The organism is Pseudoalteromonas sp. DSM 26666 (assembly GCF_900116475.1).
Lineage (GTDB): Bacteria > Pseudomonadota > Gammaproteobacteria > Enterobacterales > Alteromonadaceae > Pseudoalteromonas > Pseudoalteromonas tetraodonis.
The window spans coordinates 1,845-43,683 of the sequence record NZ_FPAR01000005.1 but is presented as its reverse complement, the minus strand read 5'-3'; the positions used below and the strand labels follow the sequence as shown (position 1 = coordinate 43,683).

The window sequence follows — 41,839 nt, the reverse complement described above, 5'->3', positions numbered from 1 at the left end:
GAATATGGTGCGGAAGGAGAGACTTGAACTCTCACATCCTAAGATACTGGAACCTAAATCCAGCGCGTCTACCAATTCCGCCACTCCCGCATTATCACTTTGAATTAATCAAAGAAATGGTAGTTATTTTAAACTCTTCATTGAGCAACAAAAAATAAATGGTGGCTAAGACGGGATTTGAACCTGTGACCCCATCATTATGAGTGATGTGCTCTAACCAGCTGAGCTACTTAGCCATCTTTTTTGTTAGCACTTCATCGCTGAGTGCGGGGCGTATTATGCTGATATGCCCCAAATTCGTCAACACCTTTTTTGCAAAAAAACACTTAAGTTGGTTTGTTTGCAGGAAAAATAGGCTAACCGGCTACTTTTTAATTAAAACGTTGCTTTTTTAACACTCTTTGTGGGCTTTGTATTGTAATTTTGGCTTTGCCTTACAATTCTAAGCCTATAGTAAGGGTAGACTAATTATTACTTTTATTCGGCTGAAAAATAAAAAGGCTCGTAAAAACGAGCCTTTAAAAAACAATGAGCCACTTAACGTGGTGCAATGTTTAATTATACGTTGAACAAGAAGTTCATTACATCGCCATCTTTAACAATGTACTCTTTCCCTTCTTGGCGCATTTTACCTGCTTCTTTTGCACCGCTTTCACCTTTAAATGCAATAAAGTCATCAAAAGCAATTGTTTGTGCGCGGATAAAGCCACGTTCAAAGTCGGTATGAATTTTACCCGCTGCTTGTGGCGCTGTTGCACCCACTGGGATAGTCCATGCACGTACTTCTTTTACACCCGCAGTAAAGTAAGTTTGCAAATGTAGTAGCTCATAGCCACCACGAATAACAAGGTTAAGTCCTGGCTCTTCAAGACCAAGGTCAGCCATAAACTCTAATTTGTCTTCTTCGTCAAGCTCAGATAGCTCAGATTCGATAGCTGCACACACAGGCACAACAACCGCATCTTCAGCAGCCGCTATTTCACGGACACGATCTAGCAATGGGTTATTTTCAAATCCGTCTTCAGCCACGTTAGCAATATACATAGTTGGCTTAATAGTTAAGAAGTTAATAGGCGCAATAGCTGCTTTTTCTTCTTTTGTTAGCGCTAAAGAACGTAAAGTTAAGCCTTCATCAAGATGCACTTTTACTTTTTCAAGTACCGCATTTTGCTCTTTAGCGTCTTTATCGCCACCTTTTGCTTTTTTTGCATTACGGAACATTGCTTTATCGGCACTGTCCATATCAGCAAGTACTAGCTCGGTGTTGATCACGTCAATATCGTCAGCAGGGTCGATAGTACCAGCAACGTGAATAACGTTTTCATCTTCAAAACAACGAACTACATGACCAATCGCATCTGTTTCACGGATATTTGCTAAAAACTGATTGCCTAGGCCTTCACCTTTCGATGCACCTTTAACTAAACCTGCAATATCCACAAATTCCATACTGGTTGTAAGAATACGTTGTGGGTTAACAATTTTAGCAAGTTCGTCTAGGCGAGGATCTGGCACCGGTACCACACCTGTATTAGGTTCAATGGTACAAAAAGGAAAGTTAGCGGCTTCAATACCCGCTTTAGTCAATGCATTGAAAAGTGTTGATTTACCAACATTAGGCAAGCCAACGATGCCACATTTAAAACCCATAGTAAGATACCTTGTTTAGATTCGTTTAATACGTGCGACCGTATACCCAAAAATTAGGGTTTAAACGAATGTAGTCTGTTTTGTGCTTTTAACACACCGTCTTTAGCAAGTATTTCCATACAACGAACTGCTTCATCAACTGCGGCATCCATTTTTTCTTGATCGTCCTTGGCTGCTTTACCAAGCACCCAACCGGTGACCATTTCGCGATGTCCTGGATGACCTACACCTATGCGTAGGCGCATAAAGTCTTTTTGATTTGCCATTTTTGCAATAATGTCTTTTAAGCCATTATGACCGCCATGTCCGCCGCCTTTTTTTAATTTAGCAACGCCCGGGTCTAAATCCAATTCATCATGGGCAACAAGTATGTCTTCCACGGGGATTTTAAAAAAATTGGCTAAACTACTCACCGCTTTGCCACTTAAGTTCATGTAAGTGGTGGGGATCAGTAATTTGAATTCTTTGCCTTGAATAATCACTTTGCCAGTAAGGCCGTGATATTTAGGGTCGTGTTTTAGCGTGCAGTTGTAGCGTGCAGCGAGTTCTTGAATGAACCAAGCACCTGCGTTGTGGCGTGTATTTGCGTATTCGGGGCCTGGATTAGCCAGGCCCACAAGCATTTGAATAGAATTCAAGGTGCGAGACCTTAAATATTATTCTGCAGCGTCTGAAGCGTCGTCTTCAGTTGGAGCTGCTTTGTTAGCTTTGATAGTAACGATAGACTGATCGTGGCCTTCGCCTTTACCAAGCTCAACAGATTGAACACCTTTAGGGAACGCAAGATCTGTAAGGTGGATTGAATCACCAGCAACAAGATCAGATACGTCTACTTCGATGAATTCTGGAAGTGACTTAGGAAGACAAGAAATCTCAACTTCAGTTAACTGGTGAACAACAGTTGCACCTAACTTAGTTACTTTCTCTTCACCGATGAAGTGTAAAGGAACCTTAGTTACTAGTTTATGAGTTGCGTCTACACGTTGGAAATCAAGGTGAGTAAGCTTAGGCTTGAAAGGGTGACGTTGGATATCTTTTAAGATTGCTTCAACTTTCTCGCCACCTACATTTAATGTAAGGATGTGAGTGTAAAAGCCTTCGTCTTCTTGTGCTTTGATCATATCTTTATGAGCAAAAGTAAGCGATACCGCTTCTTTATCAGCTCCATAAAGGATTGCCGGCACTTTGTCTTCGCGACGTAGGCGGCGGCTCGCACCAGTACCAGTTTCTACGCGAAGTTCAGCGTCATAAGTATAAGTTGTGTTAGACATGATGTCTCCAATAATTAAAAGTGTTAGGGCCTTTGCGACCAAGGTCCCTAGCCAAAAGGCGCGCTATCATACCACTGCGGGTTTATAAAATAAACATCGCTTACAAAAAAAGCGCCAAAAGGCGCTTTTATACTCATTAATGTTTAACTTTAGTGTTCAAACATTGCCGAGATAGATTCTTCGTTGCTAATGCGACGAATAGTCTCTGCTAACATATCTGCAAGCGTTAATACTTTAACAATATCAAGCGCTTTTAGTTCGTCAGACAGTGGAATTGAGTCAGTTACAATCACTTCGTCAATCACAGAGTTACGTAAGTTTTCTGCCGCTGTACCAGAAAGAATAGGGTGAGTAGCGTAAGCAAATACACGTTTAGCACCATGCTCTTTAAGGGCTTCAGCGGCTTTACACAATGTACCACCGGTATCAATCATGTCATCAACAATAATACAATCGCGGCCTTCAACGTCACCAATAATGTGCATTACTTGAGAAACGTTAGCTTGAGGGCGACGTTTATCGATAATTGCTAAGTCGGTATCGTTTAATAGTTTTGCAATTGCACGGGCACGCACCACGCCACCAATATCAGGTGATACAACAACCACGTCATCAAAGTCGCGGTTTTTCATATCTTCTAATAGTACAGGGCTACCAAATACGTTATCCACTGGTACATCAAAGAAGCCTTGGATTTGCTCAGCGTGTAAATCAACCGTAAGAACGCGGTCAACACCTACACTTGATAAGAAATCCGCAACCACTTTAGCTGTAATTGGTACACGGGCAGAACGTACGCGACGATCTTGACGAGCATAACCAAAATAAGGGATAACAGCAGTGATACGACCGGCAGATGCACGGCGTAACGCATCAACCATAACGATAAGTTCCATCAGGTTATCGTTAGTAGGGGCACAGGTTGATTGCAAGATAAAAACATCCGAGCCACGAACATTTTCATTAATTTGAACACTGATCTCACCGTCACTAAAACGGCCAACAACAGCATCGCCTAATTCAATATATAAACGTTTTGCAACTTTTTGAGCTAGGTCAGGTGTTGCGTTACCAGCGAAGAGCTTCATGTCAGGCACGGTAGGGTTCCTCAGGCACTGAATTTTTGGACTAACTTACATTGAGTGAACAAAGTAGGTTAACTTATGATTACTTGTACGTTACTTCATTTATCAATGATGGCGGCTAACTCCGTATGAGCAGGAGAGGTACTAACGCTGGATGCGATAAAACCCTGCCAAGTATGGGGGAGGTTAGCAAGTACATCTTGTGCTTGAACTTGGCTAGCAAATTCAACAAAACAACATGAACCTGTTCCGGTCATCTTTGATGGAGCGTATTTTAGCAACCACTGCAGGGTTTTTTCAACCTCGAGGCACAGCTTTTTCACTAAAGGCTCACAATCGTTGGTTAAAATTTGCTGTTGCCAGTCGCCAGAAAGTTTTGGCGTATCACGTTTTAAATCAGGGTGAGTAAATATTTGTGCTGTGCTGACATGTTGATTTGGGAAGACAACACAATACCACTTCGGCGGCAGTTCTAGGTACTCTAATTGCTCGCCAATGCCATGTGCTATGGCACTTTTACCTTTAATGAATACAGGCACATCAGCACCGAGTTTCAAGCCTAAATCAGCCAGTTCATCTAAAGATAGGTCTGTATTCCAAAGCGTATTAAGAGCTAAAAGCGTTGATGCGGCATCGGATGAACCGCCTCCAACACCTCCACCCATGGGTAAGCGTTTAGTTAAATTTATTTTTGCTCCCTTATCTACTTTACAGTGGGTTTGTAATAATAACGCCGCTTTGTAAATCAAATTGTCGGTTAGCGCAATGCCATTGGTGTCGCCGCTAATGCTAATATGAGTATCCGTGCTTAGTTTAAAATGGAGCTCGTCACCATAGTCTAAAAACGTAAACAGAGTTTCTAATTCATGGTAGCCATCATCACGGCGGCCATTAATGTGTAAAAATAAATTAAGCTTAGCTGGGGCAATCAGCGAAAATTCAGTGTGAGTATGCATAGTTAGTTAAACTGCCAGTCATAGAGTTTGATTTTAATTTTAATCTTTTCATGGGTTAAGGTTAAAGCATTCGGTAACCAAAAACCGTATTTTTGGACGTAACTTGTGTAACTTATTTGCCACTTTTTGCCATTATCATCAAACCATAACACGCTTTTAGCACGCCCTAACTGATCAATTTCTAGGGTGTGATCGTCAATGGTAGCTTTTAACCATGGGCCTGCGTTATTAACCGGTAAAGTAAACCCTGTTAAACGTTGTAAAAGTGCACTGGCGTTACTATCAAAATATGGTTGGTCATCAAAGATTAATTCGGCGCCGACTGCGGTTTGTTTAAGCGATAAAATCCGTGTGCCAATAAACGTGGTTAACACTAAATGATTACTATTTTGTGTTTGTTGCCAATTTAAGTTGGCAGATTGGCGCTCATCTGGGCTAATAAACGCAAGTTTACCGTCTACTTGCCAAGTTTTTTGCTCGCCAAGGCGTAACTTCCAGTCTTCGTAAAGCTCTGTTTTGTAATTGTTTTTACTTGCGCAGCCGGTTAAAAATACAAATAGCAGTGTTAAAATCAAATATTGTCGAGTCAAATGTTGTTCCTTACTTTCCATATTCCTGAGATTTTTGATAAAATTGCCGCCTATGTAGTAGGGCTCAGCAATATTTGGCAGATATGACCATAATAGCACTTGGTATTAATCACAAAACCGCATCCGTAGAATTACGAGAAAAAGTGGCCTTTTCGCCTGAGCAAATTTCAGAGGCGCTACAACAATTAAGTGGCCATGCCGACTTTAATGAAGCGGTTATTGTCTCTACCTGTAATCGCACTGAGGTGTATTGTAGCCTTGCACAGCAAAATTCCCAAACATTGTTGCAATGGTTGGCCAGTTTCCATGGTTTAGATGAACATGAACTGAGTAAAAATATCTACTGTCATGAAGACAGCGCTGCAATAAATCATTTGATGCGTGTAGCCTGTGGGCTTGACTCGCTGGTGTTAGGCGAACCACAAATTTTAGGGCAAATAAAACAAGCCTATAATAGTGCCAAAACCCATGATGCGGTGGGCGTTACGTTTGATCGTTTGTTTCAAAAAACGTTTTCGGTGGCAAAAGAAGTCCGTACTGAAACCAACATTGGTGCCAGTGCAGTATCGGTTGCCTTTGCGGCAGTTAATTTAGCAAAGCATATTTATGGAAAGCTGGATAAAACCAAGGTGTTACTCATTGGTGCCGGTGAAACCATAGAGCTGGTAGCAAAACATTTATACCAAAATGAGCCGCAAAAAATTACTGTTGCCAACAGAACAATAGAAAGAGCGCGCAGTTTAGCCGATGAAGTATCAGCCGATGTTATTGCGTTGGCACAATTGCCTGAACGTTTGCATCAAGCTGATATTGTGATTAGCTCCACCGCCAGCACTTTACCTATTATTGGTAAAGGTGTAGTTGAGCAAGCACTCAAACAACGCCGCTATAAGCCGATGCTGTTTATTGATATTGCTGTACCACGCGATATTGAAAGCCAAGTCGGAGAGCTCGACGACGCCTACTTGTACTCGGTCGATGACTTACAAGCCATTGTTAGTGAAAACATGGCTGCTCGTGAGCAAGCGGCAGAGCAAGCACAAATTATTATTAGTGAGCGCACCAAAGAGTTTTTTATGTGGTTGCGCTCGCTTGATTCAGTGGATTTAATTCGCCACTACCGTAATGATGTACAAACAACAAAAGCAGAACTTGTAGATAGGGCGCTTAGTCAGCTAAATACAGGTAAAGACGCAGAAAAAGTAATTTTAGAGCTGGCCAATAAATTAACCAATCGCTTAATGCACGCGCCTACCCGTGCCATCCAAGATGCAGCGAAAAAAGGTGAAGTGGCTCAGTTAAACCAATTGAAAAAAATGTTAGGTATAGATCAGGAATAACAGTTAAATGAAAGAGTCCGTTTATCGTAAATTAGAAACCTTAGTTGAGCGCTATGAAGAAGTTCAAGCGCTACTAAGTGACCCATCGGTCATTAGTGATCAAAACCGCTTTCGTACTCTTTCAAAAGAATACTCTGAGCTTGAAGAAGTGGTGAAAACGTTTTTAGCATACCAGCAAGCACAAGAAGACTTGAGTAGCGCTGAAGAAATGCTAAAAGATTCAGATCCTGAAATGCGCGAAATGGCACAAGAAGAATATAAAGAAGCAAAAGCACAAATTTCGACTTTAGAAGACGACATTCAAGTGCTTATGTTGCCTAAAGATCCGAAAGACAATAACAACGTGTTTTTAGAAGTTCGCGCCGGAACAGGGGGCGACGAGGCCGCTATTTTTGCTGGCGACTTGTTTAGAATGTACAGCCGCTACGCAGAAACAAAAAAATGGAAAGTAGAAGTTGTGACGACCAACGAAGGTGAACATGGCGGCTACAAAGAAGTAATTGCTAACATCAGCGGTGAAGGTGTGTATGGGCAATTAAAATTTGAATCAGGCGTGCACCGTGTACAGCGCGTCCCAGAAACTGAGTCACAAGGGCGCGTACATACCTCAGCCTGTACTGTTGCTGTAATGGCTGAAGTGCCAGAAGCCGAAGCCATAGAAATTAATACCGCCGATATTAAAGTTGATACCTTTAGAGCATCGGGAGCCGGTGGTCAGCACGTTAATAAAACCGACTCTGCCATTCGTATTACTCATTTACCAACCGGTGTTGTGGTTGAGTGTCAAGATGAGCGTTCTCAACATAAAAACCGTGCAAAAGCGATGTCGGTATTGGCGGCGCGTTTGCAACAGGCTGAAGATGAAAAACGTCATGCTGCTGAGGCGTCTGAACGTCGTAATTTAGTGGGCAGTGGCGATCGTTCTGAGCGTATTCGCACATACAACTACCCGCAGGGGCGTATTACCGATCACCGTATTAACTTAACGCTTTATCGTTTAAACGAAGTGGTAGCTGGTGATTTAGGCGCTGTGGTTGAGCCGCTAATGCAAGAGCATCAGGCCGACTTATTAGCAGCGATGGGCGACGATTAATCGTGAACCTCACTGTTGAAAACGCTATTACTACCGGTGCTAATTTATTAGCATCAAGTAGTGATAGCGCAAAGTTAGATGCTCAAGTACTACTGCTTAATATTTTACAAAAGCCACGTAGTTATTTATTTACTTGGCCAGAAAAACAATTAACGGATGAGCAATCACAAGCGTTTGAGCGTGCATGTGAGCGTCGTTTAAACGGCGAGCCTGTTTCGCACATTACAGGGTATCGTGAGTTTTGGAGTTTACAGCTTGAAGTAAATCCAACAACACTAATTCCTCGCCCTGATACAGAAACCTTAGTTGAGCTTGCGCTTTCATGTAATGTACCAAATGACGCCAAAGTGCTCGATTTAGGCACAGGCACTGGAGCAATTGCACTTGCGCTTGGTAGTGAAATGCCTACATGGGATATTATTGCCGTTGATCGTATTGATGATGCGGTGGCACTGGCCAAACGTAATCAAAAACGATTAGCGATAAATAATGTGTGTGTTGAACAAAGCAATTGGTTTAGCGCGTTAAATAATAAAAAATTTGATCTAATTGTAACCAATCCCCCCTATATAGAATATAACGATAAACACTTGCACCAAGGTGATGTGCGCTTTGAGCCTTTGTCTGCATTGGTTGCAGATGATGCTGGATTAGCTGATATTAAACAAATAATTACACAATCACGTGACTATTTACATTCTAATGGCTATCTTTTAATTGAACACGGATTTGAGCAAAGTGCAGCTGTTCGCCATATATTCAACCAAATGGCGTTTATAAATGTAAGCACAGTGAAAGATCTTGGTAATAACGACCGCGTAACTTTCGGACAATGGCCTTAACTTATTAAAAATAGCCCCGTTGTTTGTTTGCATATGTTTTAAGGAACTCTTTGTGATGGAAGATTTTTTATTTTCAAATGAACAACCACCTGAAGTAGTAAGTGAAGAGCAAGGAACATGGAAAGTTCTAATTGTTGATGATGAACCCGAGGTTCATGCTGTTACGCGTTTAGCGTTGAGTGATTTTAAGTTTCAAGATAGACGCTTGGAGTTTATAAGTGCTTATTCCGGCGCAGAAGCGAAAAAGTTGATTGATGATCATCCTGATGCGGCCATCATCCTACTCGATGTTGTTATGGAAACAGACGATGCGGGTTTGCAAGTAGCAAAATACATTCGTGATACCGTTAAAAATAATTATATTCGCATTATTCTACGAACCGGGCAGCCAGGCCAAGCACCCGAGCGCCAGGTAATCGTAAATTACGATATTAATGACTATAAATCTAAAACAGAACTTACCGCACAAAAATTATTCACCGTTATGATGGCAAGTCTTCGCTCGTATCGCGATATTATTTCGATTGAGCAATCGCGTGAAGGGCTAGAAAAAATAATCACCGCTTCGCGCAATATTTTTGCAACCCATTCAATGGATAACTTTATTGAAGGCGTGATGCAGCAGCTTACTTCTTTACTAAACGTTGCTGATGAAGCCATGTATGCCACCACCTTAGTTGCACAAAATCCGTCAGAGGAGATGAATAAAAAACTGATTGTTTGCTCTGGTACCGGCGATTTTGCTAAGCGCGAGGGAGAAGAGCTAGAAACCGTACTAGCAGAAGACCAACTGTTAGCGTGCCAAGAGGCCCTTGCTAACAAAGCAATTGTGTACAGAGATGATTATTTGTTTGCTTATTGCAGCAGTAAATTTAACCATAATTCAATGTTGTTTGTATCAGGTGTGCCGTCAAAGTTGACGGATACACAACGAAACCTAATTGAAATCTTTTCTCAAAATGTGCAGTTGGCATTTGAAAATGTGCAGTTACATACTGAAGTTGAAGCCACACAACAAGAGCTTGTTTATCGTTTAAGTGAAGCCGTTGAACAGCGCTCGTGCGAAACGGGTAATCATGTAAAACGGGTTGCTTATATTTGCTATGAATTAGCATTAGCCTACGGGTTATCTGAAGAGCAAGCGAATTTAATTCGCTTTGCATCGCCTTTACATGATGTGGGTAAAATAGGTATTCCGGATGCAATTTTAAATAAGCCTGGCAAGTTAAATAGCGAAGAGTGGGAAGTTATGAAAACTCATGCTGGAAAAGGCTATGCTATTTTGAAAGATTCACCGCGTAAAATAGTCAGCGCAGGGGCATTAATCGCACAGCAGCACCACGAAAAGTGGGATGGTTCTGGTTACCCTAGTGGATTAAAGGGGGAGCGTATTGATATTTTTGCCAGAATAGTGGCATTGGCTGATGTGTATGATGCACTGCGCCATAAACGTTGTTATAAAGGTGCGTGGACACTTGAAGAAGCGGTTGCGGAGATCAACGCAAATAAAGGAACGCATTTTGATCCTAAACTTGTTGATGTATTTAATGATAAACTTGAAGACCTCGAAGCGGTACTTTTACGCTTTCCTGACAAAACACATAACTAAACAGAAGTAACAATACCTATGGATTATTTAGCATTAAAACACTCACACATGGCCATTGCGCTAGTGAGTATTATTTTATTTTACGTACGTTCTTTTTCTCGTATGGGCAGTGGCAGCCTTGCCAAAAATAAATTGGTTTTTATTGGTAGCCACAGTATAGACACTTTATTAATTGTCTCAGCCATCGGTTTAATGGCAATGGCTAAAATAAACCCATTAGAGCAGCTTTGGTTATTAGAAAAAATTATTCTAGTTATCGTTTATATTGTTGTGGGTATTATTAGCGCTAAACAAACGACAACCGTTCCAAAAGTCGTATTTTTAGTACTTAACACCGCTGTTATTTTAGCTATTGGTTACTTAGCAACAGCGAAAGCCCCGCTGTTGTTATAATTAACAATACCTATTTAAGCTTTGCACACCAAAGGTGTAAAGCTTACCTCTTCAATTCATTTCTGATTATTGGTATCTAGCTTTAAAATTAGGTAAACTACGTCCTCGTTTTCTAGAATGTTGTAGTATGAATGACCACCCTCGGGTTTGATGAACACGATGAATCTTATATAGAAGATGCTTACGATGATTTTTTGCCGCCGGCTATATATCGTTGTATCAAAGCGGAAGCTAAATGGGACCCTCAAATTGACTTAACACCAAGTCTTGAAATACTTACTGCGTTTGAGCAGCAAATAGAGTCTATTTGTCAGCAGATGCCGGACGAACACGATCGCCTAGATAAACTACTTGATAGCTTTTATAGTGAGTGGCTATTTAGTGCATCAAGCTTGAAAGTTCCTGAGTATAAGTTAAATAGCATCAGCTACACCTTGTCTATGCGCAGTGGCACACCGACAACCTTAGCTATTTTGTTATGCCACTTTTTACAGCATGCTAAACTCGATGCCAGTGTAAGCATAACTCAAGGCGAAGTGGGCATTCACGTCGCAATGAGTGATGAAGAGGGTTATCTTGTCGACCCTAGCAGTGGCCAACAAAGTTGGTACATCATTCCTGAAAATATTGATGAAGAAAATCCTCAAGAACAAGAGCCTTTAGAGCTTATTTTTGAAGACGAAGTGTATAAATTATTTTTAGCGCAGCAAAAATGGTCTTTCATTAGTGAAAATAAATTTGGTCATGCATTAACTTGCGTCGATTTATTAATGGAAATGTTAGGTGATGATCCCTATGAGCGACGCGACAGAGGTTATTTACTAAATCAGCTTGGCTGCCCTAAAATGGCACGAGATGATTTACAGTTTTTTGTTGATGAATGTCCTGATGATCCTGCTATTGAAATCATTCTACATCAAATTGAAGAACTTGAAGACAATCATAAAACTCACCACTAAGAATAAAAAATAGGAAATGTTATGGCTGATCCCCAAACTGCATTAATTACCAATGATGCCGTTGTACTTGGTTTATTGGCGATTATTTTAGGGTTTATTTTCAAAACCTCAAATAGTCAACGCCCAGGTCTTGTGGCATTTTATAAATATGTACCGGCATTATTGCTGTGTTATTTTTTGCCGTCATTGTTAAATACCTTTGGTATTGTTGATGGTTCTCAATCTAACGTATATTACGTCGCTTCGCGATATTTACTGCCAGCGTGTTTAATTTTGCTTACCATCAGTATTGATTTAAAAGCGATTATTAATTTAGGTCCTAAAGCATTAATTATGTTTTTAACCGGCACCGCAGGTATTGTGATTGGCGGCCCATTAGCTATTTTAATAATGAGTGCTGTTTATCCAGAAGCGGTAGGTGGACATGGCCCTGACGCTGTTTGGCGTGGTATGACAACCATTGCAGGTAGCTGGATTGGTGGCGGTGCAAACCAAGCATCTATGAAAGAAATGTTTGAAGTGGGTGGCGATATTTTCTCAGCCATGGTCACCGTGGATGTGATAGTGGCTAATTTATGGATGGCAGTATTATTATTAATGGCAGCTAATCATAAAGCAATTGACGCAAAAGCCGGTGCAGATACCACCGCGATTGAAGACTTAAAGCAACGTGTTGAAAAATACCATGCAGAGCATGCGCGTATGCCAACGCTAAATGATTACATGATGATTATTGCTATTGCCTTTGGTATTACCGGTTTAGCGCACTTTTGTGCAGATATTTTAGGGCCCTTCTTTGCCAATAATTATGCGTGGGCAAAAGAATACAGTTTAAACAGTAAGTTCTTTTGGCTTATTGTTATATCAACGACGATAGGTATTTGCTTATCGTTTACCAAAGTACGCCATATTGAGGCGTTTGGTTCATCGAAAGTGGCGTCAGCTTTTTTGTATATTTTAGTGGCATCGATTGGCCTGCATATGAATGTAATGGCGATTTTTGATTCACCGATGTATTTTGTTATTGGTGCAATTTGGATGTTAACTCACGCAAGCTTAATGCTCATTGTGGCTAAATTAATTAAAGCGCCGTTATTTTATATGGCTGTTGGCTCACAGGCCAATGTAGGTGGCGCAGCGTCTGCCCCTGTTGTGGCTGCTGCGTTTCATCCGTCACTGGCACCGGTCGGCGTATTATTAGCTGTTCTTGGCTATGGTGTAGGTACATATATGGCGTATATTTGTGGATTAATGATGCAAGCAGTTGCACCATAAGGAATTAAAATGAACAACCAAGTTATTAATATCAATGAAATAGAACTGGCAAATAATAAACCTTTTGTTTTATTTGGTGGCATGAATGTGCTTGAATCACGCGACTTAGCGATGCGTATTGCCGAGCATTATGTTGAAGTGACCACTAAATTAAATATTCCTTATGTATTTAAGGCGTCATTTGATAAAGCCAATCGCTCGTCCATCAATTCTTACCGTGGTCCAGGCATGGAAGAAGGTTTAAAGATATTTGAAGAGATTAAAAATACCTTTAATATTCCGCTTATCACCGATGTACATGAACCTCATCAAGCAGCACCGGTTGCAGAGGTTGTTGATGTTATTCAGCTACCGGCGTTTTTGGCTCGTCAAACAGACTTGGTGGTTGCAATGGCTAAAACAGGCGCGATTATTAATGTGAAAAAGCCACAGTTTTTAGCTCCGCATGAAATGCGTCATATCATTACTAAATTTAATGAAGCCGGAAATAATAATGTGGCCTTATGTGAACGTGGTTCAAGCTTTGGCTATAATAACCTAGTGGTTGATATGCTAGGTATGGATGATATGAAAACCATGGCTCCCGTTATATTTGATGCAACTCATGCACTGCAGCGTCCTGGCGGTCGAGCAGACTCAGCCGATGGTCGTCGTGCTCAAGCTGCTGAACTTGCCCGTAGCGGTATGGCATTGGGTATTGCAGGCTTATTTATTGAAGCGCACCCCAATCCAAATGAAGCAAAATGTGATGGCCCCTGTGCATTAGCATTGAGCAAGTTAGAAGGGTACTTATCGCAAATGAAAGCGGTGGATGATTTAATCAAGAGCTTTGCCCCTCTTGATACCAGTGCTAGCGATTTATAAAGTTGATTAGCACTTTAAAAAGCGACTTAGGTCGCTTTTTTTATGGCTTGAATATACTCTTTCCTAGCATAGGTATATAATTCACCGCATAAGAAAAACTAATTCTAAGCTTGGTTGCCATGTCAAGACGAGTTCCTCCATTAAACGCGCTGAAAGCTTTTGAAGCTGCAGCACGTCATTTAAGCTTTACTAAAGCCGCAGAAGAGTTGTATGTCACGCAAGCTGCGGTGAGTCATCAAATAAAAACGCTTGAAGAGCATTTAGGCTTAAAGCTGTTTTTACGTAAAAATCGCTCGTTATTATTAACCGAAGAAGGCCAAGGTTACTTTTTAGATATTAAAGAGATTTTTACTCAGCTAATAGATGCAACTGAAAAGCTATTAGCTCGTGGTGCCAAAGGCTCGTTAACCGTAAGTTTAACCCCCAGTTTTGCGATTCAATGGCTCATTCCTCGATTGAGCTTATTTAACGAATTACACCCAGAAATTGATGTGCGAATTAAAGCCCAAGATCAGGATGAAAACTCGTTAACAGACGATGTTGATATCTCAATTTATTATGGTCGCGGTCATTGGAGTGGGGTGCAAGCCTATAAACTGCACACTGAGTATTTAGTGCCGTTATGTAGCCCGTTACTGTTAAATGGCCCCAGAGCGCTTAACCAACCCAGTGATTTAGCAAACCATACCTTGCTACATGACACCACCCGTAAAAACTGGAAAACCTGGATGAAAACCGCCGGCGTACGTAATGTACAAGTTAACCAAGGACCTATATTTAGTCATTCTTCTATGGTGTTACAAGCTGCGGTACATGGCCAAGGTGTTGCAATTGGTAACAGCGTACTAGCAAAACCAGATATTGATGCAGGACGTTTAGTGATCCCGTTCAATCACAGTTTAGAGAGTAAAAATGCCTATTACTTAGTGATCCGTGAGTCACAAAATGAGTTAGGCAAAATTGTATCGTTTAAAGACTGGATGTTAAGTTTAGTTGAGCAGGAGCAAGAATATTAATGAGCATCGAATGGGTTAGAAGTAGTCAGCAACCGGCAATCGCACAGTTTATATTTGCTCATGGCGCAGGGGCTGGCAGTGATTCTGAGTTTATGCAAATCATGGCTAAACAACTCAGTGAGTACGGTATTGACGTTGGCTTGTTTGATTTTGAATATATGCAAATTGCTAAACAAACTAACAAACGTCGCCCACCAGAGCGAGCGCCTAAACTACTTACTTATTTTGAACATATAGTGACTCAAGCTGATGCAAATTTACCGCTATTTATAGGGGGTAAATCAATGGGCGGGCGCATGGCATCGATGCTTGCCTGTTCGACCTCTCATCCTGTTTTAGGTGTGCTTGCGTTTGGTTATCCGTTTCATCCTCCGGGCAAGCCAGAAAAACTGCGTACAGATCATTTTGCAGACATACCGTGTCCTTTTTTAGTATTACAGGGGGAAAGGGATACCTTTGGCACCCGCGAAGAGCTTGCCACAATGGCCATGCCAAAGCAGCCAAAGTATGTATGGTTAACGGATGGTGACCACTCACTAAAACCGCGTAAAAAAAGTGGCGTGACTGAGCAACAAAACCTGAATGCTGCGGCAATACAGGCAGCAAGCTTTATAAAGAATACGCTTGAAAATTTAAAAGAGGATAAACATGATTAAACTATTTTTATTAGCAGGCAGCTTTTTTTGCATGCTTTCAGTGATACTGGGCGCATTTGCTGCTCATGGTCTGAAAAGTCGTTTATCAGAGTACTCCATTGGTATTTTTAAAACCGCCGCTGAGTATCAAATGGTGCATGGGCTGGCGTTAATTGCAGTGGCTATTTTAATTAAGTGGGGTATGCACCTCAGTATGGCGGGTGGTTTTTTTATTGCCGGTACATTGTTATTTAGTGGCAGCTTATACTTATTGGCTTTAACAGGGTTGAAGTGGCTGGGCCCAATTACCCCATTGGGTGGGCTGTGCTTTATTATTGGTTGGATAGTTATTTTAGTGCAAGTTGCACGATTTAAGTTTTAAAGAGTTTAAGGGTTAATATGTCTAGTGTTGTGATTTACTGTCGTAGTGGTTTTGAAAACGATGCCGCTGCTGAAATAACGTTTCACGCTGCCGAACAAGGATTTGCTGGGTATGTAAAAGCAAAACCAAATACCGGTTATGTTATTTATGAATGTTTTGAAGCGCAGCACAGCGACGAAATAATCAAAAAAGTTGATTTTAAAAATATGGTGTTTGCACGCCAATGGTTTGCCGGTAACCTAATTGAAAATATGCCCGTAGAAGATAGAGTAGGCGCTATTGTAGATGCCGCAAAAGATTTTACTTTGTGTTCTGAGCTTCGTGTCGAAACACCCGATACCAACGAGGGCAAAGAGTTACTGACTTTTTGTAAAAAAATATCGACCCCGCTTAAAAAAGCCCTCGAGAAACAAAACACTGTATTGCGTGAGCCAAAAGCAAATCGCCCAGTAATGCATGTGCTGTTTTTAGCTAATAATACTGCGTATGTGGGTTACTCATATAGTTATAACAACTCTCCTTTTTTTATGGGGATCTTACGTTTACGTATGCCAAGCGATGGCCCAAGTCGTTCAACGCTTAAGTTAGATGAAGCGTTTAATGTGTTTATTCCTGAGCAACAGCGTGAGTCACGCGTACAAGCTGGGATGCGCAGCGTTGATTTAGGTGCATGCCCAGGTGGCTGGACTTATCAGTTAGTTCGCCGTGGTATGTTTGTTAGCGCGATAGATAACGGCCCAATGAACGAAAGTTTAATGGAAACGGGTCAGGTAAAGCATTTTAGAGAAGATGGTTTTAAATACCGTCCAGAAAAAAGAAACATCACTTGGTTGGTTTGCGATATGGTAGAAAAGCCGACTAAAGTGACTAACTTGATGATTGACTGGGCAGTAAATGCTTATGCAAAAGAGCTTATTTTTAATCTGAAATTACCGATGAAAAAACGCTTTGATAGTGTGTATGAATGTTTAAAAATGATCAGAGAAGAAATGGCGAAGTACGGCATAAGCTATGAACTTCAAGCTAAGCATTTATACCATGATCGTGAAGAAATAACGGTGCACTTAAATGTCACTAAAGTGCCACAGAGCTTATATAGTTAATCTATTAGCGAGTATAAAAAATGGGCCAAGTGGCCCATTTTTTATTTTAACTACGGTATTGTGGTCGGTAATTTTCAACCCATAATCGTGTGGCACCACATACCGCCACAGGCATAACAATTAAATTTACAAATGGGATAGCGGTTAGCAGCATCACGGCAAAGCCAAACCCATAAGATAACCCTTGTTTGCTTTTTAAGTCATTTTTCATTTGTGTAAAGCTAATTTTGTGATTATCAAAAGCATAATCTTTATATTGCACCGCATACATCCAGCAGGTAAAAAGCACCCATAGCACTTGGCCTATTACAGGTAGTACCCACAATAAAATAAAAAAGCCGATAGCGCGTGGGAGGTAGTAGCAAAGCTTAGTCCATTCCCGGCCCAGCATTCGCGGAACATCTTTAACTAAATCAGCTAATCCGTCGTCGTTAATTTTTTGACCAGTTAAGTAAAGCTCTACCTTTTCACTTAGTAAGCCATTAAAAGGTGCGGCGATAAAGTTAGTAATAACGGTAAATAACATACTGTAACTAAACAGCACCACCAGCACAGCAATTGGCCACATTAACCATTCGAGCCAACTTAGCCATTCTGGGAGCATGGCGTTTACGGCATTAAAGCCATCACTAAGCCAGCCAAATAAAAAGAATAAGGAGCTACCAAATAATAAAATATTAATAAGTAGGGGTATAAGTACAAAGCGTTTTAGCCCTTTTTGACTAATTAACTTAAACCCTGAAAAAAAATATTCCATACCTTGTGTTATTTGCACACTAACCTCATCGATTATTACTATTTTAGCTATTATAAATAGCTTGATGATTTTAAACAGTACTTTTAAGTAACAAAGTATTTAATAAAGGGTATTTACAGATGGTATGTAAATAAATGATTTGTTGATAAGTACATTTCAAATCGCCACCTTGTATTGAATGGCAAACGCTCGTGAAATAGACGAAAATAGCATAGATGCTGATTTCAATATTATGTATAGTCAAAAGACTATAATAAATTATTATAAACAGGCCCTAAAATAGAGCGACGCATTTAGCGTTAGTGATTGTTGAGGAATATAATTTGATTGAAATAATGAGAGTCAGAAAGCTGCTTTCTCAGCAACAAAGTATATTATCGAAAATAGCACTCGGTGCGCCACTTGATGAGGTACTGGAAAATATTTGTTTATCTATTGAGGAGCTTATTGAAGACTCTTCTGCAAAGTGCTCTATATTAACGCTCAAAGGAGAGCAGCTATTTCATAGCGCGGCTCCTAATATTGCACAGGGTTATTGCCAAGCAATTAATGGTGTGAAAATAGGGCCAACTGTCGGTTCATGCGGTACTGCAGCCTATGAAAAAAAACGCATTATTGCCGCAGATATTTCAACATCGCCATTATGGGATGATTATAGAGCATTGGCGTTAAGTTATGGTTTAAGGTCATGTTGGTCTACCCCCATTATTTCAACAAAATCAGACATATTAGGCACTTTTGCAATTTATCATGACAGCGCAAAGTCACCGACACCACAAGATTTAGAATTAATAGATTTTTTTGTTGATTTCACCAGTATTGCTCTTGAAAAGCACACCGAGTCACTAAGATTAAACGCGTTGCTTTTTGAATTACAGCAAAGTAATGAAAAGTTTAAAGCCTTTACAAAAGTGCTTCCTGATTTAACCCTCATTTTGAGTGAAGAGGGGGAGTATACCAATGTTTACGGCACAGATAATGAAAGTTTATATTTAAGCCAAGAGCACGTTATTAATCAAAATGTCAGAGATATTATGCCTCCTGAAGATGCAAATCCTATTCTGGCGGTGATTGACAAAACGTTGCAAACTAATGAAGTTCAAGTGTTTGAATATCAGCTCAATATAAAAGGTAAGCAGCTTACATTTGAAGGGCGAACAGCTCCCCTTGAAAGTTACCAGCCTACTAACCCGTCACTGAGACATGTGGTGTGGATGGCCAGAGATATCTCTAATCGCAAAGCTGCCGAAGAAGAAGTACAACGGTTAGCATTTTTCGATCCGCTCACTAACCTTCCTAATCGCAGAATGCTCAATGATAGGCTCAGTATGTATGTGGAGCGAATTAAGCAGTCTGATCATTCTGGCGCACTCTTATTTTTAGATTTAGATAATTTTAAACGCATAAATGACTCACTAGGTCATAATGCAGGCGATGAAATACTGGTTGAGTTATCACAACGATTAACAGCTATTTTGAACCCGGCAGATACCCTCGCACGAGTCGGTGGTGATGAATTTATTATTCTTATCGAGCATGTCGGTGATAGCCACATGCAAGCTAATAGTGAATCTGAGTTGATTGCTAAAAAAGTACAAAGTGTCTTTTATGAAAAATTTGAAGTGGGCGATTTAGCGTTTCAGGTCAGTTGTAGTATTGGTATTTGTTTGATTAACACGAGCAATGCCATAACCGCTAATATTTTAAAATTTGCAGATACCGCTATGTATCGCTCTAAAATGAAAGGCGGTAATAGTAGTAGCTTTTACGACCCCGCACTGCAAACCTTACTGGAAAATCAAACTGAGCTTGAAACTGACATTGTTAGGGCTATCGCGTGCGATGAGTTTTGTGCTTATTTTCAGCCACAATTAGCAATTGATGGAACCCTTGTGGGTGCTGAGGCATTAATAAGGTGGAATCATCCAACCAAAGGACTTATCCCCCCTAATGCATTTATTCCAATTGCCGAGCAATTTGGCTTAATTCAAAAGTTACAAAATATTGTATTAAGAGATATTTGTATTTTACTTGAAACACTTCGAGATAATAACTTACTCGATGACAGTTTTAGCGTATCAATTAACATTAGCCAGTGTCAGTTTAATTCTTCCACTTTAAAAGGTGAGCTATTTAAAGCAATTGAAGCGTTTGACGTCTCGCCAACTCGAATTAAATTAGAGATCACTGAATCAATGTTAGCGGGTGACTTGATGGGGACCGTTAAGCAAATGGAAGAATTAAAATCGCAGGGATTTGTGTTTTCAATTGATGACTTTGGTACGGGCTACTCGTGTTTAAAACATTTAAGCGTGTTTCCTATTGATGAGTTAAAAATTGATAAAAGCTTTATTGATAAAGTGCTCAGTAGCGCATCGGGTCAAAGTATTGTGCAATCTATTATTGGCTTAGGTCATAGCTTAAATATTAACATTGTGGCCGAAGGGGTCGAAAGTGCTGAGCAACTAGCCATATTAAAGTCGATGGGCGTGAATGCAGTGCAAGGTTATTTATTTGCAAAACCATTAACGAACAGCAACTATTTAACATGGCATAAACAGCATCAATAACTCTGTATTTATCACTAACTGAGGCGACAGGTTTAGTTGCCCTAATCGATAAGCCGCGTTGTTTGCGTACCCACTGCGCAGCCACGTTTAGTAACGTACCGCGCTTTTGCTAAAGCAAAAATGTATATTTTTTGTTTGTTTGATACCGTGATGTAATTTATCTTTTATTATTGTGTAACTACTACACAAATCATTCCTGAGGCATTGGTTTAGCGTTTTTAACGCGTTAAACTAGTCAGGAATTGGCAATAAGTCTACTTGTTGTGACATTACCTAGACGTGAACATGACAAGTACTTAAAACTCGCTTTTGAGTTGCTTTGTCGTTTGTTGAAACTAGGGTTTAGTGTGATGTCATGGTGTGTCGCTATGTCGGTAACTTTAAAGAACCATTAGGAGCGATAAATGAATACCACTAAAGCAACTTTAAAGTCGGGTGAAACACATTCTTCCCGAGTTAAGTTTCTGGATGGGGTTGATATACCCGTATTTTTAATCAGTGGCGGTATATTAGTTTTATTTGCCGCGCTGGCCCTTTACGACATTAAACTGATGTCTGATTGGATAAATACGGCCTTTGCCTTCTCAACCAAAATATTTGGCGCCTTTTGGCAAGTCCTACTTTTATTAACCTTTTTGATTGGCATTTTCTTAGCTATCGGCCGCACTGGCTCAGTGGTACTGGGTGGCTTAAAAACCCCTGAAATTTCTACCTTTAAGTGGATAAGTATTATTATGTGTACTTTGCTTGCTGGTGGCGGCGTATTTTGGGCCGCAGCAGAGCCAATGGCACATTTTATTTCTCCGCCACCGCTATTTGGTGGTGAAACAGGCACTAACGATGCCGCCTACAACGCACTTGCACAAAGCTTTATGCACTGGGGTTTTTTAGCCTGGGCTATTTTAGGCAGTTTGACCGGCATTGTTTATATGCATCTTCATTACGAAAAAGGCTTACCACTTAAACCTCGTACTTTGCTTTATCCCGTATTTGGCGATCGTGTTATGAAAGGGGCGCTTGGTACAATTGTTGATGCATGTTGTGTACTCGCTGTGGTTGCTGGCACTGTAGGTCCAATTGGTTTTTTAGGCTTACAGGTGAGTTTTGGCCTAGATAAATTGTTTGGCATTCCTGACACCTACACCACACAAGTGGTTATTTTATTTAGTTTAATTGGCATTTACACACTTTCAGCGGTAAGTGGCGTTACTAAAGGTATTCAGCTGTTAAGTCGTTTTAATGTTGTATTGGCTGTAGTGCTGATGTTGTTTATATTACTGATGGGGCCCACTGCGTTTATTATTGATAGTTACATTCAATCGTTTGGCTTGTACTTAGATAACTTTATACCTATGGCTACGTTTCGTGCCGATAAACCATGGTTAGACTGGTGGACCGTATTCTTTTGGGGCTGGTTTTTAGGTTATGGCCCTTTAATGGCGATGTTTGTTGCGCGTATATCGCGTGGCCGAACTATCCGTGAAATGATTTTACTCATCTCTGTGGTTGCGCCAGTGATCACCTGCTTTTGGTTTACCATTGTGGGTGGCTCAGGCATATTTTTTGAGTTAAATAATCCAGGTGTTATATCAGAACCTTTCGCAGGGCTTAATTTACCAGCGGCATTGTTAGCCATTACTGAGCAGTTACCCATGGGGTTTGTTGTGTCTGTATTATTCTTAGTACTGACCACTATTTTTGTGGCAACAACCGGTGATTCAATGACGTACTCGGTATCTATGGTGATGACCGGTACCGATCATCCGCAAACATCAATTCGTGTGTTTTGGGGGATTATGATGGGGGCAGTGGCTGCATTACTTATCTCTATTGGCGAGGGCGGAATTTCAGCGCTACAGTCCTTTATTGTGGTGACCGCGGTGCCTGTTTCTTTTGTGTTACTTCCGTCACTGTGGACAGCACCACAAATAGTTAAAAAAATGGCAGATGAGCAAGGGCTCTAATAGCACATAAAAAAGGCGCTCGTTAGCGCCTTTTTCTATTTTATACATCACTTAAATTTTAACAAAAAACAGCCACATTTTTTCAGCCTATATCAACTCTACCGGATTAAAATAATTCACTAACAAACAGTTTAATTTGTTGATTGAGCAAGTTTGTTAATTTTCCCCAAACTATTTAATTATTTTAAAAATGAAGCCAGCTCGTCAACGTGCGTTTGAGTTTCATTTATTAAAAGTCCAATTTGTGCCGCTGCTTCGTTTGATGTTTTGGCAAGGTTACGTACTTCGTCAGCAACCACGGCAAAACCTCGTCCAGCTTCACCAGCTCTCGCAGCTTCAATGGCCGCATTAAGAGCAAGTAAATTAGTTTGATCTGCCACGGCATTGATGGTGGTGACCGTAGTTTGAATTTTCCCTAATACGGTTGACATTGATTGATGCGTTCCAGTAACCAATTTGTTTCTAGAAGAGACATTACTACCAAATACAACGTATTTAGAAACCTTACCGTTTAAATCGGTAATAGAAGAAATAATGCAATCTAGCGTTACGTCTTCATTTTGATGCGTCAATGACATCATTACTTCAGTCGGCTTGCCTTGGTTGAGTATTTGAATACGTGAAGCATCTAAATGATCCCTTAAATTACCAAACACACTCGCTATGTTTGAGCCCTCAGATATGTTTAATTGCTTTTTGGTATACTCATTGGCAGATAGGAACTGGCCATCTTCATTAAACTCAATCACAGCCGAGTGGCTACTTATTGCATCTTTTTGGTTTATTTGTTCAAGTACTTGGCGTTTAATTTCGCGAATATCTGAACTTACGCCCACAAACCCTGTGTGCTGGCCATTATCATCAAATGTTGGGTTTACCGACAGAACAATCCAATATGGCACACCATTTTTATTAAAATTTAGTATTTCTTCATAAAATGGTTGTTTGTTTTTAAGGTTTTTTGAAATCCGCTTAACGGTTTCTTTGTCTGTTTGTTCTCCCTGCAAGAAATTGCCTGGTTTTTTGCCTTTTACTTCTGCAAGTGTATAACCTGAAAGTACTTCAAAGCCAGGGTTAACATATTCTACTAAGCCATCTTTATTGGTAATAAGTACACTAGTACTGGTATTGCTGACCACTTTAGATAACAGTTCAAATTGCTTATAGTCTTCAACTTGTGATTGTTTTGATAATACAAATGCAGACAACAAGGTATTATTGAAGTTAAAAGTAGTGTGGGCAACATTATAATAAATATTGTCTTTTACAGATAAACACAGTGAACCGTGTTCGCTATTTAAAGCATCTTGTAAAACGTTTAGCAATTTAGTGTTTTCTTTGGGCAGTAGTGCAGCGTCGCCACTGTTCGACGTATCTAAATTATTCGCAACAAGCTTTGAGTTATCATCGAAGACTGCATAGATATCTTCACCTAAACTCAGAAGTGTTTGCCAAGCTTGCTCATCTAACACTCTTATCGGCTCAGGCTTAAATACATGGAGCGAGCATGTATCAAGCTCTTTTAATGTAAGCGGGCTAATGTGTTGGGTTAAAAACAAGTTATTTCCACAAGCAATGGTTTTGCTTGTTGGATTATAACGTTTATTTAAATAAGTTAATGTATTAGTGTCATTAGTTTGGTTAAGTGTCTTACTTAGCGATGTAAACTCGTCATTCACTGCAATAACAGTGTTGTCGTTGTTAACGATAATCGCAGCTGCTTCGTGTGTACTAACTAGCTGTTTTGCAAACGCCTGTTTTCTTTTTTTTGGGCTAAACCACATTATTTATTCCTAATTTACACTCTAATTGATTGCATTATACGACCGTCATAGTACATCTAGGTCAAACTATTGTTTTTTATTTTGCAATAATAATTTTGTGTCGGTATTTTTTAAAAGTAATGACATAAAACATAGTTATTGTTCATTTGTTACAATGCGTTATAGTTTGCTAACAAATAAGAAAATAAATTAGAGATAACCTATGCAGTTAATAGATTTAACCCCTGATGATCCCGATGTGATTAATGTTTTTTCTGATATCGACAGACTTATTAATTCTTTATATCCAGTAGCGACAGCACAGTCATTGTCTGTTAGTCAATTGGGTCAACCCAATGTCTATGCAATAGGCTTGAAAAATGAAGAGGGGATTATTGCTTGCGGGGCGATTGTTATGCAGTTTGATACCAAGCCCTATGGCGAGATACGCCGTTTATATGTCAAACCTAGTTATCGCGGAAAAGGCTTATCGCGCCGTATTATGCAAATATTATTACACCATGCTGGCGAAGAAGAAATCCCAATCATAAAGCTAGAAACAGGGCCAAAGCAAAGACAATCAATCCATCTTTACGAGAATTTAGGGTTTGTACAATGTGCCCCTTTTGGTGAATACACAGAAAACCCGAACAGCCTATTTATGGAGCTTGCGCTCAGCTAATAATACGCTATTTACTGTTTTTCTTTATCAATTTTAATCCTCACTCGTTACGAGTAGAAATACTTGTTGGACATGAATCGCTATTTTTCTTTTAATGCGCGCAACTAGCCGGTTTGGCATTCATAAATAAAAGAGAAAGATAAATGAAAGAGACAACATCACTTGAACAAGCTCGTACGAGCTACAACGTTCGTCATTGGAGCCAAGGTTTTTTTGGTATTAATGATCAAGGTGATGTGTATGTTGCGCCTAAGGCTGATGCCCCACAGCAAACCATTGCATTAACAGACATTGCTAAGCAGCTTGAAGAAAAAGGCTTAAGTTTGCCGGCGTTAGTTCGCTTTCCACAAATTTTACACCATCGCGTGCATAGCTTATGTGGTGCATTTAATACTGCTATAGAAAGCTATGGTTACCCAAAAGACTATTTATTAGTTTACCCAATTAAAGTTAACCAACAACGCGAAGTAGTTGAAGAAATTGTTGCCAGCCAAGCACAAGTAGAAAAAAAACAGCTGGGTTTAGAAGCAGGCAGCAAGCCAGAGTTATTAACCGTATTAGCGCTGGCTGAAAAAACCAGTGCGGTGATTGTGTGTAATGGCTACAAAGATAAAGAATATGTGCGTTTAGCGTTGATTGGCGAAAAGCTGGGCCATAAAGTGTATATCGTACTTGAGAAACTGTCTGAGCTGGATATGGTACTTAGCCAAGCTAAAGAATTAAATGTAAAACCACGCATTGGTATTCGTGTGCGTTTAGCATCGCAAGGCAAAGGTAAGTGGCAAGCCAGTGGCGGAGAAAAATCTAAGTTTGGTTTATCTGCTTCTCAAGTGCTGTATGTAGTAAACCGTTTAAAAGAAACAGATCAGCTAGATTTAGTCCAACTGGTGCATTTTCACTTAGGTTCGCAAATGGCCAACATTCGTGATGTGCGCTTAGGTGTAAGCGAGGCTGCGCGTTTTTATTGTGAATTACGTAAGTTGGGTGCACACATAGAGTGTCTTGATGTAGGCGGCGGTTTAGCGGTTGATTACGACGGCACGCGCAGTCAATCACACAACTCAATGAATTACAGTTTAGCTGAATACGCAAATAATATTGTGTACACCATCGGTGATATTTGTAAGCAGTATGAACAGCCTTTCCCTACCATTATTTCAGAGTCGGGAAGAGCATTAACGGCGCATCATGCAGTGCTTATTTCCAATGTAATTGGCACCGAAACGTATACACCAGAAGAAATAGAAGCACCAGCTGACGAAGCTCCGCAGCTACTTAAAAACATGTGGACGTCATGGCAACAACTGCATGTGCTTACTGATGACCGTGCATTAATTGAAATTTTTCACGACAGCCAAGGTGATTTAGCCGAAGCGCATAGTCAGTTTGCGATGGGATTATTAGATTTAACCCAGCGTGCATGGGCAGAGCAAATAAACTTACGCGTTTGTTATGAACTCAATAAATTAATGGATAACAAAAACCGTTTTCATCGACCGATTATAGATGACCTAAATGCGCGTTTAGCGGACAAGTTTTTTGTAAATTTCTCATTGTTTCAGTCATTGCCAGACGCGTGGGGAATTGATCAAGTGTTTCCAGTATTGCCATTAAGTGGTTTAACGCAAGCACCGCAAAAGCGCGCGGTGTTATTGGATATTACTTGTGACTCAGATGGCGCTTTAGAGCATTATGTAGATGGCCAAGGTATTGAAAGTACGCTACCAGTACCTGAATACTCAGCCGATAAACCGTATTTAATGGGATTTTTCTTGGTGGGTGCCTATCAAGAGATTTTAGGCGATATGCATAACTTATTTGGTGATACGCACAGTGCTATTGTCAATATGGATGAGCAAGGTGTTGCCAGCATTACAGAAATTAACCTCGGTGATACTGTTGCTGACATGATGCGTTATGTACATTTAGATGTTGAAGGTTTTCAGCAGTCTTATGCGCAGTTAGTCAGCGCAAAAATTGCAGTAGATGAACAGCAAAGCGTCCTCGACGAATTGCAAAGCGGCCTTGACGGCTACACTTATTTAGAAGAGTTATAAGCAATGTCTAGCTTGTTTGGTCATGTTGACCACTCATTATACTCAAATGGGATGACGTTTTTACGTCGTCCTATGGTACAAAATATTAACGCCATAGACGCCGATGTAGTAGTACTAGGTTTACCGTTTGATTTAGCCACCTCTGGGCGCCCTGGTGCCCGCTTGGGGCCAGATGCAATTCGCAGAGCGTCGGTGCATTTAGCATGGGAAGATACTAAATATCCGTGGACGTTTCCTTTGTTTGAACGGCTAAAAGTAGCGGATGCTGGCGATTTTACCTATCCGGTAGGCGATCCTGAGTATTTTACTGCCCAGCTAGAAATGGCGGCAGAGCAAATACTTCGCCAAGGTAAAACATTATTAGGCTTAGGTGGCGATCATTTCGTAACGTTACCGCTATTGCGCGCACATGCAAAAATTCATGGCAAAATGGCGTTAGTGCATTTCGATGCGCACACCGATACCTATAGCAATGGATCGCGTTTTGATCACGGTACTATGTTTTATCATGCGCCAATGGAAGGGTTGATTGATGTTAATCACAGTATTCAGCTCGGCATTCGTACCGACTTTGATCAAAGCAAGCATGAGTTTGCAGTGATTGATGCTATGCAAGCCAATGATCTTCATGCGAATGATATTGCAGCGCAGATTATTGAGCGAGTGGGCGATTTACCGGTTTACTTAACCTTTGATATAGATTGTTTAGACCCTGCCTTTGCGCCAGGTACAGGTACACCAGTATGTGGTGGTTTAACTTCTGATAAAGTGCTGAAAATTTTACGTGCACTCAAAGGCATTAATATGGTGGGAATGGATGTAGTTGAAGTATCGCCTTCTTATGACCAAAGTGAGCTCACCGCCATTGCCGCAGCAACGATTGCCAGTGAATTATTGCATTTGTGGGCACTTAAGCATAAATATTAGTATGTTTTAATGCAGCTCAAAAAAGCGCCAATTTGGCGCTTTTTTTGTATAAAAATAAGAGTACTATGAAAACTGCATATTGTGCTTTTTAGCATAAATAAAAAATACCGGAATTTCGATTATTACGTAAGTTAAAAAAGTAAACCAAAACCAATTAACTTCAAATAGTAACCAGCTAAATTGCACGCCCGAGTTGTAATAAAGGCGAGATGCAATTAATAGCGTAATGCCTGTTGCAAATAAATCTTGTACCGATACCTTTTTAAAGCTGCTGCCTGCAAAGCGCGGATAAATAAACCCGTAGCCAAGCGTTATCACAATGATGACTAATAACAATAAATTCAGTTCAGGGGTCATAGTGGTTTATATTGCCTCGCATATTCTATTCGCTCTTGAGAGCTTGGGTGCGTTGATAAATACTTTAACCAAGTATCATCAAGGGTCGCCTCTTGTGCTTTTAAATTATTTTCTAGTGCTTCAATTGCATCAGCAAAGTCGTGGTTAGAATATCCTAATTTTAAAAGATTTTTAATAGCATATTCATCGGCCTCTTGTTCCATATCTCGTGAAAACGCTTGTTGTAAAAAAGATGAACCAGAGCCAAGCACGACCTCTAATATCCCTTCTAAATCACCAAAAATAACTGCAAATACAACGGTGCTCGCTGCAGCTTGTGCTGCAAGGCGAATGCTGTGATGGTGCTGAACATGACCAATTTCATGAAGTAAAATAGCACGCAGGGCATCAGGTTCATTTTTTAATAGCTCAACAAGTTCGTCAGTCACAACTACCCGCCCATTAGGAAGAGCAAACGCATTAGCTGAAAAATAATCTGACTGATAAAAAGAAAGTCTAAATTTTGCACTGTCTAAATTGAGTGAGTTAAGCATTAAACGCCATTGTTGCTGTATTTCTGATTGCTTATTAGTAGAAAGTTGAGAAGGTTCTAATGCGACTTTTTCTATCACACTGAGCGTTTGCTCTCCCATCGTTTCAATTGTCGAGGCAGGTGCTAAGTTAACGCTATATACGGCTACTGATGGTATTAAGCGGTATAAAATTAACCAAAGCAATAGGGGAATTAGCAGCACGGATGCAACAATAAGAATCTTATTTTTTTCTAAGCGTTCACTGAGTCCATGCTTTTTAAGCGCGAATGGCCATCTAAATTCTACATCTTGAGGAACAAATCGCCCACCATCAGCAAAATTTAACTCTGATGCCATGCCCGGTAACGGACTATCAAGTTGGCAATCGTCTAAAGTTGATGAAAGTAACGCCGTATTCTCAGAGTCAACAAGCGTTATTTGCTCATGGGAAAGGTGTGCGTAGCTTTTAATGTATTGGCTGCTATTAGGGTAATAATAACAGCCAAAAATAGGATAATTACTCATTAGGTGAGTGAAATATCAATATCAAACACATTGGCAGCTTCTTCAGCAAATGATGACTGCTCATTTTGTGCAACATCAATCAACGAAAGCGCACCGCTATAAATAGTGACTTCTGTAACTGATGCTAATAGCTTTGCTCTGCGTACTTTAGCCCAAGGGTAGGCAAGTCCTAAGGTAAATATAATTGCCAGTACATTGGTAAATAGTAAGATGGCATAGTCAATGGCTTTTAAGTTCGAATCAAAGGTAGCGACTTCTGTAAATTCACTGTTATTAAAAATATGATTTCGAATAAGCGAATGATAAACAGCGCCTACCAGTGTTAAAAACGCAACATACAACGCAGCAATTAATAGCGGCACTACAATTGTCGAAAGGCTAAAGTTTTGTGTGTTTAAGTTATCGATCGTTAAGGCACTTGCACCAGCAAAGAAGCCAAAAATAACTAAGCCACCTATTGCAACTCCTAGGGTAATAAGTGCTGCGATGTAATAGCGTTCGCCCTGAAGATTTACTGTAAGTGGTTTATTTCCATAGCTGATGCTTTCATGCATATATTGATCAATTCGCTTTAATACATACGGCAGTAATAGGTGTAATGTGAATACACTTGCAATAGGCAATAAAACAAAGTTAATAAATGCATCGCCGTAATTACCTGAAAAAGCAAAGCGTACATTACGATGGCGGGTCATACGCATGTTAAAGCGCAAACCTTGGTTAATGATCCATGGCAACAAAAATAAAAAACCAATAGCAAATAAAAGGCCTATCGCCGGTGCGAGGCTGCTTAGTATGGTGTAAATTAAAAACACGATTACCGCTAAAATGCGGCCTTTTAGAATTTGTATAGGAGTGGCTAGGTAGTCAAAGCTATGGCCGTCGATACGCGTATGGCCGTAAAAATAACGGTAGGTGCGTACTTTTGCCCATGCAGAATAAATTCCTAAAGTAATAATACTTAGCAGTATATTGACACTCCATATGCCAAAAAATTCGCCGGCTTTGCCGCTAAATTGTACTTTACCGCTAAAAATAGAGGAGGGTGTTTGGTTTGACTCAGATGAAGTTGGGTGTATTGATTCCATTTAAAAAAAGTCCTTGTAATTTTTTGTAAATTTACCCTTTTTAGAGAATAAAAACAATCTTTATGATTAGCTAGCTTATTGTAAGTAGGCTAATTCTATTGCTTTTGCTGTTTATAGGGCTGCACTTTAAGTCACCTCTGGTATACTGTGCAGATAATTTAATGGGGCTGTCATGATTTCAAAAAACCAACTTAAACTTATTCGCCAGCTTGGCCAAAAAAAGTATCGCAAGCAATTTAACCAATACTTAGTACAAGGCGAAAAAAATGTACTGGAGTTATTAAATAGCCCATTAAAAGTAAACGATGTATTTGCAACGCAAAGCTTTATTGATAATAACCAAAGCGCATACCCTCAAACGCATTTTATTACAGCAGATGAAGAGCAGTTAACAAAGGTAAGTACTTTGGTAAGTAATAATGCGGCTATTGCAGTTATTGATATGCCAAGCACCGTATTACCAGATGAAAACAGTTTAATATTGGCCTTAGATGGAGTGTCTGATCCGGGTAATTTAGGTACCATCATTCGCGTGGCTGATTGGTACGGTATAAAACACATTGTTGCCAGCACCGACAGTGCCGATCCGTATAATCCAAAAACAATTAGCGCCACTATGGGGTCATTTGTTCGTGTATCGGTAAGCCAAGTTGATTTACCTAGCTATTTAACATCTTTGGATGTGCCTATTTATGGTGCATTTTTAGAGGGCGAGAATGTTCATCACTGTCAGTTTGCTGGGAAAGGGGTTTTATTAATGGGCAGCGAGTCACATGGCATACGCCAGCAGTGTGCCGCGCTTGTGAGTAATAAAATTACTATTCCCGCCTTTGGCGGTGCTGAATCGCTTAACGTGGCAATGGCAACGGGCATTATTTTAGATAACTTTAAACGCCAAGCTTAACCTTTTGCCTAAAAATAGGTTAAATTGTAAAAACTAACAAAAATAATAAAATTTGGTAAAACAAACAGATGCGCTTAAGCACTATAAAATTAGCGGGCTTTAAATCCTTTGTAGAGCCCACTAAAATTCCATTTCCGGATCAAATGACGTGTGTTGTCGGCCCTAATGGCTGTGGCAAATCGAACGTGATTGATGCGGTGCGATGGGTGCTTGGTGAAAGCTCAGCTAAAAATTTACGTGGCGATGCCATGACAGATGTTATTTTTAATGGCTCCACTAACCGCAAGCCCATCTCACAAGCTTCTGTTGAACTCATATTTGATAATACCCAAGGTAAATTACCCAATACCTTTGCTGATCGTAACCAAGTGGCTATTAAGCGTTTGGTAACTCGCGATGGCCAATCGCTGTACTTTTTAAATGGTAGCAAATGCCGCAAACGTGATATTACCGATATATTTTTAGGCACTGGGCTTGGGCCGCGTAGTTACGCCATTATAGAACAAGGCATGATCTCGCGTTTAATTGAGAGCAAACCGCAAGAGCTGCGTGTTTTTTTAGAAGAAGCGGCAGGCGTATCGAAATACAAAGAGCGCCGCCGTGAAACACAAACCCGCATAAAGAGCACCCGAGAAAACCTAGAGCGACTCCTCGATGTTCGCCAAGAGTTACAAAACCAGCTTGATAAACTTGCAGTACAGTCGGTTGATGCTAAAAAATATCGCGAATTTAAAACCCAAGAACGCACTTTAAAGGGGCAAATAGCGGTATTAAAATGGCAAAAGCTGCATCAGCAACAAGTTGATAAAAGCGCACAAATCAAAAAGCTGGATGAACAAATCAGCTTTTTTAAAACGGCGCATTCAGGCCATGATGATGTTCTGGCAAGCCTTGAAGCTCAAGTACAAGTTCAGCAAGATAAACTTAATGATGCACAGCAACAGCAGCACCATACGCATACCGAATTGACTCGCAGTGAACAGCAGCAAATTAGCATTAAACAACAAACGCTGTCACTGAAACAAAATTTAGCCAAGTTAGAGCAACAAAAAAATCAAAGTGAAGAAGTCAAAACGCAGCAACAAAGTCTCTGCCAAGAGTTAGATGACAGCTTACAACAGGCTGTAGAGCATAACTTAATGTGTAGCGAGCAGGTTATAGAGCTTACCGATGAGGTTAATCGGCTGCTGGAGATTAAAAATGCCGACACATCACACTGGCAATCGCTAAAAGAAGATTATCAACAATTGCATAATCAGCAGTTAGCGCATACCAACGCAGTAAAACACACAGAACAGAAAATCAGTTATGTTAAGCAACAACTAACGCAGCTTGATGAGCAAATAGATGAGTTAAAACACAGTGAGATAGAGCAGCTATTAACTCAGCAACAACAGCACAGACAAGCCCTGACTGAGCAGCTAGCGAAAGCGCAAACGGCTCACAGTAAAGGCCAAACTGCGCAAACTACTCAGCAGCAACAGCTAGATGATGCACAGCAAGATTGGCAGCATTTATCTCAGCAAGTAAATGAATTAAAAGCCGGTATAGCGGGGCTACAAACTACTCTTGGGCTTGAAAAAAGCAGCGATGAAAGTTTAACCTTATTTAAGCAGTTAACTGTTCAGTCGGGATATGAGTTTTTAGTCGAGCAGGCGCTGTCATCACTTGAGCACATTCATATATCACAAGGTAAAGCAGAAAATAGCACGTGGGAAATTGCATCGCAGTCTGCAGCTAAGCACAGTATTGCCGCGTTTATTACCTCAGGTGTGTATCCTGAGTTATTAAATCATATTGCTTATGATGAAGCCGGCGATATAAGCGCACTTAACGACAATAGTTATATTGCGGTTATAGATAAGCAAGGGGCATTACACGGCCGAAACTGGCATGTAAGTGGCGATAAAAATGCAGAAAATTCCTTATTATTAATGCACAAAAAACTCAAGCAGCAAGAAACCTTACTTGAGCAACAACAACAGGCATTGACGAACGCACACTCCACGCTTGAAGAACATAAAACGCAGGCTGCATTGTTAACTGTTCAGCAAAATGAGCGCAAAGACACTATTCACCAATTAGCACAACAACTTGCTGTAGCAACAACGCGTGGCGATATGCTTAAAGCGCAAGCTGATCAGCATATGCAGCAGCTAACAAAATTACAACAACAGCGTCTGCCTCTGCTAGAGCAACAACAGCAGTTAAGCGAATTATTGAGCGAAGAGCTCGATAAAAATGAACAGCTTGCACAGCAGTTACAGGCCTTAGCTAAAGAGCTTAGCCAAGCCGATAGCACACAAATAAATAGTGATGAGCGTTACAAACAAGCTATTAATAATGCAGAGCAATATAAAACACTAGCGCATCAGGCAAACCTTAATGAGCAAAAAGCACGAAGTGAATGGCAGCTCAGTCAAACAAAACTGAGTCATGCTGTACAGGCGTTTACTAGTGCCGAAGAGGGTGCGCAAGAGATAATAGAGCAGATTGAAGCGTTACTTATTCCTGAGCAAGAGCTTGCACTAAGTATTGAGCAATTATTAGTACAGCACCAACAAGGCGAACAAACCCTTGTGGATATTCAGCAGCAGTTAGCTCAAGCAAAACAAGAATTACAAAACAAACAAGCGAGTTTAAAAAGTTCACAGACTGAGCTGGTGGCATTGCAAGAGCAGCATCAAAAGCTGAGTATTGAAGAACAAAGCTTATTAATTAAAGCGCAAGCGGTACTAGAGCCACTTAGTGAGCTTAATCAAAATTTAAAACAGGTATTAGCAGAGCTTCCTGCAGAGTTGTCATTAAATGCGGCGCAAAATCAACTTGCTGGAGTAAGTACTCAGCTAGAGCAATTAGGAGCCGTTAACCTTGCAGCCATTGATGAATTTGAACAAGCGAAGCAAAGAAGTGATTATTTAAATAATCAGCTGGACGATTTAACCCAAGCATTAACAGCTTTAGAAGGCGCTATTCATAAAATAGATCGTGAAACAAAAACGCGCTTTAAGTCTACGTTTGATCAGGTAAATCACGATTTTGGCCAGCTTTTCCCCAAAGTGTTTGGCGGCGGCAGTGCTTACTTAGAATTAACCAGTGACGATTTACTCGAAAGTGGTGTTAGTATAATGGCAAGGCCACCAGGTAAAAAAAATTCGACAATTCATTTGTTAAGTGGTGGAGAAAAAGCGCTGAGCGCATTATCATTGGTGTTTTCTATATTCAGGCTCAATCCAGCTCCATTCTGTATGCTGGACGAGGTAGATGCTCCATTAGATGATGCCAATGTGGTTCGTTTTTGCCGTTTGGTTGAAGAAATGTCACAATCTGTGCAGTTTATTTATATTAGTCATAATAAAATTGCAATGGAAATGGCGGGTAGATTAACGGGTGTAACCATGGCAGAGCCCGGCGTGTCGCGCATGGTTGCTGTGGATATTGAACAAGCGGTGCAACTTGCACATGCATAATTTTATAGTCATTTGCTGGTTATTTTAGGTAAAATGATGGCTGTTAGGCATATTAATAATAAAAGGTGAGGGGATGGCCGAAGAATTAAGATGGGTTTTAATTGTGATCAGTGTATTTGTCATTGGTGGCTTATTAATACACGGTTTGTGGTCAGTAAGAAAAAAAGAGAATGCTGAACTCCCTGCAAATGAGCGAGTCGAGCCTGTTCAAGAACAGCAGCCTTCATCTGTACATACTGAGCCACAAGAGCCAACGTTAGCGCAACGAGAAGAGCCACAAATGAGTGAGTTAAACTTCAGCGCTGATGAACCACAGATAGACGAAAGCCCAGTAAATACACCTATCGAGGATGACCTTGAAGTGGTAACAGAAGAGGCCGCAGACACACAACAAGATGCCCCTAAAGACGTTGCAGACTTTGTCATTGTGCATATTCAAATGCCAGAAGGGCTCACTATGCAAGGCAGTAAATTACTGCCTGCTGTTAACATGCTAGGTTTTAAATATTCAGAAGAAGGCTTTTTTAATCGCCACCTAGACCCAGCAGGCCAAGGGCCGGTGTTATTTAGGTTGGTGAATATGTATAACCCAGGCACGTTCGATATTGATAATATGGAACAATTTAGCACCGCTGGGGTGAGCTTATTTATGACTCTGCCATGCGATGGCGACGGTTTAGCCGCGTTTAACATGCTGCACAGCGCCGCTAAAAAAATAGCGGATGAATTTGGTGCCGATATTTTAGATGCAGAGCGAAATGTAATGACGGTAGAGCGTATTCGTCAATATGTTGAACAGGTTCGCGTATTTTCTGCGTAACATACGCATAAGTTAAATTTTGTAAGCCACTGGGCGTTCACTCGTCAAAGTGGCTTTTTTTATGTTTTTTGAGGTCTACATGACAAGCAGCATTAGTGAGCAAATTAATCATCTTCGTACCACGCTTGAGCAACACAATTATAGTTATTATGTGCTTGATACACCCAGCATACCTGATGCCGAATATGACCGCTTGTTACGGACACTAAGTGAATTAGAAACCCAGCACCCTGAGTTTTTAACAGCCGATTCACCCACTCAAAAAGTTGGAGGAGCGGCGCTTGCCAAGTTTGAGCAAGTAGCGCACCAAGTGCCTATGTTATCGCTTGATAACGCCTTTGGTGAGGATGAATTTAGCGGTTTTAATCGTCGTATTAAAGAGCGCTTAATGAGCACTGAGGAGCTTACATTTTGCTGTGAGCCTAAACTGGATGGTTTAGCGGTATCGATTATTTATCGAGATGGAGTACTGGTTCAAGCGGCGACCCGTGGCGATGGTTTTACTGGCGAAAATATTACTCAAAATGTAAAAACAATCCGCAATGTGCCATTAAAATTGCGCGGTGATGATTACCCTCGTGAACTTGAAGTGCGCGGTGAGGTATTTATGGATAGCGCGGGCTTTGAAAAATTAAATGCAGAGGCAGAAAAACGTGGCGATAAAATCTTTGTTAATCCACGTAATGCGGCGGCAGGAAGTTTACGCCAGCTCGACTCAAAAATTACCGCAAAACGGCCATTGATGTTTTATACCTACAGCACCGGATTAGTTGCCGATGGCACCTTACCTGAAGATCACTATCAGCAACTTGCTAAGCTTACCGATTGGGGATTACCGCTGTGTCCAGAAACCAAATTAGTTGAAGGCCCAAAGGCTGCGCTTGCCTATTACAATGACATTTTAACGCGTCGTAGCGAGCTAAAATATGAAATAGATGGCGTAGTAATAAAGGTAAATAAAAAAGCCTTACAAGAGCGCTTAGGCTTTGTAGCTCGTGCACCGCGTTGGGCAATCGCTTATAAATTTCCGGCGCAAGAAGAAATAACGCAATTATTAGATGTTGAATTTCAAGTAGGGCGCACAGGGGCAATTACTCCCGTAGCACGACTAGAGCCGGTATTTGTTGGGGGTGTTACGGTATCAAATGCAACGCTGCATAATGCCGACGAAATAGCTCGTTTAGGCGTTAAAGTGGGCGATACTGTGATTATTCGCCGCGCAGGGGATGTTATCCCGCAAATTACTCAAGTGGTACTTGAGCAACGCCCAAGCGATGCAAAAGAAATTGTCTTTCCAACTATATGCCCAATTTGTGACTCGCATATTGAACGGGTTGAAGGTGAAGCCGTTGCACGTTGTACCGGTGGCTTAGTATGCCAAGCACAGCGTAAACAAGCGATTAAGCATTTTGCATCGCGTAAGGCATTAGATATTGACGGCTTGGGCGACAAAATTGTTGATCAATTAGTTGACCGAGAGCTGATCAAAACCCCGGCTGATTTATTTATTTTAAAGCAGGGACATTTTGAATCACTTGAACGAATGGGGCCAAAATCAGCAAAAAACTTAGTTGCCGCACTTGATGATGCAAAAACGACTACCTTAGCAAAGTTTTTATATTCACTGGGTATTCGTGAAGTCGGTGAGGCAACCGCGCAAAACTTAGCTAATCATTTTTTAACGCTTGAAAACGTAATCGATGGCAGCATTGAACAGCTGATTGAAGTAAGCGATGTAGGTGAAATAGTGGCAAAGCACGTGCGTGGCTTTTTTACTGAAGAGCATAATTTAACCGTGGTGAACGAATTAATAGCCCAAGGCATTAACTGGCCACAGTTAACAGCGCCATCAGAGCAAGAACAACCGCTAGCGGGTTTAACTTATGTGCTAACTGGGACGCTTAATACGCTTAATCGCAATGATGCGAAAGCGCGCCTACAACAATTAGGTGCCAAGGTATCTGGCAGTGTTTCAGCCAAAACGGATGCGCTAGTGGCGGGCGAAAAAGCCGGCTCTAAACTAACTAAAGCGCAAGAACTCGGTATAGAAATACTGACAGAGGATGATTTAATTACTTTGTTAGAGACTCATAATGGCTAGTTTTACAAATATACTTAATACCTTGTTAATTGACCTAGGCCAGTGGCTACAAGGCTATTTGTCGCATTTATCATTGCTTTTGATGGTGTGCTTAGTGTCGCTCTATGCGGATGACATTTTAAAGCTCACCAAAGGCGTGGTAGCTAGGCGTCACTTTATTATAAGGGTGGCATGTTTTGTGTTGATCACCGCGTTTGGGTTTGGTTTATTAGTGGTGTGGTTAAGCCCATTACTAACTAAAGCCTTACTGTTTTTTGGTACTAAGTGGTTAGGGCTCACATTATTAGCTGCATTTTTTATTTTGGGCACTATTGCCGATAGGAAAAACCAGTTGTGAGCCGTTATGGACCTGAATACTGGGATAAATATGGTAGCTATCGTACGCCAATAGCGTTTCATTTGAGTATTTTAGTGTTACTTCGGGCCTATTTTATTTGGGTGATTGCCGCGCTGAGCCGTCGCCCTGAACTTGATCTAATGTCATTGTTTTTTAGATCAAAAAATGATTTTTTTATTGCCATAGCAATTGGTGCCGTGGCAATTGTACCCACTATTTTGTTTTGTTTACGCAGACCCAGAGACTCGCATCAAGCTACGAAACGGTTAGCGCGTATTTGGCGATACATGCGTTGGCCGCTTATTGCTTGCGCGCTAATAGACTTGTCGTGGTTAAGTATCCAGGCGGCCCATAGTCATTATCGCTTTTCACTGTTTTTAGCCCTACAAATGGTGATTGTATTGTGGGTATTGTGGTATTTGGCAAAAAGTCGTTATTTAAGTGTTTTTTTTAGTGATTGGCCTGAGCCGACAGAAAAAGCAACCGATAAAAAGTAAGAGATTATGCACACTATTAATAAAAAAATAGCGCAAGTAGTGGCCTTTATAGGGCTGATTATTATCGGCGTTGGCTATTTTTTATCATTAGGCGAACATATTTGGTTTAAAGGGATATTGCTATTGTGGATAGTGGTATTTTGTTCGTGCTGTTACCGGTTAACGCCGTTATTTAAAATGCGTAACCCGCTGCGTAACTTTATTCAGCGTGATGCGCAGCATTTGTTTGTTTTTAGTTTAACCGGGTTGTTTGATAAAAAGAATGGTCCGCATTGGTTAGTCATCAGCAATATTGAATCAATAGAGATAAAAGACGATGAGCTAATAGTGCATAGTAATAATGACAGACAATTAAGCGTGAGTATTCCAGGTAGTCAAGCTCAATTACACGCTTATGTAAGCCGTATACTTACAGCAACAGAGAAGCACCGTATAGTGTTTAGATAGCGTTGATCGTGGTATTAGCCACGGACGTAATGATAGGCTGTCAGCCAATGCTTTTGGCTCAGTATGAAGCAAATTAATAACGCAATGAGGTTGTTATGTTGAAATGGAACGATATTGTTAATTTTGCCAACCATGGCAATCCGACACCAGTTCAAAAAGTAGTTAAAACAGAACAGCAATGGCGTGAACTGTTAAACGAAGAGCAATATTACGTGACCCGTAAAAAAGGCACAGAGCGACCAAATAGTTCAACTAGTTGCACACTATTAGAACCGGGAAAGTACGTATGTGTGTGTTGTGACAACCTACTGTTTGATGCGGATGAAAAGTTTGATAGTGGCACAGGATGGCCTTCATTTACCCAACCTGCAACGGTTGATGCGATAGGGTATGTAATGGATAACAGCCATGGCATGGAGCGAGTTGAAGTTGTTTGTAATGTGTGTGATGCGCACTTAGGGCATATTTTCCCTGATGGCCCAATTCCTTCCGGCTTGCGCTACTGTGTAAACGCACTGGCAATGAAAAAGCTCTAGGGCCTGTTGGCCTTTCAAGGTTAAATTTGCAGCAGTCTGTTTGGTATTTAGGCAAGGCAGAGCCTATGTGGTGTGGTTATTCCCCATAAATGGGCGATAACGTAGCATCAATTCCAAACAGGCGCTGCCCAAAGGGTTCTGCCAAGGGACGATTAACCTTTGTTGCCTACATGGATGTAGGTAAGGGGCGTGAGCAGGACGCGGAAGCTTTGCTCGGCTTTTACTTATTCTTACATGGATGTAAGCCAGTAGAATAACGCAGGAGCAGTTATCGAGCCCACTAGGTTACAAACCTCACGCCGCGATTAAATCGTCCCTTGCTTGAACAAATTTTAATCCGCAAATGTCAATAGGCCTTAGCTAATCTCTAGTTTCATTTCTTTAGCAATCTGAAGTAGTTTATCGAACCGCTCTGATTGCTCTTCTGCTAAGGGTGATTTTTTTAATAGTTTAAAGCACTTTTGAGCCAATAGACTATTGAAAGAGCCCCCCTGTTTTTTTGATTTATCCACTAAACACTGTAATAAGTTAAGCGCAATACTTGGGTTGTGTGGCATGACCCTAAAGGCTTGACTGAATGCCTCTAAAGCAACATTTAACTGGCCACGCTCAAACTGTTTAACTGCATGATTGTTAAGTTCCTTCGGCCCCATTTTAATATCACGTCTTTCACTTTGCTGTTGCTGTATATAACGCAAGTACGTCGCGTCGCTCCTACTTGGGTGGCGTTCGCAATGATCAATAATTTGGCTAAATAGCGCTTGCGCCTTCTGATGAAAACCTAATTCATGTAATGCTTTTGCTTTATCTAGGGCACCATCGACTGAACGTATTTGAGTATCGCTGTCATCAAGTTGTTCAATCAACTGTTTCGCTTTTTTATGTTCATCTTTTAAATAATAAAGGCGTGCATTGAGCACATCGATTTGAGTTTGTGCATTACTGGTTGGGAATTGTGTTTTTAGCTCATTAATATATTTATTTGTTTGACGGGAGATTCTGTTTATTTGGTCAGTTTGATCTGTGGTTAGTGCAAAATCAATCCCAGCACGAGCGGCATTTAAATAAATGTCTGGGCTATCATGCATAGAGTACTTAGCAAAAGTGGCAATATCCTTTTGAGTTAAGTAGCTGGTTTCATAATCTCTATTAATGAGCGATACGCTGTTCAGTGACTTTTGACGGTCTATATTACGTGGAGCAATATGGGCCGCTTGACTTAAAAACTCTTGAGCTAACTCAAACTGGTTTAGTTTTATTTCTAAACGCCCTAATAAGTCTAATGCAACTAGTCGTGTTTCATTACGTTCAAGCATTGTTTTAAGCATGCGTTGAGCTAAAATATGCTCATTGTTAGCAATTAAGGCTTCTACCAATCCTACTTTTGCCCATGCAAATTTTTGAATATTCAAAACAGATTTAAAAAAGTCTTTCGCTTCTTGGTTTTGTTTTAGCGCCAGTAAAATATTACCTTTTAATCTAAGCAGAATAGGGCTGTATTTATTACTTTTATCAAGCTGAGCATTAATTTGTTTTAATGCTTTAGACTGGTTATCGTCATCAATTAAAGTGTATATAGCTTTTAAGTCGCTTTTGCGTTTGAGAATACGCTCTATGCGCACTCTTAGCTCTTGTACAGAGAAAGGTTTTACTAAAAAGTCATCGGGTTGAAGTTCTAACACACTGTGAACTAACTCTCCGCTAGTTTCCGCAGATGTAAAAATAAACCCAGTAGAGTGTTTTATTAATGCTTTAGCGCGTAATTCTTCATAAAGCTGGTAGCCATCTTGGCGTTTGCTTAGATTAAAAGAGCAAATTACCAAGTCAAATTCTTCATGTAAGCATTGTTCTTTTGCCGCTAGAGCATGATCTGCAAAACGCATATGTCCAAAGCCAATTTTTTCGAGCGACTGTTTCATGTAGCTTTGAGCAAGTGGCTGCTCCTCTACAATCAGTATTTTTGCTTCATTAAAAATATTTTTAGACATTGGCTTAAGCGTAATTGAATTTAACACAGACTATAATCAACAGTTTAGACGCTTACAAGGTAATTTAAAGATTCGCTTCGAAGATGAGAGCTTATTAAGCAAATTAATTCTAAAGGTTTATATTTTTATCTTAAAAGAGCTAAAAACCCATTTAAAGTAAATGGATAGCACGCGTAATAAAGTAAGCTTAAACAAAATGATTTTGGAGATAATAAAACTCGGAAGATAGGTTTTTAGCATGTGATTGGTAATACTGATCTTTTGAAACCGAAGAATTGCTTGATACGAATTTCTAAATGGCAATTAATACTGAACGTGAACTAAAGGAGTGGAAGATAATGAATATTAAAATGGAAGGTGATACTGGAGGATTTAGATTTTTGTAATATGCACCATTCAAAGAATGGTGGGTCGTACTGGACTTGAACCAGTGACCCTCGCCTTGTAAGGGCGATGCTCTCCCAACTGAGCTAA

General features: G+C 40.5%; 37 protein-coding genes and 2 tRNA genes. 25 read left to right on the top strand and 14 right to left on the bottom strand.

What is annotated here, in order from left to right:
- Positions 1–5: 5 nt before the first annotated feature.
- The 8 genes from BM380_RS10390 to lolB form a co-directional block, all read right to left on the bottom strand.
- A tRNA-Leu gene (locus BM380_RS10390) sits at positions 6–90 on the bottom strand.
- A 69-nt stretch (positions 91–159) separates the two neighbouring features.
- Positions 160–236: transfer RNA gene (locus BM380_RS10385), tRNA-Met, on the bottom strand.
- Between the two features lie 322 nt (positions 237–558).
- Complete coding sequence (ychF, locus tag BM380_RS10380; protein ID WP_008467970.1) at positions 559–1,650, bottom strand: redox-regulated ATPase YchF; 1,092 nt, start codon at positions 1,648–1,650, stop codon at positions 559–561.
- A 53-nt stretch (positions 1,651–1,703) separates the two neighbouring features.
- Positions 1,704–2,288: an aminoacyl-tRNA hydrolase gene (gene pth, locus BM380_RS10375; protein ID WP_008467968.1), complete on the bottom strand. Its 585-nt coding sequence runs from the start codon at positions 2,286–2,288 to the stop codon at positions 1,704–1,706.
- Between the two features lie 18 nt (positions 2,289–2,306).
- Positions 2,307–2,921 (bottom strand): 50S ribosomal protein L25/general stress protein Ctc, encoded by a 615-nt coding sequence (locus tag BM380_RS10370; protein WP_013465331.1) that lies wholly within the window; start codon positions 2,919–2,921, stop codon positions 2,307–2,309.
- A gap of 149 nt (positions 2,922–3,070) precedes the next feature.
- Complete coding sequence (locus BM380_RS10365) at positions 3,071–4,018, bottom strand: ribose-phosphate pyrophosphokinase (RefSeq protein WP_008115168.1); 948 nt, start codon at positions 4,016–4,018, stop codon at positions 3,071–3,073.
- Between the two features lie 86 nt (positions 4,019–4,104).
- Positions 4,105–4,962 (bottom strand): 4-(cytidine 5'-diphospho)-2-C-methyl-D-erythritol kinase, encoded by an 858-nt coding sequence (gene ispE, locus BM380_RS10360; protein WP_090494276.1) that lies wholly within the window; start codon positions 4,960–4,962, stop codon positions 4,105–4,107.
- A 2-nt stretch (positions 4,963–4,964) separates the two neighbouring features.
- On the bottom strand, positions 4,965–5,552 hold the full coding sequence (lolB, locus tag BM380_RS10355) for a lipoprotein insertase outer membrane protein LolB (RefSeq protein WP_090494491.1): 588 nt from the start codon (positions 5,550–5,552) through the stop codon (positions 4,965–4,967).
- A gap of 83 nt (positions 5,553–5,635) precedes the next feature.
- Here lolB and hemA point away from each other — a divergent pair, with 83 nt between their 5' ends.
- The 12 genes from hemA to rlmM all read left to right on the top strand — a co-directional run bounded on the left by hemA (position 5,636) and on the right by rlmM (position 17,063).
- Complete coding sequence (hemA, locus tag BM380_RS10350) at positions 5,636–6,892, top strand: glutamyl-tRNA reductase (RefSeq protein ID WP_024602657.1); 1,257 nt, start codon at positions 5,636–5,638, stop codon at positions 6,890–6,892.
- 7 nt (positions 6,893–6,899) lie between these two features.
- Positions 6,900–7,985 carry a peptide chain release factor 1 gene (gene prfA, locus BM380_RS10345; protein ID WP_008115176.1) on the top strand — a complete coding sequence of 362 codons (1,086 nt, stop codon included), beginning with the start codon at positions 6,900–6,902 and terminating at the stop codon, positions 7,983–7,985.
- 2 nt (positions 7,986–7,987) lie between these two features.
- Positions 7,988–8,827: a peptide chain release factor N(5)-glutamine methyltransferase gene (gene prmC, locus BM380_RS10340; RefSeq protein ID WP_013465327.1), complete on the top strand. Its 840-nt coding sequence runs from the start codon at positions 7,988–7,990 to the stop codon at positions 8,825–8,827.
- A 55-nt stretch (positions 8,828–8,882) separates the two neighbouring features.
- Complete coding sequence (locus tag BM380_RS10335; RefSeq protein ID WP_013465326.1) at positions 8,883–10,436, top strand: DUF3369 domain-containing protein; 1,554 nt, start codon at positions 8,883–8,885, stop codon at positions 10,434–10,436.
- A gap of 18 nt (positions 10,437–10,454) precedes the next feature.
- On the top strand, positions 10,455–10,829 hold the full coding sequence (locus tag BM380_RS10330) for a SirB2 family protein (protein WP_024602655.1): 375 nt from the start codon (positions 10,455–10,457) through the stop codon (positions 10,827–10,829).
- Between the two features lie 131 nt (positions 10,830–10,960).
- Entirely contained in the window at positions 10,961–11,788 is an 828-nt protein-coding gene (locus tag BM380_RS10325) for a tetratricopeptide repeat protein (RefSeq protein ID WP_013465324.1), read from the top strand.
- Positions 11,789–11,809: 21 nt separating this feature from the next.
- Positions 11,810–13,063: a DUF819 family protein gene (locus BM380_RS18330; protein WP_036982079.1), complete on the top strand. Its 1,254-nt coding sequence runs from the start codon at positions 11,810–11,812 to the stop codon at positions 13,061–13,063.
- Between the two features lie 9 nt (positions 13,064–13,072).
- On the top strand, positions 13,073–13,927 hold the full coding sequence (kdsA, locus tag BM380_RS18325) for a 3-deoxy-8-phosphooctulonate synthase (RefSeq protein WP_013465322.1): 855 nt from the start codon (positions 13,073–13,075) through the stop codon (positions 13,925–13,927).
- A 119-nt stretch (positions 13,928–14,046) separates the two neighbouring features.
- Positions 14,047–14,943 (top strand): transcriptional regulator GcvA, encoded by an 897-nt coding sequence (locus BM380_RS10315; protein WP_013465321.1) that lies wholly within the window; start codon positions 14,047–14,049, stop codon positions 14,941–14,943.
- On the top strand, positions 14,943–15,599 hold the full coding sequence (locus BM380_RS10310; protein ID WP_013465320.1) for an alpha/beta family hydrolase: 657 nt from the start codon (positions 14,943–14,945) through the stop codon (positions 15,597–15,599). The genes BM380_RS10315 and BM380_RS10310 overlap by 1 nt, the downstream gene beginning before the upstream one ends.
- The gene (locus BM380_RS10305; RefSeq protein WP_016900429.1) at positions 15,592–15,960 is read left to right on the top strand and encodes a DUF423 domain-containing protein; all 369 of its coding nucleotides are present in this window, start codon (positions 15,592–15,594) and stop codon (positions 15,958–15,960) included. Before BM380_RS10310 ends, BM380_RS10305 begins: the two co-directional genes overlap by 8 nt.
- A 17-nt stretch (positions 15,961–15,977) precedes the next feature.
- Positions 15,978–17,063 (top strand): 23S rRNA (cytidine(2498)-2'-O)-methyltransferase RlmM, encoded by a 1,086-nt coding sequence (gene rlmM / locus BM380_RS10300; RefSeq protein WP_028834960.1) that lies wholly within the window; start codon positions 15,978–15,980, stop codon positions 17,061–17,063.
- Between the two features lie 46 nt (positions 17,064–17,109).
- On the opposite strand, the gene cysZ is transcribed toward rlmM, so the two are convergent.
- Positions 17,110–17,838 (bottom strand): sulfate transporter CysZ, encoded by a 729-nt coding sequence (cysZ, locus tag BM380_RS10295; protein ID WP_033103808.1) that lies wholly within the window; start codon positions 17,836–17,838, stop codon positions 17,110–17,112.
- 305 nt (positions 17,839–18,143) lie between these two features.
- Here cysZ and BM380_RS10290 point away from each other — a divergent pair, with 305 nt between their 5' ends.
- Entirely contained in the window at positions 18,144–20,390 is a 2,247-nt protein-coding gene (locus BM380_RS10290; protein ID WP_090494274.1) for a putative bifunctional diguanylate cyclase/phosphodiesterase, read from the top strand.
- Between the two features lie 404 nt (positions 20,391–20,794).
- Positions 20,795–22,354 (top strand): BCCT family transporter, encoded by a 1,560-nt coding sequence (locus tag BM380_RS10285; RefSeq protein WP_090494272.1) that lies wholly within the window; start codon positions 20,795–20,797, stop codon positions 22,352–22,354.
- 179 nt (positions 22,355–22,533) lie between these two features.
- On the opposite strand, the gene BM380_RS10280 is transcribed toward BM380_RS10285, so the two are convergent.
- Complete coding sequence (locus BM380_RS10280) at positions 22,534–24,138, bottom strand: methyl-accepting chemotaxis protein (RefSeq protein WP_090494270.1); 1,605 nt, start codon at positions 24,136–24,138, stop codon at positions 22,534–22,536.
- A gap of 202 nt (positions 24,139–24,340) precedes the next feature.
- On the opposite strand from BM380_RS10280, the gene BM380_RS10275 reads away from it, so the two are divergent.
- From BM380_RS10275 to speB, 3 genes are all read left to right on the top strand, one after another.
- Positions 24,341–24,799, top strand: coding sequence for a GNAT family N-acetyltransferase (locus BM380_RS10275; RefSeq protein ID WP_033103812.1), 459 nt, complete (start codon positions 24,341–24,343; stop codon positions 24,797–24,799).
- A gap of 143 nt (positions 24,800–24,942) precedes the next feature.
- A complete protein-coding gene (gene speA / locus BM380_RS10270) occupies positions 24,943–26,856 on the top strand; it encodes a biosynthetic arginine decarboxylase (protein ID WP_013465311.1) in 1,914 nt (637 codons plus the stop codon).
- A gap of 3 nt (positions 26,857–26,859) precedes the next feature.
- Positions 26,860–27,783 (top strand): agmatinase, encoded by a 924-nt coding sequence (gene speB, locus BM380_RS10265; RefSeq protein WP_013465310.1) that lies wholly within the window; start codon positions 26,860–26,862, stop codon positions 27,781–27,783.
- A gap of 63 nt (positions 27,784–27,846) precedes the next feature.
- Here the strand turns inward: speB and BM380_RS10260 are convergent, their stop codons facing one another.
- From BM380_RS10260 to BM380_RS10250, 3 genes are read right to left on the bottom strand one after another with little or no spacing between them, the layout of a single operon-like run.
- Entirely contained in the window at positions 27,847–28,140 is a 294-nt protein-coding gene (locus BM380_RS10260) for a hypothetical protein (RefSeq protein ID WP_090494268.1), read from the bottom strand.
- Entirely contained in the window at positions 28,137–29,177 is a 1,041-nt protein-coding gene (locus BM380_RS10255) for a M48 family metallopeptidase (RefSeq protein WP_090494266.1), read from the bottom strand. The genes BM380_RS10260 and BM380_RS10255 overlap by 4 nt, the downstream gene beginning before the upstream one ends.
- The gene (locus BM380_RS10250; protein ID WP_090494264.1) at positions 29,177–30,265 is read right to left on the bottom strand and encodes a YjgN family protein; all 1,089 of its coding nucleotides are present in this window, start codon (positions 30,263–30,265) and stop codon (positions 29,177–29,179) included. Before BM380_RS10250 ends, BM380_RS10255 begins: the two co-directional genes overlap by 1 nt.
- A gap of 172 nt (positions 30,266–30,437) precedes the next feature.
- Here BM380_RS10250 and BM380_RS10245 point away from each other — a divergent pair, with 172 nt between their 5' ends.
- From BM380_RS10245 to msrB, 8 genes are all read left to right on the top strand, one after another.
- Complete coding sequence (locus tag BM380_RS10245; protein WP_090494262.1) at positions 30,438–31,169, top strand: TrmH family RNA methyltransferase; 732 nt, start codon at positions 30,438–30,440, stop codon at positions 31,167–31,169.
- A 68-nt stretch (positions 31,170–31,237) separates the two neighbouring features.
- Positions 31,238–34,639 carry a chromosome segregation SMC family protein gene (locus BM380_RS10240; RefSeq protein WP_090494260.1) on the top strand — a complete coding sequence of 1,134 codons (3,402 nt, stop codon included), beginning with the start codon at positions 31,238–31,240 and terminating at the stop codon, positions 34,637–34,639.
- A gap of 73 nt (positions 34,640–34,712) precedes the next feature.
- Positions 34,713–35,459: a cell division protein ZipA gene (zipA, locus tag BM380_RS10235; RefSeq protein ID WP_090494259.1), complete on the top strand. Its 747-nt coding sequence runs from the start codon at positions 34,713–34,715 to the stop codon at positions 35,457–35,459.
- Between the two features lie 79 nt (positions 35,460–35,538).
- The gene (gene ligA / locus BM380_RS10230) at positions 35,539–37,560 is read left to right on the top strand and encodes an NAD-dependent DNA ligase LigA (RefSeq protein ID WP_090494257.1); all 2,022 of its coding nucleotides are present in this window, start codon (positions 35,539–35,541) and stop codon (positions 37,558–37,560) included.
- A complete protein-coding gene (locus tag BM380_RS10225) occupies positions 37,553–37,897 on the top strand; it encodes a DUF3392 family protein (protein WP_028834947.1) in 345 nt (114 codons plus the stop codon). Before ligA ends, BM380_RS10225 begins: the two co-directional genes overlap by 8 nt.
- Complete coding sequence (locus BM380_RS10220; RefSeq protein ID WP_090494255.1) at positions 37,894–38,394, top strand: DUF2919 domain-containing protein; 501 nt, start codon at positions 37,894–37,896, stop codon at positions 38,392–38,394. The genes BM380_RS10225 and BM380_RS10220 overlap by 4 nt, the downstream gene beginning before the upstream one ends.
- 6 nt (positions 38,395–38,400) lie before the next feature.
- Entirely contained in the window at positions 38,401–38,841 is a 441-nt protein-coding gene (locus BM380_RS10215; RefSeq protein WP_090494253.1) for a hypothetical protein, read from the top strand.
- Between the two features lie 95 nt (positions 38,842–38,936).
- On the top strand, positions 38,937–39,377 hold the full coding sequence (gene msrB / locus BM380_RS10210) for a peptide-methionine (R)-S-oxide reductase MsrB (protein WP_090494251.1): 441 nt from the start codon (positions 38,937–38,939) through the stop codon (positions 39,375–39,377).
- Positions 39,378–39,733: 356 nt separating this feature from the next.
- Here msrB and BM380_RS10205 read toward each other — a convergent pair whose 3' ends face one another.
- Entirely contained in the window at positions 39,734–41,365 is a 1,632-nt protein-coding gene (locus BM380_RS10205) for a response regulator (RefSeq protein ID WP_036954016.1), read from the bottom strand.
- Positions 41,366–41,839: the final 474 nt, after the last annotated feature.

What these genes read in the sequence shown, in the direction of transcription:
- ychF (WP_008467970.1), bottom strand. Translation starts at nt 1,650, where the DNA reads ATGGGTTTTAAATGTGGCATCGTTGGCTTGCCTAATGTTGGTAAATCA.
- BM380_RS10370 (WP_013465331.1), bottom strand. Translation starts at nt 2,921, where the DNA reads ATGTCTAACACAACTTATACTTATGACGCTGAACTTCGCGTAGAAACT.
- ispE (WP_090494276.1), bottom strand. Translation starts at nt 4,962, where the DNA reads ATGCATACTCACACTGAATTTTCGCTGATTGCCCCAGCTAAGCTTAAT.
- hemA (WP_024602657.1), top strand. Translation starts at nt 5,636, where the DNA reads ATGACCATAATAGCACTTGGTATTAATCACAAAACCGCATCCGTAGAA.
- prfA (WP_008115176.1), top strand. Translation starts at nt 6,900, where the DNA reads ATGAAAGAGTCCGTTTATCGTAAATTAGAAACCTTAGTTGAGCGCTAT.
- BM380_RS10335 (WP_013465326.1), top strand. Translation starts at nt 8,883, where the DNA reads ATGGAAGATTTTTTATTTTCAAATGAACAACCACCTGAAGTAGTAAGT.
- BM380_RS10330 (WP_024602655.1), top strand. Translation starts at nt 10,455, where the DNA reads ATGGATTATTTAGCATTAAAACACTCACACATGGCCATTGCGCTAGTG.
- BM380_RS10325 (WP_013465324.1), top strand. Translation starts at nt 10,961, where the DNA reads ATGACCACCCTCGGGTTTGATGAACACGATGAATCTTATATAGAAGAT.
- BM380_RS18330 (WP_036982079.1), top strand. Translation starts at nt 11,810, where the DNA reads ATGGCTGATCCCCAAACTGCATTAATTACCAATGATGCCGTTGTACTT.
- kdsA (WP_013465322.1), top strand. Translation starts at nt 13,073, where the DNA reads ATGAACAACCAAGTTATTAATATCAATGAAATAGAACTGGCAAATAAT.
- BM380_RS10315 (WP_013465321.1), top strand. Translation starts at nt 14,047, where the DNA reads ATGTCAAGACGAGTTCCTCCATTAAACGCGCTGAAAGCTTTTGAAGCT.
- BM380_RS10310 (WP_013465320.1), top strand. Translation starts at nt 14,943, where the DNA reads ATGAGCATCGAATGGGTTAGAAGTAGTCAGCAACCGGCAATCGCACAG.
- BM380_RS10305 (WP_016900429.1), top strand. Translation starts at nt 15,592, where the DNA reads ATGATTAAACTATTTTTATTAGCAGGCAGCTTTTTTTGCATGCTTTCA.
- rlmM (WP_028834960.1), top strand. Translation starts at nt 15,978, where the DNA reads ATGTCTAGTGTTGTGATTTACTGTCGTAGTGGTTTTGAAAACGATGCC.
- BM380_RS10285 (WP_090494272.1), top strand. Translation starts at nt 20,795, where the DNA reads ATGAATACCACTAAAGCAACTTTAAAGTCGGGTGAAACACATTCTTCC.
- BM380_RS10280 (WP_090494270.1), bottom strand. Translation starts at nt 24,138, where the DNA reads ATGTGGTTTAGCCCAAAAAAAAGAAAACAGGCGTTTGCAAAACAGCTA.
- BM380_RS10275 (WP_033103812.1), top strand. Translation starts at nt 24,341, where the DNA reads ATGCAGTTAATAGATTTAACCCCTGATGATCCCGATGTGATTAATGTT.
- speA (WP_013465311.1), top strand. Translation starts at nt 24,943, where the DNA reads ATGAAAGAGACAACATCACTTGAACAAGCTCGTACGAGCTACAACGTT.
- speB (WP_013465310.1), top strand. Translation starts at nt 26,860, where the DNA reads ATGTCTAGCTTGTTTGGTCATGTTGACCACTCATTATACTCAAATGGG.
- BM380_RS10260 (WP_090494268.1), bottom strand. Translation starts at nt 28,140, where the DNA reads ATGACCCCTGAACTGAATTTATTGTTATTAGTCATCATTGTGATAACG.
- BM380_RS10255 (WP_090494266.1), bottom strand. Translation starts at nt 29,177, where the DNA reads ATGAGTAATTATCCTATTTTTGGCTGTTATTATTACCCTAATAGCAGC.
- BM380_RS10250 (WP_090494264.1), bottom strand. Translation starts at nt 30,265, where the DNA reads ATGGAATCAATACACCCAACTTCATCTGAGTCAAACCAAACACCCTCC.
- BM380_RS10245 (WP_090494262.1), top strand. Translation starts at nt 30,438, where the DNA reads ATGATTTCAAAAAACCAACTTAAACTTATTCGCCAGCTTGGCCAAAAA.
- BM380_RS10240 (WP_090494260.1), top strand. Translation starts at nt 31,238, where the DNA reads ATGCGCTTAAGCACTATAAAATTAGCGGGCTTTAAATCCTTTGTAGAG.
- zipA (WP_090494259.1), top strand. Translation starts at nt 34,713, where the DNA reads ATGGCCGAAGAATTAAGATGGGTTTTAATTGTGATCAGTGTATTTGTC.
- ligA (WP_090494257.1), top strand. Translation starts at nt 35,539, where the DNA reads ATGACAAGCAGCATTAGTGAGCAAATTAATCATCTTCGTACCACGCTT.
- BM380_RS10225 (WP_028834947.1), top strand. Translation starts at nt 37,553, where the DNA reads ATGGCTAGTTTTACAAATATACTTAATACCTTGTTAATTGACCTAGGC.
- BM380_RS10215 (WP_090494253.1), top strand. Translation starts at nt 38,401, where the DNA reads ATGCACACTATTAATAAAAAAATAGCGCAAGTAGTGGCCTTTATAGGG.
- msrB (WP_090494251.1), top strand. Translation starts at nt 38,937, where the DNA reads ATGTTGAAATGGAACGATATTGTTAATTTTGCCAACCATGGCAATCCG.
- BM380_RS10205 (WP_036954016.1), bottom strand. Translation starts at nt 41,365, where the DNA reads ATGTCTAAAAATATTTTTAATGAAGCAAAAATACTGATTGTAGAGGAG.